50 protein-coding genes and 1 pseudogene (1 of these 51 only partly in view) are annotated in these 57671 nt (G+C 54.2%); 21 read left to right on the forward strand and 30 right to left on the reverse strand.

Annotation, left to right across the window (positions count from 1 at the left end; translation table 11 throughout):
- Together AC0L6S_RS10375 and AC0L6S_RS10380 are read right to left on the reverse strand one after the other, a co-directional pair.
- Positions 1-313, reverse strand: partial view of a GAF domain-containing sensor histidine kinase gene (locus AC0L6S_RS10375; RefSeq protein WP_473428414.1) — the 5' end (the start) only. It extends 1733 nt beyond the left edge of the window; only the first 313 of its 2046 coding nucleotides appear in the window; it begins with the start codon at positions 311-313; its stop codon lies off the left edge, out of view.
- Positions 314-497: 184 nt separating this feature from the next.
- On the reverse strand, positions 498-1646 hold the full coding sequence (locus tag AC0L6S_RS10380; protein WP_473428415.1) for an aromatic ring-hydroxylating oxygenase subunit alpha: 1149 nt from the start codon (positions 1644-1646) through the stop codon (positions 498-500).
- Between the two features lie 225 nt (positions 1647-1871).
- Between AC0L6S_RS10380 and AC0L6S_RS10385 the strand changes: the two genes are divergently transcribed.
- Entirely contained in the window at positions 1872-2489 is a 618-nt protein-coding gene (locus AC0L6S_RS10385; RefSeq protein ID WP_473428416.1) for a TetR/AcrR family transcriptional regulator, read from the forward strand.
- Between the two features lie 76 nt (positions 2490-2565).
- Here the strand turns inward: AC0L6S_RS10385 and AC0L6S_RS10390 are convergent, their stop codons facing one another.
- From AC0L6S_RS10390 to AC0L6S_RS10400, 3 genes are read right to left on the reverse strand one after another with little or no spacing between them, the layout of a single operon-like run.
- Entirely contained in the window at positions 2566-3588 is a 1023-nt protein-coding gene (locus tag AC0L6S_RS10390; protein WP_473428417.1) for a TIGR03617 family F420-dependent LLM class oxidoreductase, read from the reverse strand.
- A 12-nt stretch (positions 3589-3600) separates the two neighbouring features.
- Complete coding sequence (locus AC0L6S_RS10395) at positions 3601-4635, reverse strand: DUF7064 domain-containing protein (RefSeq protein ID WP_473428418.1); 1035 nt, start codon at positions 4633-4635, stop codon at positions 3601-3603.
- Positions 4632-7136, reverse strand: a complete 2505-nt coding sequence (locus AC0L6S_RS10400; RefSeq protein ID WP_473428419.1) for a PEP/pyruvate-binding domain-containing protein — start codon at positions 7134-7136, stop codon at positions 4632-4634. The genes AC0L6S_RS10395 and AC0L6S_RS10400 overlap by 4 nt, the downstream gene beginning before the upstream one ends.
- Positions 7137-7262: 126 nt before the next feature.
- Between AC0L6S_RS10400 and AC0L6S_RS10405 the strand changes: the two genes are divergently transcribed.
- Both AC0L6S_RS10405 and AC0L6S_RS10410 read left to right on the forward strand, forming a co-directional pair.
- Positions 7263-7889, forward strand: coding sequence for a TetR/AcrR family transcriptional regulator (locus AC0L6S_RS10405; protein ID WP_473428420.1), 627 nt, complete (start codon positions 7263-7265; stop codon positions 7887-7889).
- 137 nt (positions 7890-8026) lie between these two features.
- Complete coding sequence (locus tag AC0L6S_RS10410) at positions 8027-8773, forward strand: SDR family NAD(P)-dependent oxidoreductase (protein ID WP_473428421.1); 747 nt, start codon at positions 8027-8029, stop codon at positions 8771-8773.
- Between the two features lie 29 nt (positions 8774-8802).
- On the opposite strand, the gene AC0L6S_RS10415 is transcribed toward AC0L6S_RS10410, so the two are convergent.
- From AC0L6S_RS10415 to AC0L6S_RS10425, 3 genes are all read right to left on the reverse strand, one after another.
- A complete protein-coding gene (locus AC0L6S_RS10415) occupies positions 8803-9846 on the reverse strand; it encodes a CNNM domain-containing protein (RefSeq protein WP_473428422.1) in 1044 nt (347 codons plus the stop codon).
- 323 nt (positions 9847-10169) lie between these two features.
- Positions 10170-11192 carry a tyrosine-protein phosphatase gene (locus tag AC0L6S_RS10420; protein ID WP_473428423.1) on the reverse strand — a complete coding sequence of 341 codons (1023 nt, stop codon included), beginning with the start codon at positions 11190-11192 and terminating at the stop codon, positions 10170-10172.
- Complete coding sequence (locus tag AC0L6S_RS10425; protein ID WP_473428424.1) at positions 11192-12250, reverse strand: phosphotransferase; 1059 nt, start codon at positions 12248-12250, stop codon at positions 11192-11194. Before AC0L6S_RS10425 ends, AC0L6S_RS10420 begins: the two co-directional genes overlap by 1 nt.
- 158 nt (positions 12251-12408) lie before the next feature.
- On the opposite strand from AC0L6S_RS10425, the pseudogene AC0L6S_RS10430 reads away from it, so the two are divergent.
- A pseudogene (locus tag AC0L6S_RS10430) lies at positions 12409-12690 on the forward strand (MauE/DoxX family redox-associated membrane protein); the annotation flags it as partial.
- Between the two features lie 236 nt (positions 12691-12926).
- Here AC0L6S_RS10430 and AC0L6S_RS10435 read toward each other — a convergent pair.
- Positions 12927-15077: an FAD-dependent oxidoreductase gene (locus tag AC0L6S_RS10435; protein WP_473428425.1), complete on the reverse strand. Its 2151-nt coding sequence runs from the start codon at positions 15075-15077 to the stop codon at positions 12927-12929.
- Between the two features lie 382 nt (positions 15078-15459).
- A complete protein-coding gene (locus tag AC0L6S_RS10440) occupies positions 15460-16368 on the reverse strand; it encodes a LysR family transcriptional regulator (protein ID WP_473428426.1) in 909 nt (302 codons plus the stop codon).
- A gap of 269 nt (positions 16369-16637) precedes the next feature.
- On the opposite strand from AC0L6S_RS10440, the gene AC0L6S_RS10445 reads away from it, so the two are divergent.
- The 4 genes from AC0L6S_RS10445 to AC0L6S_RS10460 all read left to right on the forward strand — a co-directional run bounded on the left by AC0L6S_RS10445 (position 16638) and on the right by AC0L6S_RS10460 (position 23147).
- Complete coding sequence (locus tag AC0L6S_RS10445; protein ID WP_473428427.1) at positions 16638-17501, forward strand: transporter family protein; 864 nt, start codon at positions 16638-16640, stop codon at positions 17499-17501.
- 328 nt (positions 17502-17829) lie between these two features.
- Positions 17830-18993, forward strand: coding sequence for an efflux RND transporter periplasmic adaptor subunit (locus AC0L6S_RS10450; RefSeq protein ID WP_473428428.1), 1164 nt, complete (start codon positions 17830-17832; stop codon positions 18991-18993).
- Positions 18993-22109, forward strand: coding sequence for an efflux RND transporter permease subunit (locus tag AC0L6S_RS10455; protein WP_473428429.1), 3117 nt, complete (start codon positions 18993-18995; stop codon positions 22107-22109). The genes AC0L6S_RS10450 and AC0L6S_RS10455 overlap by 1 nt, the downstream gene beginning before the upstream one ends.
- A 348-nt stretch (positions 22110-22457) precedes the next feature.
- Positions 22458-23147 (forward strand): potassium channel family protein, encoded by a 690-nt coding sequence (locus AC0L6S_RS10460; RefSeq protein WP_473428430.1) that lies wholly within the window; start codon positions 22458-22460, stop codon positions 23145-23147.
- A 65-nt stretch (positions 23148-23212) separates the two neighbouring features.
- On the opposite strand, the gene AC0L6S_RS10465 is transcribed toward AC0L6S_RS10460, so the two are convergent.
- A complete protein-coding gene (locus AC0L6S_RS10465; RefSeq protein WP_473428431.1) occupies positions 23213-23617 on the reverse strand; it encodes a hypothetical protein in 405 nt (134 codons plus the stop codon).
- Positions 23618-24103: 486 nt separating this feature from the next.
- Complete coding sequence (locus AC0L6S_RS10470; RefSeq protein WP_473428432.1) at positions 24104-24967, reverse strand: AraC family transcriptional regulator; 864 nt, start codon at positions 24965-24967, stop codon at positions 24104-24106.
- Between the two features lie 76 nt (positions 24968-25043).
- On the opposite strand from AC0L6S_RS10470, the gene AC0L6S_RS10475 reads away from it, so the two are divergent.
- Positions 25044-25532 (forward strand): hypothetical protein, encoded by a 489-nt coding sequence (locus tag AC0L6S_RS10475; RefSeq protein ID WP_473428433.1) that lies wholly within the window; start codon positions 25044-25046, stop codon positions 25530-25532.
- A 34-nt stretch (positions 25533-25566) separates the two neighbouring features.
- Here AC0L6S_RS10475 and AC0L6S_RS10480 read toward each other — a convergent pair whose 3' ends face one another.
- The 3 genes from AC0L6S_RS10480 to AC0L6S_RS10490 form a co-directional block, all read right to left on the reverse strand.
- Positions 25567-26250 (reverse strand): transposase, encoded by a 684-nt coding sequence (locus AC0L6S_RS10480; RefSeq protein ID WP_473428434.1) that lies wholly within the window; start codon positions 26248-26250, stop codon positions 25567-25569.
- 192 nt (positions 26251-26442) lie between these two features.
- Positions 26443-28626 carry a TonB-dependent receptor gene (locus AC0L6S_RS10485; protein ID WP_473428435.1) on the reverse strand — a complete coding sequence of 728 codons (2184 nt, stop codon included), beginning with the start codon at positions 28624-28626 and terminating at the stop codon, positions 26443-26445.
- Between the two features lie 69 nt (positions 28627-28695).
- On the reverse strand, positions 28696-29001 hold the full coding sequence (locus tag AC0L6S_RS10490; protein WP_473428436.1) for a hypothetical protein: 306 nt from the start codon (positions 28999-29001) through the stop codon (positions 28696-28698).
- Positions 29002-29425: 424 nt separating this feature from the next.
- Between AC0L6S_RS10490 and AC0L6S_RS10495 the strand changes: the two genes are divergently transcribed.
- The 4 genes from AC0L6S_RS10495 to AC0L6S_RS10510 all read left to right on the forward strand — a co-directional run bounded on the left by AC0L6S_RS10495 (position 29426) and on the right by AC0L6S_RS10510 (position 31880).
- Positions 29426-29887 carry a transcriptional repressor gene (locus tag AC0L6S_RS10495; protein WP_473428437.1) on the forward strand — a complete coding sequence of 154 codons (462 nt, stop codon included), beginning with the start codon at positions 29426-29428 and terminating at the stop codon, positions 29885-29887.
- 42 nt (positions 29888-29929) lie between these two features.
- The gene (locus tag AC0L6S_RS10500) at positions 29930-30361 is read left to right on the forward strand and encodes a MerC domain-containing protein (protein WP_473428438.1); all 432 of its coding nucleotides are present in this window, start codon (positions 29930-29932) and stop codon (positions 30359-30361) included.
- Positions 30361-30810 carry a phosphoribosyl-AMP cyclohydrolase gene (hisI, locus tag AC0L6S_RS10505; RefSeq protein ID WP_473428439.1) on the forward strand — a complete coding sequence of 150 codons (450 nt, stop codon included), beginning with the start codon at positions 30361-30363 and terminating at the stop codon, positions 30808-30810. The genes AC0L6S_RS10500 and hisI overlap by 1 nt, the downstream gene beginning before the upstream one ends.
- A gap of 65 nt (positions 30811-30875) precedes the next feature.
- The gene (locus tag AC0L6S_RS10510; protein WP_473428440.1) at positions 30876-31880 is read left to right on the forward strand and encodes a CobW family GTP-binding protein; all 1005 of its coding nucleotides are present in this window, start codon (positions 30876-30878) and stop codon (positions 31878-31880) included.
- Here AC0L6S_RS10510 and AC0L6S_RS10515 read toward each other — a convergent pair whose 3' ends face one another.
- Positions 31881-32537, reverse strand: coding sequence for a DUF3299 domain-containing protein (locus AC0L6S_RS10515; protein ID WP_473428441.1), 657 nt, complete (start codon positions 32535-32537; stop codon positions 31881-31883).
- 98 nt (positions 32538-32635) lie between these two features.
- Here AC0L6S_RS10515 and AC0L6S_RS10520 point away from each other — a divergent pair, with 98 nt between their 5' ends.
- A complete protein-coding gene (locus AC0L6S_RS10520; protein ID WP_473428442.1) occupies positions 32636-33304 on the forward strand; it encodes an ABC transporter ATP-binding protein in 669 nt (222 codons plus the stop codon).
- Entirely contained in the window at positions 33304-34554 is a 1251-nt protein-coding gene (locus tag AC0L6S_RS10525; protein WP_473428443.1) for an ABC transporter permease, read from the forward strand. The genes AC0L6S_RS10520 and AC0L6S_RS10525 overlap by 1 nt, the downstream gene beginning before the upstream one ends.
- Positions 34555-34823: 269 nt before the next feature.
- Here the strand turns inward: AC0L6S_RS10525 and AC0L6S_RS10530 are convergent, their stop codons facing one another.
- From AC0L6S_RS10530 to AC0L6S_RS10550, 5 genes are all read right to left on the reverse strand, one after another.
- Positions 34824-36185: a serine hydrolase domain-containing protein gene (locus AC0L6S_RS10530; RefSeq protein WP_473428444.1), complete on the reverse strand. Its 1362-nt coding sequence runs from the start codon at positions 36183-36185 to the stop codon at positions 34824-34826.
- Positions 36186-36293: 108 nt separating this feature from the next.
- Positions 36294-36854 carry an LbetaH domain-containing protein gene (locus AC0L6S_RS10535; protein WP_473428445.1) on the reverse strand — a complete coding sequence of 187 codons (561 nt, stop codon included), beginning with the start codon at positions 36852-36854 and terminating at the stop codon, positions 36294-36296.
- Between the two features lie 171 nt (positions 36855-37025).
- Positions 37026-37940 carry a GTP cyclohydrolase FolE2 gene (gene folE2 / locus AC0L6S_RS10540; RefSeq protein WP_473428446.1) on the reverse strand — a complete coding sequence of 305 codons (915 nt, stop codon included), beginning with the start codon at positions 37938-37940 and terminating at the stop codon, positions 37026-37028.
- A 113-nt stretch (positions 37941-38053) separates the two neighbouring features.
- Positions 38054-38710 (reverse strand): DUF2796 domain-containing protein, encoded by a 657-nt coding sequence (locus AC0L6S_RS10545; protein WP_473428447.1) that lies wholly within the window; start codon positions 38708-38710, stop codon positions 38054-38056.
- A 332-nt stretch (positions 38711-39042) separates the two neighbouring features.
- Positions 39043-39219 (reverse strand): hypothetical protein, encoded by a 177-nt coding sequence (locus AC0L6S_RS10550; RefSeq protein WP_473428448.1) that lies wholly within the window; start codon positions 39217-39219, stop codon positions 39043-39045.
- A gap of 68 nt (positions 39220-39287) precedes the next feature.
- Between AC0L6S_RS10550 and ppk2 the strand changes: the two genes are divergently transcribed.
- From ppk2 to AC0L6S_RS10565, 3 genes are all read left to right on the forward strand, one after another.
- A complete protein-coding gene (gene ppk2 / locus AC0L6S_RS10555) occupies positions 39288-40124 on the forward strand; it encodes a polyphosphate kinase 2 (RefSeq protein ID WP_473428449.1) in 837 nt (278 codons plus the stop codon).
- A gap of 273 nt (positions 40125-40397) precedes the next feature.
- Positions 40398-40682, forward strand: a complete 285-nt coding sequence (locus AC0L6S_RS10560) for a hypothetical protein (protein WP_473428450.1) — start codon at positions 40398-40400, stop codon at positions 40680-40682.
- 76 nt (positions 40683-40758) lie between these two features.
- Entirely contained in the window at positions 40759-41475 is a 717-nt protein-coding gene (locus tag AC0L6S_RS10565; RefSeq protein WP_473428451.1) for a DUF3313 family protein, read from the forward strand.
- Positions 41476-41502: 27 nt separating this feature from the next.
- On the opposite strand, the gene AC0L6S_RS10570 is transcribed toward AC0L6S_RS10565, so the two are convergent.
- The 4 genes from AC0L6S_RS10570 to AC0L6S_RS10585 form a co-directional block, all read right to left on the reverse strand.
- The gene (locus tag AC0L6S_RS10570) at positions 41503-42159 is read right to left on the reverse strand and encodes a nitroreductase family protein (RefSeq protein ID WP_473428452.1); all 657 of its coding nucleotides are present in this window, start codon (positions 42157-42159) and stop codon (positions 41503-41505) included.
- Positions 42160-42210: 51 nt separating this feature from the next.
- Complete coding sequence (locus AC0L6S_RS10575) at positions 42211-42630, reverse strand: nuclear transport factor 2 family protein (protein WP_473428453.1); 420 nt, start codon at positions 42628-42630, stop codon at positions 42211-42213.
- Positions 42631-42720: 90 nt separating this feature from the next.
- On the reverse strand, positions 42721-43464 hold the full coding sequence (locus AC0L6S_RS10580) for an SDR family NAD(P)-dependent oxidoreductase (protein WP_473428454.1): 744 nt from the start codon (positions 43462-43464) through the stop codon (positions 42721-42723).
- Positions 43465-43574: 110 nt separating this feature from the next.
- A complete protein-coding gene (locus tag AC0L6S_RS10585; RefSeq protein WP_473428455.1) occupies positions 43575-44417 on the reverse strand; it encodes an SDR family NAD(P)-dependent oxidoreductase in 843 nt (280 codons plus the stop codon).
- A gap of 279 nt (positions 44418-44696) precedes the next feature.
- Here AC0L6S_RS10585 and AC0L6S_RS10590 point away from each other — a divergent pair, with 279 nt between their 5' ends.
- The 3 genes from AC0L6S_RS10590 (at position 44697) to AC0L6S_RS10600 (ending at position 47372) form a co-directional block, all read left to right on the forward strand.
- Positions 44697-45347 carry a TetR/AcrR family transcriptional regulator gene (locus tag AC0L6S_RS10590; RefSeq protein ID WP_473428456.1) on the forward strand — a complete coding sequence of 217 codons (651 nt, stop codon included), beginning with the start codon at positions 44697-44699 and terminating at the stop codon, positions 45345-45347.
- 108 nt (positions 45348-45455) lie between these two features.
- Entirely contained in the window at positions 45456-46328 is an 873-nt protein-coding gene (locus AC0L6S_RS10595) for an SDR family NAD(P)-dependent oxidoreductase (RefSeq protein WP_473428457.1), read from the forward strand.
- A 126-nt stretch (positions 46329-46454) separates the two neighbouring features.
- Positions 46455-47372 (forward strand): NAD-dependent epimerase/dehydratase family protein, encoded by a 918-nt coding sequence (locus AC0L6S_RS10600; protein WP_473428458.1) that lies wholly within the window; start codon positions 46455-46457, stop codon positions 47370-47372.
- A gap of 34 nt (positions 47373-47406) precedes the next feature.
- Here the strand turns inward: AC0L6S_RS10600 and AC0L6S_RS10605 are convergent, their stop codons facing one another.
- The 5 genes from AC0L6S_RS10605 to prsT (AC0L6S_RS10625) form a co-directional block, all read right to left on the reverse strand.
- The gene (locus AC0L6S_RS10605; RefSeq protein WP_473428459.1) at positions 47407-48801 is read right to left on the reverse strand and encodes a hypothetical protein; all 1395 of its coding nucleotides are present in this window, start codon (positions 48799-48801) and stop codon (positions 47407-47409) included.
- 71 nt (positions 48802-48872) lie between these two features.
- A complete protein-coding gene (locus AC0L6S_RS10610) occupies positions 48873-50036 on the reverse strand; it encodes a sulfotransferase family protein (protein WP_473428460.1) in 1164 nt (387 codons plus the stop codon).
- Positions 50037-50490: 454 nt separating this feature from the next.
- A complete protein-coding gene (locus tag AC0L6S_RS10615; protein ID WP_473428461.1) occupies positions 50491-51324 on the reverse strand; it encodes a PEP-CTERM sorting domain-containing protein in 834 nt (277 codons plus the stop codon).
- A gap of 399 nt (positions 51325-51723) precedes the next feature.
- Positions 51724-54585 (reverse strand): XrtA/PEP-CTERM system TPR-repeat protein PrsT, encoded by a 2862-nt coding sequence (prsT, locus tag AC0L6S_RS10620; protein WP_473428462.1) that lies wholly within the window; start codon positions 54583-54585, stop codon positions 51724-51726.
- Positions 54586-54681: 96 nt separating this feature from the next.
- Positions 54682-57480 (reverse strand): XrtA/PEP-CTERM system TPR-repeat protein PrsT, encoded by a 2799-nt coding sequence (gene prsT / locus AC0L6S_RS10625; protein WP_473428463.1) that lies wholly within the window; start codon positions 57478-57480, stop codon positions 54682-54684.
- Positions 57481-57671 lie beyond the last annotated feature (191 nt).

Consider the following 57671-nt stretch of genomic DNA (forward strand, 5'->3'; position numbering starts at 1 on the left):
CTTCCCACCAGGATTTCTTCCGGGAGGCCTTTCCAGACGAAACCACGGTCTGCGAACTCTTTCCTGCGCGAGCGCCGGCGATAGCCTGTATTAGCGTGTTTTGATTTCGGGGGCTGAAAAACTGCTCGTACCGCTGATTGAGGCACTGAGAGAAGTCCGTGCACTGAAGTTCCCGAAGCAACGCCTTGTTTGCATACAGGATACGGCCTTCGCGACTCAGCACCGAAACACAATCATCAAGGCTTTCTACGATGTGACGTTGCAGCGCATCCGGCGCCGATATTTTCTCGAACTGACTCCCCGGGGAAGACATTGTTACATTGGCCTCACAGGAGATTCCTGCTCCTGACTGTATCGACAAATCGATGATTAGAGGCCAACTATATTAAAGTACCTTTTCCGGATTAGGTAGTGCTGAAACACAGAATCCCACATCAAACCCGGCCTAACCTTGAGCACTGTCACGTTACCGTAACCAGTGCGTCATAAAACCGATATTAACGCGCCCGTGTCGCTGCCTTTACCGACTTGATGAAGTGCTGCGTACCGGGTTCGTTCCTACCAATCACAATACCGGGCAAGCCGTTTTGCAGACCGTTGGTACAGGCCGTGATGACACCGAGGTCTTCGCGAACGACCTGCTGCATATTGTCAAACAACTCCTCATACCCCTGCCGGGTTTCTTCATCATCTATCCGTGTATTGGCCATGCCTAGATAGCACAGCATGCCGGTGTCTGGAGTGCTGCCCGGCATGAAGTGCAGAAACTCCAGACCGATAGGCGAATTGGCAATAATCAGATTGGGGAAAATATTATAGATGACACCCAGATGCTGGCTGCCAAAGAAAGGCTGCGGGTCTTCATTGAGCTGCCGGATACTCGTCAGCGGCGAGAGCAGCCTTGAGTGATAACCGAGGGCGTCAAAGCCGGTAACGTTGGAAATCGTACCCTGACCCACAACCGAATTCGCATGCACGTATTGAAAATGGTAGAACTCGGTGAAGGCCTCGACGGCGTTTTTCCAGTTTGCGGGCACCTGATAATGCTGGTGAGAGATATACTCGAAATCGGCGTAGTTCCACTGTGCCAGTTCAGGCGCCAGATCGCCAAACCAGTCGTCGACGTTGAGGCTTGCCTGTGGGTCCAGTACATACCAGATAAACCCGTATTTTTCTTCACTGGGCAGTTCCAACAAACCGTGAGCGTCTTTGTCGATACCCTCGAAACCCTGCTGAAACGGTATACCTTTCAGCTCGCCATCACTGGCATACGTCCAATTGTGATAGGGGCAGGAAAATCGCTTCTGGCATCCCGTACCGTCCTCGACAATCACAGCACCGCGGTGGCGACAGGCGTTGAGAAAGACGTGTGCCTTGCCATCATCATCACGGGTAACCAGAATGCGGCGATGATTGTTCACCGTCCGCGCCACATACTGGTTGGGCTCGCGAATCATCGCAGTGGGTGCCGCCACAGCGGGCACTGATTCCATCAACTCACACTCCGCGCGCCACTGTGCTTCGTCGGTGTAGAACGCCCCTTCCACTTCCAGTACAGCATCTGCCATTTCAGTGCTTTCAGCGTTGACCAGTTTCAATACGCGGGCGGTGAGTTGATCTGCCAGACTTTGTTGCATTGAGTTCATAGTGGATCCTTGCGGGGATATGCCCCTATTGATGACTGCCAGCCGCCGCCTGTATGAGCGATGGCCAAACTTCGCGCCAGATACCCGGGACAGCAACACACTTGCCCTATTCAGTATACGACAATAATATAATATGTGTCTTATTTATACGACACAATATATAATTATGTCACACGCCGTCAAGCCCACGAAGCGGACGGATGGTTTCAATTTCGGAGTAAGGATGTGGCCAGAGAATTGACAGTGAAAAACGCCATTGGCAGGTATGCCACGCCGGAAGACATCACCCGCGAAAAACTGCTGGATGCCGGAATCGCCTGCCTAGACCAATACGGGCTGAAGAAAACCAATATGCGCCTTATCGCGCAGGAGTCGGGTATTGTGCGCCAGACGGTGTACAACTATTTCAACAGCAAGTACGAGTTGCTCTCGGCGGCGTTTCAGCGCGAAGGGATTCGCCTCGGTGAGGACGCCTCCCGCCACATTGAACGGTTTCAGGGTGCAGAAGACAAATTGGTTGAGGGCTTCCTGTTCATCTATGAGACCTTCCCCAAAAACCCGATTCTGTCGAAGGTGCTGGAGCCGGGGCAGGACTTCATGGGAACCGTCGGCCTATCCAGTGTGCCCTTCGCCTTTTTTGGCGAGTTGGTCTTTCACGAGGTGTTTGAGCAGCACCCCTATCTGCAGCCGGACATCGCGAATATCTCGGAGCTGTGGATACGCAATGTGATGTCGTTTCTTATTGTTTCGGGGCCCGACAGTAAAACCCGGGAGGAAATGGAGCACTACGTCCGCCGCTATTTACTCCCCGGGGTAGGGCTGCAAACGCCGCAACCCACCTGACTGGCTCAACAGTCACACCGCGCTGCCGAAAAACGTATACGCGCAGCTATGGCAGGTGCAGGCACAGCCCGCGCCTTCAGCTATTATCAGTATCCCTGATGGCCTGGATAATGGGTTTCCAAAAGCCTGCGGGCGTTGCGTAAGGTGTGTACAAACTCAGCCTGTCGGGCAGAGAACCGTATTTCTGTGCGACGCGGGCGGCAATGTTCTGTGGCTCATCGTAAATACAGAATGCCTCAAAGAAGCTGTCATCAATCAGGTCTGCCAACTGTTCCCACTTCCCCTCTTTGGTCAGGCGGTTCGCTTCCGGTTGCAGATCTCCGTACCCGATTGCATCCATCGGTGGAATGTACGCGGGAGTTGATGCATAAAACCCCAGCAACCCCTTAATGCTGGCCTTGGCCGCCTGCATGTCCGCTTCATTCTCGCCGGTTGCAATCATTGCACCCAGTGACATGATGAACTCTGATTCCGGTTTGTCCGCTTTTGCCAGCCCCTTGCGCACCGCGGGCAGGGCGTGCTGCTCGATGAAGGCCTGATTGTTAAACGGGTGCATAATGATACCGTCGGCCACTTCACCGGCCACCTCGGTCATCTTCGGGCCCAGCGCGCCGAGCAGTATGGGCGGCTTGCCGTAGGGGTTCGGGCCTGCGTTAAACATCGGCGTCATCAGGGTGTGGCTGGTAAAATCACCCCGGAAGTCGAGCCGTTTACCGTCCTGCCAGCAATCGAAAAAAGCCTTTGTAGCCAGAATATGTTCGCGCATCCTCGCCGCCGGGCGTGAGAACTCACAGCCGAAACGTTTTTCGATGTGCGTTTTTATCTGTGAACCCAGACCGAGCAGGAACTTACCCTTGCTGAATTTGTGCAGATCCCAGGACTGGTAGGCGAGGTGGGAGGGGTTGCGCGGAAACGCCACCGCGATACCGGTGGCGATATCCAACTCCGGCGCATGCTCAGAGGCCAGCAGCAGTGGAAAGAAGGGGTCGGCATTGCCCTCAAGGCTATAGACACCATCGAAACCATCCCCTGCCAACCGCTTTGCTTCGGCGGCGGCGTTTTCCACGGTGGCGTAAAATGGCGCATCAATTTTTAACATGGGTACACGTCTCTAGTTGTTTTTGTCGGTATTGTTATCGCCACTGGCGCTAACGCTGCGATTGCATTCGAACCAGCCCGGGCTGACCACGCCTTCACGTTCACCGTGGAACTGGCAACGGACCAGTGAGCGCCGATACTCCGTGCGCTTGGGTGGGTCGAACGTGTGGGTAATATCGATCTCAGTACCGGACACTGCGGTCACATCGGCGTGAATGACGGTACCGTTTTCGGCAGTGAGTGTCACCTTGCCCTGCACCGCTTGCTCAGGCGCATCGGCATTGTACTCAATCTGGAAGTCCACATCCGAAAGATTCACCATTTCGCCGTCCTTACCCTTGAAATAACCCATCTTGATCTCGGGCCATTCGGGAATTTGCACCACGGTCGCCTGCAGGCAGAAGTCCTTGTTGTTAATCACCAGGAAGGACCATTCCATATCCCAGGGCCGCGGGCCCCAGGAGTGGTCGCGCTCACCGCGCACCTCAAAGGATTGATCCACACCATCAACACTGGCAGTGCAAAGCGCTTGTATCGGTTGTTCATAGCGATTGGTCGTATAACCCTTGGCGCTGTGGCTTTCAACCTCGCCTACCCCCTTGGAATGGGGTGGTGCCAGCGCGTCCAACTGCAGGCTCACCGCAACCGGTAGCACCATACCCAGGCGCCTGCCGCTGATCACCCGGGCAAAGCCGCTGACGTTCATGGTACCGTTTCTCAGCGGGTCACCTGGAGTGTAGCTAAACGCCAGGCCCCAGCCCCGATAGCTGAAAGAGGTATCCTTGCTGTTCAGGTCCAGCGCTGACAATGGCAGGCGATTCTCCTCTATTAGCAGCCACTCCTCGTTCTGGTAGAGAAAAAGCCAGAACAATACCCGTTCCTGTACCGGGTGCCAGCCGAGTCGGCAATGGCCTGCGAAGGTCGCGTCTTCATTATACCAGTCGAAAAAATAGGATTCGTTCCAGTCCGCATGATCGGGGCTAAAGGGGTGCGTGTACTCGTCCTCAGGCGCTATGCCAAATTGGCCGATATCGAATGATGCACTCATAGTGGCGTACTCCCGGCAGTGATGTTGTTATTGATAGTAGCGTGCCCTGTCTGCTGAACAATGGCGGCAGCACCCTGTTCCAGTAATTCTACAATACCCTTGTCCGCATCCAGACGAATCATGTCACCCGTGGCGATTCTGCGCGTGCCGACACGGGTATTCACGATTGCCGGCAGACCATACTCGCGTGCAATAACAGCACCGTGTGACACGGAGCTGCCAATGTCGGTAATAAGGCCCGCGATCAGATTAAAATACGGTGTCCAACCGACATCGGTAATCGGCGCGACCAGGATTTCACCCGGCTGCAGGGCACTGGCCTCCTCCACACTGCGAGCCACCCTGGCGACCCCCTCCACGACGCCTCGAGAGACAGGGCGACCACTGATAACGCCCTCCTGCGCCTCGGCAAGTTGGCGATTATCCAGCGGTCGTGGCGGGCCGTAACACACCTCGTCGAACTGGATCTGATCCTGGAAACTCAAAGCCTGCCTGCGCCTGTTGGCAATGTCGACCCAGGTACGGCCTGTCGCGTCCTGCTGCTTTTTCTCAACCAGCGTTTTCAATTCCTCGTGCGTGAAGAAGAAAAGCTGGTCGCTGTCTGTAAATACACCCTCGGCAACCAGGCGCTCGGCCAGTACACGATACGCTTCAGACAGCTTGTGTGTTGTCAGAACCAGCATGGACTTGGTTGCCTCGCGCCGGCGGATGGCGTTGTGTGCCTTGGGTAGTATCCAGCGCAAGCCGCGTGACAGCTCATCAAGATTAATGGCCGCGGGGCGGGTATCGACCGTCGCGGCGCGCAGCCTGGCCTTGACGCTGGTCTGAATCGTTGTCACCAGTTCGGTCGGCGCCTGCACCCAACTCGGCTGGCGCAGGCAGAGTTCCCGGTATCCCCGGTGACCGTGGCGCTTCAGGAATGCATCATAGGCATTGGCAATGTCATTTGGCGCGCTGTGTTGCAGCCATGCGAGGGCGTTTTCAGCATCTGCCTCACAAAAGTTATTGGCCTGCTCTGCCGGCAACGCGGCGATCTTGAGGGCGATATCATCGAGTTGATCAACCAGTACTGCACTCTCTACCCCCGTCGCCCCGGCCAGCAGCCGGGATGCCTCCGATTCCAGGTCATCCGGGTTATCGAGGTTTCTGGACATAATGGCGCGCAACAAACTGCCGGTGAGCCCCGAGGTAGAGGACGATTGCAGGTGTACGCAGTAGGCTCGATTCAACACCGGTACGGCGGCGTCAATAGCGCGCATCACAGCCCGGCTATCACCGGAAGTATCGATATCAAAATGCGCCAGTTCAGTACGGAATACAGCGATCGCTTTGTCGGCAGTCAGTGCATAGCGCAGCAAACGAGTGAACCCCGTGAGGCGAATAAACAAGTTCTTTTGCGGCGGTGGCTCAAACCCCTCAATGATGCGCCCGCAGATGGTTTGCCCCATCGACTCGACATCCACTCCCCACACTGTCTCTGACGCGGCGGCAGCGCCACTGAGATTGATAAACATCTGGCCGTGACTGATGGCCACCTGTGTCCAGTCATCGGTGATCGCGGGTCTGCCTGCATAGGAAACATGCATATCCTGCATGCCATATTCGATGCCGCGGCCAGTAATTGACAGCGTTAACGGGCAACAGGCCCCCGGCATCATTTCGCCAATATTGCAGCGCGTGACAATTTCACTGTCGGTCAGAGGGGTGTTGAATTCGCGTAGATCGCTGGCCAGCGTGGTCACCGGACGTGCCTGCACCCAGAACAACTGCCCCTGGTGATCTATCGCCCACTCCATATCCAGCGGCTGACCGGCCAGTTGCGCGGCGGTACGCGCCTGACTGACCAACAACTGTTGTTGCGGCTCAGATAGCAGCGGCGTGTCTGACAACAACTCCTGATAACACAGTGTGCCGGATTCATCGAATTCATAGTGATCCGGCGTGGCCTCCCCACTGACCAGGGCTTCACCGAGACCCGCAACGGCATCCACGACCAGGCGATCATAGCGGTTACTCACCGGGTCCACCGTGAACAGCACACCGGCAATGGCGGCATCCACCATTTTTTGCACCACCACACACATGGTTGCCGGCGCTATGTGCTGGTCGTGCTGATAGGCATCGGCGCGATCACTGTGCAGTGAGGCAACACACTGCGCTATCGCGCTGCGCAGGTGTTCAATGCCCTGAACATCAAGCACGGTTTCATACTGCCCGGCAAAGGACGCATGCTCGCCGTCTTCACCCAGTGCCGAGGAGCGCACAGCCACCTTGCCCTCGCCGAGCTGACGATAGAACGCTATCAAGTCCGCATCGGAATAGGCGGTATCGGCCGCCAGAATCACAAAGCCGTCCGGGCACGGCAGCTGCCAATCCATGAGTTGCTTTAAGCCATGCGCCTTGCCACCTGCCGCCTGATCTTGCAGATCCTTCAGCCAGATCAACTGTTCGCCTGCACTGTGCCGGGTGTCCATTGCGCTGAGAGCCTCTACCGTTATCATCTATTTACTATACGATCGAATAGCGTATACACTATACGTTCGCATAGTAACGGGATCGGGTCAATATACCGGCGACAGGAAATTGTCCGGTAATCCACGGTGGTACAACAATTGTCAGGTATGAGAATGGCGGAAGCGGAGAACAAGGATAGGAGCTGCCGGCGCACGGCGATCATGGAAGCTGCGGCCCAACTGTTCGGCCAGGTGGGATTCGAGGGCACCTCAATGAAGGCGGTGGCCAGTGCTGCCGGGGAGAAAAAGACGCTGGTGCAGTACCACTTCCGCTACAAACAGCAGTTGTGGGAAGAAACCGTGGCGCATGTCTGGGAGCAGCGCAACCAGGCCCTGCCCAGCTTTACAGAAACCACGCAGCACGACCTCTCCACCATGGAAGCCATGGAGGAACTGTGCCGCTATATCCTGAAGTTCACGTTTGCCAACCCCACCTGGGTGAAGATCATGTTCCAGGAGGCATCCACCCCCGGGCCGCGACTGGACTGGATGGTGGAGCGCTTTTTTATCCGGGATTTTGCCGACGGTAAACGGGTGGTGGAACTGGCCCAGGCTCGCGGCGTACTGCCTGATGTGGAGCCGATGCACCTCTTGTATACCCTCTCAGGCGCGCTTATTTACCTCATCAATGTAGCTCCCATTATCGAGCGCGTGACGGGACAGGGGCCTGCGGACGACGTGTTCATGGAGCAGTATGTTTCGACCTTGCTGCAGATCCTGTCCGGTGGAAACAAAACCTGAGACAGACTTTACAGCGTTAATCGAGGCCGCTTCTTTCACGCAATTGCGGGCCTTTTCAAACCAGTATAGCGGGATAAAAATTACATGGGAGTCTTACGATGAATAATGGTGCAAACGCAAGTCTAGGGAATGCTGGCGTGACACTGGTCACTGGCGGGGCTAGCGGGATGGGGTTACTGCTGGCGAAGAAACTGGCGGCACAGGGGGACAGGATTGCCGTGGTTGACGTCAACCCGATACCGGAGGGTGAAATTGACGACGCCAGTTTCTTTATATGTGATTTGTCCGATCAGGAAGCGACACAGCGCCTGATAGAGGAGATTGCCGACACACTGGGTGCCGTCACCCGCCTGATCCACTGCGCGGCCATTATGCCCGGCGGCGATCTGGCCGATATGGAGGCGGCACAGATAAACCGTGTCATGGCTGTTAATTACATGGGAACAGTGAATGTCACCAGCGCGGTACTGCCAGATATGCTGGCAAAGAATAGTGGCAGCATATCCGTCATTGGATCGATGGCGGGCAGCGTATTTACCCATGGCCTGGGCGCATATTGCGCCTCCAAGGCTGCCACCAACACGTTCGTCGAAGTGTTGCAGCAAGAGAACCGCCACAACAATGTCCACATTATGCTGGTCTGCCCACCGATGGTGAATACACCGCTGGTCGACCAGGCCGTGGCCGGCGGCCCCAAGAGCCTCGGTCTGGCCAAATCGACCAATCGTATGGCATCGCCGGAATCCATTGTCGATGCAATACTCGAAGGGCTGGCGAAAGAGTCCGTCACCGTGCGGCCCGGTGAGGCGGGTTTTATGATGTGGCTGCGCCGATTCTCGCCGGCCCTGCTTTGGTGGGTGATGCGCAAGGCCAACGCGCGGTAGCTGGGACCTTTTCCAGTCCTCCCCGGATGTTACTTCGGCGTTTTTACACGCTCACGGTACTTATCGCGAGCCAGTTCCTGCATATCGGCGACGGTGTCGCTCTCATCCATGATTTCACGCCCCAATAATGTTTCAATTGCATCCTCCAAGGTGACAACACCGGCTGTCTGGCCGTATTCATCCTCAACCAGGAACAAATGATCACGGCGGCGAATAAAGCTGTCGAGCAGGGTTAGAATCGGCAGTTCAAGCGACACGCGGTGAATCGGCATCAAATAATCCGTCAAGGGTTTATCACCCTCGCCTGCCAACATCGCCTCCAGAATACGCGGACGCAACACCAAGCCAACTACTGAGTCGAGATTTTTCTCGTAGACCGGCAAACGGGTAAACCTTGAATTTGGCTCTGTCTGGATTTGCATCATGGCCGCTTTCACAGTGAGCGAGGAGTCCAGTGCACTTACTACAGAGCGCGGCGTAAGGATTTTGGCTGTTCGCGTTTGTCGTAACTGCAGAATGTTTTCGAGCAACAACCCCTCCTGCGCCCCCAGAGAACCGTGGCGCGTTCCCAGCTTTGCCAATGCAGCCATTTCCTCGCGGCTTATCATGGTATCGTGGCTGGCTTTTCCGAACAGGTCTGTCAGACGGCCCGACAGCCACACTAGTGGAAACAGCAACTTCACCAACCAGGAAATCACCTGCGCTGAAGGCAGAGCGAGCTGCTTCCAGAAAGTGGCTCCCAGAGTCTTGGGAATAATTTCTGAGAAATACAGAATTACCAACGTGAGGACAAACGCGATAAGTGTTTCCCAGCGAGCACCGAACACTTTGGCCGCCTGGGCACCCACGCCCGCAGCGCCCATGGTGTGCGCAAAGGTATTGAGAATCAGAATGCTGGAGATGGACTTGTCGAGGTTATCCTTGACGTTCTTCAGAATGCGGCCGCGCCGTGGATACGGCTCCAACTGGCTCTCCACGAAACCCGGTGTCACAGACAACAACACCGCTTCAAGCACAGAACACAGAAAAGAAACACCGATCGCAATGACCAGATAGGTGATTAGCAGAGTCATGGAATTACCTGTTCAACAAACATCTAACGGCTGAATCTCCAATTATATCGTCACTGGCCACCCATCCTGTGATGAGAGCCTTACCCGGTGCGCCGCTGGTCAAGCCAGGCCTACCGACAGCGACATGCTCATCACAAGCGCCTGTATTGCCAGTGGCAGTACACAGCATTAGTCATGTGACAGTAAGGATGCTATCACAAGCCAGAATTGCGTACGCACAAAGACTCGTGTGGCCCAGCGAAGTAGCGACCATATCGTACTTTGTACCAGTACCGCGCTAAAGCGTTATCAGACCGGTGATCAACTCGGGCCGTACACGCTCACTAATGAAGGTAATGATCACGCAGCAAGGCAACCTTTCTTTCATCGAGACCGAGAGCCGACTCATAGAATGCCTGCTTCGAAGTGTACCGCTCGCGGATTTCCTTAAAGCAGGCGAGTATATACTCTGGCCGCACTTCCAACATGGGCCGCAGTATCTCATGCCCCAGCGCGCCGCCGCTGGTATCCGTCACTTGATTGGACAGGCGCTCGAGCTCTTCATCGAGTGGGAGGCAGGCATTGGTGAGCAGATAGTCTGTCACAATATCGTCTTCCTCCACTCCCAAAACATCGAGAATCAAAGCGGCACCAAAACCGGTGCGGTCCTTGCCTGAAGCGCAGTGCAGGAGTAGCCGCTGGTCGTGAGTGAGCAGGTAGTCAAACATCTGGGCATAACGAGGCATCTGTGTGGCGACCAGCTCCCGATTCATCGTCTCCATAAAGGTGGCTGAATCCTGCACATCGATAATGCCATTATAAAGGCCTGTCATAAAACTCTGGGAGCTACCCGGCGTGACCGGAAGGCTCACTATCATCAGGTTGGGGTCGCCTCCTAACCGGGTGGGTTCCAGTTCCTGCTCTACCGCCTGGCGAAAATCGCAGATCAGCCTGATACCGAGACGGCGGACATACTCGATATCGGTAGTCGACAGCTCGGACAACTTGCTGGAGCGGTATATTCGTCCCCATTTCAGATGCCGACCACCGTGTGCCTGATAACCGCCCAGATCGCGAAAATTGGGTGCACCCTGCAGCGTCAACCTGCGCTCGGCGAGCACAAAACGCGCTCCATTTTCAAACTCGAGCAGGAAGTAATGCCTGATCGACTTGTCAGGATTTTCCACCAGCACCACTTCATCATGGCTATGAGCAACGGGGGCGCCCGGATCCTCGCCACTGTAAAAGTGTTCAGGGTCATCCGACATATAGACAGTCACTTTCTGGCCTGGGTTGGCACTGCGCCAACGGATAGCATAGTTGCTGTCCTCGTTGTGCTCCACGAGGCAGGAGATCAATTCGAGCATTACGTTTCTGCCTTTGCCTGCGGGACGGTTGGCTGGGCAGACTGACGTGATAAATCGTCCAGTAGCTCCGGCACGAGCCCGTCCAGTCGCACCATAACAGGCAGTATAAACGAGACCTGCTTCTCCCCGAGTTCGTGCTGTCTGGCCTCATCGAGATTCACAACACGTCCGACGTTGTACATTAACCAGTCCAGCCACTTACCCAACACACCGTGCAGGGCGGCCTCGAACAAATCACGCGTGATTATGCCGCCCGAGTGGGTATAAGCGGTGACAAACTGTGTAAACGTGTGGCGATTGAAATCCCCAGTGATACCACTCCACTCGAGGGCCACCGAAGTCACTTCCTGCGTAGGATTTATTTTATGGGCTGATTCCCAATCGATGATCACTGCATTCTCATCGGCATCCCAGAGCACATTCTTCTGGTCGAGATCACCATGGCTGACGATCTGCCGCCTGCCCAGCAGCGGCAATGCCCGCCTGTACTGCTCAGCGATGCGGCATAATAGCGCGCGGTGTTCATTGAGCTGCAAGGCCAGTTGCGGGTCTGCATGCTCACTGGTACTTATCATCTTCTCCACATCTGCTCTTTCAGTGGCATCAGCCAGCTTTGACTCTACGCCGGCAACATCGATATTGGCCTCATGCATACTCGCCAATAGTCGCGCAACTGCCAGCGCATGATGGGTAGACACCTCGCCCTCTGCCAGTGCAACAGCATCCGTCCAGGGATAGACGAGATACCCTTCATTATCTAGCACCTGCAGGTAGCGCCCCTGATACTTCAGTGCATGCACCGCGGCTATACCACATTGGGCAAACTTTTCCGCAACAGCTTCGGTAACATTGTAGTGGCGGACCGTATGTGTATCACCGGGATCGCTATCTGCCGAGAGTTGTTTAATGACAAAACAGCCATTCGCTGCTGGCAACTTCCAAACGCGATGATGAAAACCACCCGTGAGACTCGACATCGACGCCAACGGCTGTCCCAACTGCAGCCGTGAGCAGAGAACTTCTATATGCGTTTTATTGTCGGACAGTGGAATAAACACATCGTGCTCCCGCAGTGTCGGCAGTGTACATGATTGCCCTTCCGGACTCACAGTAACAGATCGCGCTACCCTCGATTGGAATCCTGCCAGACGGGGTATTGCGGCAAGTTTCCCACAAACACCCCGTTCGGTACACGTGAGCAGTACAGCTAAGGAAATGGGTGCGCTATGCCTATGTGCATCCATTCGGAGAAGCACTGGCCGGCATTCTGATGATATCCGGCAGCATAGTGTGGCTTGCCGCCCCGGTAGCACTCTTCATCGGGACCGTCGGTGCAGTGTCTGTTTTCAAGGCCGTGTATATCGACAAGCGCGAGTTGAAGTGTGCATGCGCAGGTGGCAACAGTAATGTGCCCCTTGGCTTTGTCTCACTGACAGAAAACCTGATGATGATAGCCATGGCCGTGTGGATGGTTGCCAGCAATCTAACGGGCATGTAAATGTTCAAACCCGACAGAACTGCGAGTGGCCGCCTGAGTGCGGCCCTGATGTGGAAAAGTCGCGATCTTACGAGCCTGTGACTGACCAGCCCGGCATTCAGCTCGTAGTTGTGGACGCGGCACCGATAATCACGGTGTGCCGATTCGTTCACACTCAGTTGATAGTTGCACAATACGCCAGTTCCTTGACACAGGCCCGATACTGCAGAACACGAACTGGCACGAGGATTCTGCAGTCAACCCCTGCGCCAGGTGTGATATCGCTCTACAAGCGCTAGCAGTTTCTGCGGTGCATGCGCTTTCTTCCACTCCCCGGCAGCGTACTTATTCGCCTCAGACCATGTAGGGTACGTGTGGATCGTGCCCATAATCTTGTTCAGGCCGAGACCGTGCTTCATGGCGAGTACAAACTCTGCCAGCAGATCACCGGCATGTTCACCCACGATCGTCACCCCTAGTATCTTGTCTTTTCCGGGAACCGTGAGCACTTTGACAAACCCGAGGGCTGCGCTGTCGGCGATGGCCCGATCGAGATCATCCAGGCCATAGCGCGTCACTTCGTGTGCCACGCCCTGCTCCCTCGCCTCCATTTCACTTAAACCAACCCGCGCCACTTCAGGCTCGATGAATGTTGTCCATGGAATCACCCGATAATCGGCCCTGAACTTCTTGAATTGACCAAAGAGTGCATTCACCGCTGCATACCAGGCCTGATGGGAGGCCGTGTGGGTAAACTGGTAGGGGCCGGCAACATCACCGGCAGCATAGATATTTGGATAGAGAGTTTCAAGGTAGTCGTTGGTTGTCACGGTGCGCGCAGTTTCGATTCCCAGCGTCTCAAGACCATAGCCTTCAAGACGGGCAGAGCGCCCAACGGCGCAGATCAACTGATCAAACGCCAGCCGCTGCTCACGACCGTTGTGCTCCACCACAATGTACTTCTCCTCGGCTTCACGTTCACAGCGCAAGGCCTTGTGGTCTGTCAGCACAGCGACACCATCACGCTCCAGCGACGCTTGCGCCAGCGCAGAAACATCTTCGTCCTCTCGCATCATGATGCGAGGTAACATTTCTACCTGTGTCACTTGCGAACCCAGACGTGCAAAGCTTTGCGCCAGTTCGCAGCCAATGGGACCACCGCCGAGAACAACCAGCCGTTTGGGTGCTTCATCCAATTGTGCAAACTCGTCCCAGAGTGTGTCACTGGTGACATAGCCCACCTCATCGAGACCCGGCAGTGGCGGCACAAACGGGCTGGCACCGGCTGCAATGACAATACTGCGCGTGGTCAGGCGCTGGGAACCGCCCTCATTGAGCGCGATATCCACCGTCCAGGGGTCGACAATTTTGGCGTATCCCTGCACGACGTCTACGCCCAGTTCCGTGTAACGTTCCACGCTATCATGCGGTTCGATGGCAGCCACTATACTGTGCACTCGCTGCATCACTTTCTTGAGTGAGAATGTGGGCTCACTGCTCTGCAACCCGTAGTTTTCAGCGTGGCGCTGCTGATGCGCCAGTTTCGCCGAGCGTATCAACGCCTTGCTGGGCACACAGCCGTAGTTCAGACAATCGCCACCCATTTTGTGCGCTTCCACCAACGTAACTTTTGCCTTAACAGTGGCGGCGATATAAGAGGCGACAAGACCACCGGCGCCCGCTCCAATAACGATCAAATTGCGATCAAACTTGTGGGGCTTTTTCCATTTAGCATAGACACGTCGCGCCTGAATCGCCGCTGTGACTTTGCGAGCCAACAGGGGAAAGATGCCGAGCAGCACAAAAGACAGGATCAAGCCGGGGGACAGTATCCCGGAGAGGCTCTCAAGTTGCGCCAATTGTGTACCGGCATTGACGTATACCAGTGTACCGGCGAGCATCCCCACTTGGCTGACCCAATAGAAGGTACGCGCCTTGATCGGCGTCAGGCCCATCAGCAGGTTGATCATGAAGAACGGAAATATCGGTACCAGGCGCAGCGTAAAGAGATAGAAGGCGCCATCCTTCTCGATCCCCTCATTGAGCGTTTTGAGGCGATCGCCAAATTTCGATTGCACCGTGTCCTGCAGCAAATAACGCGAGACAAGAAACGCCAATAGTGCGCCAATACTGGAGGCAAAGGAGATAATCACCGTGCCCCAGAGCAGCCCAAACAAGGCACCGCCGACCAGTGTCATCACTGCTGCCCCAGGCAGTGACAGGGCTGTCACCAGCACATAGATGCCAAAAAAGCCTGCAACCGCCAATAGGGGCGAGGATGTGCGCCAACTTTGAAATTGCTCCAGACTACCCTTTATCCCTTCTAAAGTGAGAATTTGGTTCAAGTCGAAAATAAAGAACCCTGCAATCAGTAAACAGAGCAAAACTACAAGGACAATTTTCTTCATCGTTGGTTCTCCTTCAGGAGGGGGGTGCTAACACTGCTTCCCTGCCCGACGCTTCAGCCGAAGCAGTGGTCGTCACGTTGATCGCACCTCTACACAGTATATTGGCCCGGCTGGCAAACCGATGGCTATAGTAGCAGAGCTATAATGACATAGTGCCACTCAATTCGAGGCGACCGCTATCCGTTGCGCCGCATTCTCATTTTGACCGGGAGTTTCGCCCACAAGTGCAGCTGTTTGCAGAGTCTGCAACAAAGCACGCACAATTGCACAATTTTCGCCGCGCTCCACGCGATAATTGGGATTCGATCCAGACAAGACCGATGCTATCAACAACGGAAAATCTACACGCTTTTACAAAATCGCTGCAAATTTCTCTCGACGGTTACTCCAATGAGCGTTCTGCAGCCAAAACCAGCTCCATGAACTTTTCTGCCGCAGGCGACAGCACGCGATTCTTCAAGAAAATGAAACCGTAGTTCAGGCTCATCCAGGGTTCATCAATTGGCAGCACATGGAGCTTCTCTGCACCAGACCAGGCATTGATCTGAGGGACTGCGGTAAAGCCGATCGCATTACTTTGTCGGACAATGTCCCGCGCCATTGTCGGCTGATCGACTTCGATCAATGGCACGAAATCATCGGTTAGATCATCAAAGTGACCACCACCAGAAAAATACCCGGCCACACGGGGCGGCAGCCTGGGACCGACCAATGGATATTGACCGAGGTCGGCCATAGCCAATCTTTTGCGCTTGCACAATGGATGCTTACTGCGGCAATAGAATCTCACAGGGTGTGTGGCTACCGGTTCGATCTGTAGACTGTCGTCGAATGCAGCTGTACCTATCTCTGCCAGACCTATGTCTGCATATTGAGAAAGGACCTTTTCCATCACTTGACGCCACCCTAGAACCAGTATCTGACTGGTTATGTCGGGATACTGCCGCATCAAAACGCATATAGCTTTAGCACCGGAAATATCTGCAGCATTCGTACCTATGGCCACGACCAGATTACCTATTTCCAGCCCCTTTAGTAGCGTTATCTCTCGTATAATTTCGTCAGATTCAACAGAAATCACCGCCGCTCTAGACAGTACGGCTTGCCCAATAGTCGTCGGTTCAATAACGTTTCCATTACGACCAAAAAGCCTGACGCCAAGGGACTTTTCGAGTTGCTGAATGCTGCGGGAAAACGCCGGCTGAGAAATATGACACGATCTTGCAGCCCTACTAAAGCTTGAGTGTTCTCGTAGAGCAAGCGCATGTTGCAGTTGGCGGAGTGTCAGCATTATGTTTTTACTGCATATAAATGCCCATCAGAATGCATTAGACAAGAAGTGTTGTCCACTTTAGATTGCAGTCAAGCTGCGACTTCCGCCAACATTCCCAGAACAGCCCTGAAAATCGGAATCTCAGAATAAATACATTACATCAGGATTATCGGATATCCGTGAGCCATGTTTTGACACTGTGGCACCGCACATTGCATACGACCTCTTTCATGTAAGTGTCTCTCCGACTTTATGATAAAAGCCAATTTCAATTTGTAGGAGGGGATGTGAGAAAGATTGACTTAGTACTTGCCTGCCTTCTGCATGCCAGCGTTTGCTACTCGCAAGAAGAAATGTCACTCGAAAAAGCCGCTATGAAGTCTAATAACCCGGTTTCCGATGCGTGGCTGCTGATAACACAAAACGATTACACAATTTTGAATACGCCTGAGGGTAATCAGTGGCAAAACTCCACGACTATACAGCCGATCCTGCCAGTGCCCATTCTCGCCGGCGAGTGGAATCTGGTGAACCGGATTATCACCGGAGTAGTCAGTGCGCCCGTTGCCGAGGACTTTGACTCACCGAATTTCTTTGACCAACGCACCACTGGCAATACTGACACCATTTTCTTTAGCTTGGCTGCACCTAACAGGGATGACGGTTTTATCTGGGGCGTTGGACCGACCTTCCAGCTACCTACAGCCTCTCGCGATGTACTTGGTTCCGAAAAATGGTCTGCGGGCCCTGCTGCCCTGGCGGCTCGGCTAGGTAGTTCCTTTGGCAACCCAGGCAGTCTGGAAAGCTGGAATATCGGTATACTCGCTCAGCAATGGTGGGACTTCTCGGGCGATAATGATCGAGAAGGTTTCAATCAATCCAATATCCAGTATTTCATCAACTATAAGACCGATGCTACTCAACTTATCGGTATGACACCCAACATTCTGATTAACTGGAAAGAGAGCGGGAGTAACCGGTTCTCCGTTCCGGTTGGTCTGGGAACAATCGGTTTCTTGCGCTTCGGAAAAGTACCTGTGCGCTGGGGAGCGGAAATTCAATACTACGTGGCGCAGCCAGACGACTTTGGCCCCGAATGGAATTTTAAAATGTTCTTCGCCCCAGTAGCGGCCAACCCTTTTAAGGAATGAGACGTGTGCACCTTGATAGCTACGCTTTCTTCACAACACTGCTGCGAAAGCACAGAAAAATATTGCCGAAATACCAATTTTTTTGCCGCCGGTAGGTACAAGCCGTCGGAACGGGACCAAAGACAGTGCACTTTCTCTTGCAGGTGGGTGGGTATATGAACCTCAGTGAGGACAAAGCTGCACTCACTATAGATTCGCATCATTTCCAATAGGAGACGGGCATATTCGTTATAGAAATGAACTTAGTCCACTCGCCGGCCTTTATCCATCCGAGTCAATCAGGGCGTCAAAATCAGACATTACCGACTAGCATACAGAGGAAAATGTAATGACCACCACAGACAGCCTGTTCCAAAGCGTTGGTTTACCTAAGCCCGAACGAATCGCCAAAATCGCGCTGGCCTTCGCGAGTCTATTTCTGTTTGCGGGTTGTGAGTCGCAAGAAGTACCGGCACCTCTCCCTCAAAAAGTAAAGGCAATTCAACTGGGAGATGTATCCGCTCTGGTTGAACGTAGCTTACCCGGCAAAGCCCGAGCTGCCCAGGAGGTAAACCTGTCTTTTCGCGTCTCCGGATCATTGATCGAGTTTCCCGTGAATGTGGGCGACAGTGTCAAAGAGGGAGAGCTTATCGCACGTATAGATCCATCAGACTTCGAATCGCGACTGAATACCGTACGAAGTAAACTCCAGCAAGGTATTGCCGCGAGAGATCTCGCAGCTGCTGAGTTCAAACGAGCGCAGGACATCAGGAACAAAAACCCCGACTTGATCAGCGGGAGTGAGTTTGATCGACGTCTCGGCGATCGCGACAACACACAGGCCCAGGTTCAGGCACTGGAAGCGAGTGCGAAGCTCGCCGAAGACGACCTGGCTTATACGTTTCTGACGGCACCCTTTGACGGATTTATCGCGGCCAAGTATGTCGAAAACTTCGAGAATGTACTGGCCAAGCGCTCGATCGCCCGTCTATTGGATACCGATCGTATCGAAGTCGTGGTAGACATCCCTGAGCGCCTTATAAGTTATGCGCCATATCTCGTCTCTGCGACCGTTAGTTTTGAAGCACTGGCTGACATCACCCTTGAAGCCGACGTAAAGGAAATCGGTACCGAGGCTTCGACAGTGACCAGAACATACCCCGTAACATTGATCATGAACCAGCCTGAAGGTGTTGAGATCAAGCCAGGAATGGCGGCCACCGCCAAACTGGTCAGCCAACTACCAGAACAAGCGCGTGAGGTGGGCATGAGTATTCCCGCTACAGCGGTGTTCGGTGGAGAAAGTAACGCTGTATCTTATGTCTATGTGATTGATGAAAGCAGCATGACTCTGGAAAAACGAGAAGTAGAGCTGAGCCTGTTGTCCGATTCTGGCGTACTGGTTAAATCAGGCCTGCAAGCGGGAGATTGGCTGGTAATAGCCGGAGTACACTCTGTCGCAGAAGGTCAGGAGGTTCGCATACTTGATGCCACGGCAGAGGAGCCGCGCTGATGAGCCTTCCATCGCAAGCCATCCAGCGCAGCACCCTTACCCGCTTCCTGGTTTTCCTTATCCTGATTGGAGGGTTGTTCAGTTATTTCCAGCTGGGACGCCTCGAGGATCCCGACTTCACCATCAAGACTGCAGTAATCGCTACGCAATATCCGGGCGCAAGCGCTGAGGAAGTGGAACTGGAAGTGACCGACCGTATAGAACTAGCACTGCAGGAAATGCCAGAGCTGGACAATATGTACAGTCTCTCGCGCGCGGGTCTGTCCATCATCAAGGTGGACATCAAGGAAGTCTACTGGGCAGACAGGCTACCGCAAGTCTGGAACATAATGCGCAACAAGCTACGCGATATTGAACCCAGTCTGCCTACCCGCGCCTTGTCACCGGAGATCATGGACGACTTTAGCTTCGTCTACGGCTTCGTGCTAGCGGTAACAGGCGATGGCTATAGCTACGCCGAGCTTGAGGACTATGTTGACTACCTGAAAAAGGATCTGAGTCTGGTCGAGGGAGTCGCTCGTGTGGAACTGTGGGGTGTGCAACCCAAGGTCATTTACCTCGATGTATCAGAGTCGCAGGTCGCAGCGCTCGGCCTGACCATGGAAGATATTCTGCTGACACTGGCTAGCCAGAATGCAGTAGTGCCAGCTGGACATGTACAAGTCCCGAACCGCCGCCTGAGACTCGAGGTGACCGGGGAGTTCAGCTCGCCAGAGGATATCGGAAAACTACAGATTCGGCGTTCTCTGAGCGATATCGCCACCAAGTTTGCCCAGCAGGGCCTTGAAGGTGACACACCGGTAAGCAGTAGCGGTGAGCTTATCCGACTCGAGGATATCGCCACTATACGTACCGGGTACCTGGAACCGGCCATCACTCGAATGCGCTTCAATGGGCAGGAAGCCCTTGCCATTTCACTGGCAAATGTAGCAGGTGGTAACGTAGTAGAGACAGGCCGAGCTATCGATGAACGACTCAATGAACTAGTGGCCGAGCTACCCGCAGGCATCAATGTAGAGCGTTTTGCGTGGCAATCCGATGAGGTTAAGGCCTCTATTGACGCGTTCATAATCAACCTGGTTGAGGCCGTACTGATAGTGCTGGTGGTTATTGCCCTGGCGATGGGATGGCGTATGTCGGTAGTCATCGGCAGCGGCCTCATTCTCACAATTCTGGCCACGTTTATTGTCATGTACACCATGGGGATTGAACTGCACCGGGTATCACTCGGAGCACTAGTGGTGGCGTTGGGAATGATGGTGGACAATTCCATCGTGGTCGCCGACGGCATGGCCGTGCGGTTAGGTAAGGGAATGGACGCAAAAGAAGCGGCAATTGAAAGCGCTTCTGTACCTTCCTGGCCGTTACTAGGTGCTACATTTGTAGCTGTTATGGCCTTTTACCCGGTTTACGCATCTTCCACCGGAGCGGGTGAATATGCTCAGACTCTTTTCCTGGTGGTGGGAATATCGCTACTTGTGAGCTGGGTGTTATCTGTCACCGTCACACCCCTACAGTGTATTTCCATCATCAAACCGCCCACTACAGACAAACATGATAGTGATCCCTATGGCGGGAAGTGGTTCTCTACATTCAAGTCGATACTGGAATGGTGTTTACACAGACGAGCCCTGACGCTGTTGGGGCTGGTTGCAGTACTGGGTTTTGCACTGGCAAACACCGGGCGGGTGCCGCAACAGTTTTTTCCAGATTCCACGCGATTCCAGTTCGTCATTGATTACTGGGCACCAGAGGGAACACCGCTCAGCACCGTCAGCAGCGACTTGAAAGTGATAGAAGACAAGCTCGCGCGGGAAGAGCGTATAAAAAATTTCGGCACATTCATGGGCGCAGGAGGGCCGCGATTTTACCTGCCAGTCGACCCTGAGTTTCCCTACGCATCCTATGCTCAAATCATCATCAATACGCCATCTTTTTCAGAGGTGGATCCGCTGGTGAGGGAGCTGGAACCCTGGCTTAACGATAACGTACCGCAGGCACTCACCCGGGTTCGTAAATACACGGTCGGGCCAGGTGACACCTGGCAGTTCGAGGCAAGGGTTACCGGCCCGGCGGAAGCCGATCTCGCGACGCTGCGAAACATAGGCGAAAAGGGCATGGCTATACTGCGTGAGTCGCCACACGCCAAACATGTTCGTACTGACATGCGCCAGAAGGTTCAGAAGGTAGTTTTGGATTTCAAGCAGGAAGAATCACGCTGGACGGGAATATCCAGAGACAATGTTGCCCAAGCTACATCGCGAGCCTATGACGGACTTCCCGTTGGCGTATATCGAGAAGGCGATGACCTGTTACCGATAATCGCCCGCGATGCAAAAGAAGACAGGGCACGCACAGCGGCTGGACTGGACGTCATCACAGTATTGCCTACCCTGGGTGTGCAACCCGTCCCGCTATCCCAGGTTGTAGGTGACATCGCCCTGCAATGGGAGGACCCTATTATCGCAAGGTGGAACCGTCGTCGACAGGTCGCCATTCAGGCGGCCCCTGCAGACACAACTTACCCGGCATTACGCAGCGATGTAATCGAGCAGTTCGAAGAGATACCGTTACCCACTGGCTATACGATGGAATGGGACGGTGAATTCAAGAGTACGCGGGATGCCCAGGTATCACTAATACCGGGAATGGCGCCAACGCTGGCGATTATCCTGATTATTATCGTTGCCTTGTTTAACTCCTTGCGCCCGGCGTTGATTATGTTCCTGACAATTCCTTTCGCAGTGATCGGTATCATCGCCGTTATGGCTATCACCCAGACTCCGTTTGGTTTCATGGCCTTGCTGGGCGCGATGAGTCTGGTAGGTATGATGATAAAAAATGCGATCGTGCTACTGGACGAGGTCAACCTGAACATTGATGCGGGATTAGGGCCCTATGATGCAACTGTCACAGCAGCCGTATCGAGATTGCGTCCAGTCGTACTGGCTGCGCTGACTACGGTGCTCGGAGTTATGCCGCTGTTACAGGATGCTTTCTGGACTTCTATGGCGATGACCATCATGGCAGGCCTGACATTGGGCACGATATTGACAATGATTGTTCTGCCTCTCTTTTATCTAATAATTTACAGAGTGCCCAACCCCGGAAAATAGATTGAGATGCTCATTGGTCTGCGCCCTATGACTCTAGCAATAACAACCAGTTCGCCATTGATTCAGAGCGGACTATGAGACTGAGCGCTATCCTTGCATTGCCTTGGACCGAGCATCATAGTTTCAATATCCTAACGACTACAGAAAAATGGATGTGCAGAATATACTCCGTGAATTCTTGCTGTATCAGCCGGCCCTGTTTTCTTTCTGGCACTGGCCGGGGTTGGAAGATCGGCTCCACGGTTGCCTATGCCTTCACCAATAGTATTCTCACGGTCGCCGGCACTCCGAACATGTTGATCTAAATGTCGCTCACTTCTACTAGACGAATATATTGGACACACAGACATGGCAAAATTAATCGAGTCGACAGATGAATACCGAGAAGTAAACTTCAAGTTCCTGTTGACTGGTCTATGCCTGCTTATTTTTACGGGGCCTTTGCTGCGGCAGTATGCAGGCTGGGAAGATCCGTTACTGATAAAAGTCATATTCGGTACTGCTTCGATACTCTTTGTTACCAGCCTTACGCATGACCTGCGGGTGTTCCTGGTGGCACTTGTCCCAGCGTTGGCGATGCTGGTTTTTGCCATTTTGGCTGTTGCCTTTGGCAATCCGATATTCCAGTATCTTATGCTGCTAGCTGCATTTGTCTTTTGTATGGTCGCAGTTCGGTATGCCTCTGAGGAAGTGTTCTTATCGGGGCTGGTAAATCTCAACAAAATAGTTGGTTCTGTCTGCATATTCCTGTTGTTGGTTGTCGCATGGGCCATTCTCTACGAATTCCTTGAACTACTGACACCGGGCTCGTTTACCGGCCTATCTGCAGCAAGCGGCATCTCCAGGTTCGATGAGTTCACGTACTTCAGTCTGGTAACGATTACTACACTTGGGTATGGCGATATTTCGCCCGACAACCTGGTTAGCGGGCTGGTCGCAGGGTTGGAAGCACTGGTGGGGGTTTTCTATATAGCCGTGTTAGTGGCCAGTCTGGTAGGGGATTTCATGTCTCATCGGGGGCAGAAAAACCGGGCTTAACCCAGGAATGGTACTTAAAGCGGACACCCTTTGAGGTAGATTATCGTCAGGGAATTCCGTTTGTCTCACGGCGAGCTCGAACCAAGGATGACGGCACTTTTGGCCATGCAGCGCGTAACCGGGTCCTTCGCCCGGGCCGGGTCATAAGTGATGCCTATCAATCGGACCCGATCGTAGGCCTTTATTGTTCGCGAAAACTCATCGCTGCCTGTCTCAAGACGTGCTGCCTCATTGCAATAGGTCTGCCATGCCTTGTCACCCTCTACACGGACCCGGAAGCCGCTGCGAGTCGTCTGCAAATAGACGCCTTCCATATCACCCATTTTTCCGACCTGTGCTTCTGCAACAGTTGCTGGCGCTGAACTGCGCGTGCGCACAGGTGCAGGGGAAACAGTAGTGCTGCGCTGGCTAACTTTGGCGTGAGCGCTTTGACATTGCCTGAGCGCCGCCTCTGCTGCGGATGGATCCATCCCTGTATTGTCGCTGCTACATGACATGATACACCGACGTACCTTCGCCAAATCGACCCTACCACCCTGCGCCAGTTCTCGACAGTCTGCAGCCATAGCTTCGCGCGTTTCTAAATCTTGTGCTTGAACCGTACTCCAAAGAGATGCGGTTGCTACAGTTACACTGAATAGAACTTTGATTCGATAAAACACTTTGCTACTCCCGCAGCGTTATTGAGGACAGGCGGCTATTACTATACCTGAGCCATAGCGGTAGCCCAAAGCGTACCAGCTCCAAACCATCCCACGTCGCAAACGTCGATGCAACTTATGCCAGCAATTAAAAGGGGACAGATTTATTTTTCTAAAAGGGGACAGATTTATTTTTTAACCATTGCGATGAGTTTGCAGAATCTGCTTACCGTTGACAGCATACCCTTCCGACAAGTCCCGACACAGCTTCAAACGCAACACCCACCCCCCGAAATAGAAACAAAGTTTCCCATGTTAAGACACTACCTCGGGCTGTCGATCAGAAAGACATTGCGATTCAAGTGTGACGGGTAGTACACCGCTGCGCCGTTCGCGGATATAACGCGCAGGTGATACCCCCATTTCCCGCCGGAACATGGCGATAAACGCACTGACGCTCTGGTATCCCAGATCCATCGCTACCTGCGTAACAGCATGTCCCTGCCCCAATCGGTCGATAGCCTCAAGAAGACAAAGGGTATTCCGCCATTCAATATAGGTCAGCCCGGTTTCACGCCGGAACAGCCGCGCCAGCGTGCGGCCACTGGCGCCGCTGCCGGAGGCCAACTCAACCAGCGTGGTATCCAATGCCGGCGCGGCGATCAGTCGGTCGATAAGCCGGGATAAGCGCTTGTCTCTGGGTAGAGGCAAATGCAGACGTGAAGGAGTGAGCAGCGCCAACTCGTCGAGAATCACCTGCACCAGATGTGCCTCTCTACCACTGCTATCGTACTGGTTCCCGTACTCGACAGCCCGGAAAAAAAGTTGCGCTAGAAACGGGCTCACATCCACCACCATACACTCACGTGCCAGGACAGTTGCGAGACTGCCATCCACAAAAAGCATCAAAGCTCGTGCTGAGCCATTGGTGTAAGTCTCGTGATACACATGAGGAGGTATCCAGATGGCCTGCTTCTGGGGTACTACAAAGCTGCCGCTGCCAGTTTGCACACGATACACCCCGGCGCACTGGTAAATAATCTGCGCCCGGGGGTGACTGTGCCCCGGTACCCGGTGCGGCCCCTCCGCCTGCCAGTCAAGTGTGAGAACGGGGCGTGATGGGTCAGAGACCATACCGTAATCCACAGCTTCCAGATTTGGCAGATTCTCGATATTCATCGGCATAAACACGCAAGTGTAATGCGAAAAAATTAGCTACAGTTTAGCTCACCGTCAATATTTCAGGCTGACATTTATGGTCTTTCAAACAACTTCCAGACTCCTCATCGGCCTATTCGCTCTACTGGCCTCGTGGCCCGGTATCGCGACAGAAGTCTTTACACCGGACCCGGCGCTGGTTGAACGGGGGCGCTACGTGGCCACTGTCAGCGGCTGTAATGACTGCCACACCGCAGGTTACGCCAGTGGCGACGGCAATGTACCCGAATCCCGATGGATGCTGGGTGACAACTTCGGCTGGAGCGGTCCCTGGGGCACAACCTATGGCACGAATCTGCGCATCTATATCGGTGCTCTCACTGAGTCACAATGGGTGGAAGCCGCCCGTACCATGCGCCGCCGCCCCCCCATGCCCTGGTTTAACCTGAATCAGATGGCAGAGCGAGACCTGAAAGCCTTCTACCACTTCGTGCGCTCTCTGGGGGACACGGGCTCACCGGCGCCAACGGCCCTGCCTCCAGGGCAGACACCTGAGGGACCGAGGGCACAATGGGTATTGCGCTAGTTCGTTCAAACGAGCTTGTTTAAAGGGGACAGATTTATTTTGGGAGTTTTGCCGGGCGCCCAGGCAATCGATGCTCTATACGCAAACCGGTACGTAATTCTATTTCATCCACGAAGGCACTCCCCCCTGTTAAGCCATTACGCTGAACACAGTCGTGAATAAAGCACTGCTCATCGTCGGGAATTCCCTTCTCGACGAACTCACGGTAGCTTTGCTCAGGCGCAGACATCGATTGATAACAGGGATCGAAGTCGAGCAAACTGGAGCCCCCCAATCCCACCTTGTGACGAAAACTGGACCATGGATAATCTTCAGCGCGCTTTACCATTCCCGCTTTGACGGGATTCAATTCCACATAGCGACAACAGTGCAATAAATACTGGTCAGTTTGTATCGGACTGGATTTGAAGCGCCCCTCCCAGAGAGTACCCGTTCGGCACTCCCGTTTGTTAAAGTACCGCGTTTGACGCCCGGCCAGTCTCTTCATGAGCTTGCCCACGACGCTAGCATCGCCTCCAGGCCTTAGTATGAGGTGCACATGATTTGTCATCAGGCACCAGGCATACACCAGTATGTCTAATTCCCGCTTCCAACATCTCAAAGTCTCCAGATAGTACGCATAGTCCGCCTCCTCCAGAAAGACGGAATTGCGGTTGTGCCCCCGTTGAACGATGTGATGAGGAAGATTGGGTATAACAACCCGAGCCGTCCGTGGCATAGAAGCTTAACCAGTATCCGAAAGTGAAAGAAACAGTGATTTATCTCATTCTACTCGCCGGTATAGTGAGACAGGAACATCATGTTTGGGCTGGGGGGCACGAAAAATAAATCTGTCCCCATTAATCCCAAAAATAAATCTGTCCCCATTAATCCAATATGAGAAATAGATCTGCCCCCATTGACGAACGCATTAAGGAAAATATGCCCGCACACCGAAAATCACGTTAAGCCCGATCTGCGGCGCCTGATCCTTCAGGTACGAGGTGCTGTTGCGGATATCCTCGTCCAGCAGATTCTGGCCTTTCAGGTAGACCTGCCAATCAAATTGACTGATGCTGGGCCCGGTGAAAATCACTTCGGCATTCAGCAGATCATAGCCCGGTGTGCGTGTTTCCAGCGGCGCAACATTGTCCTGATCGTACGCGTGGATCCATACCAGATTAGCCGCCCAGTTGTCGATATCCCAATCAATCCCGAACGCGATGCGCTTGGGGGGCTGCTGAGGCGCATCGGTATTATCGTCGAGCTCTCCGTCCACAATATCGCCGAAGCCAAACACCTGCCAGTGGCCGAACCTGCTTGGCTCGAAGTCGTACCGCAGCTCAACTTCCGCACCGATAAAGTCTGCACCCTGCTGCAACCAGAACCGCACAGGTAAACCATCTTCCTCCAGACCAGAATCCTGTTGGTAGATATAGTTATCGAACTGATCCCAGTAAACGGTTGCGCTACCTGTAAAGCGGCCATAGGCAACACGCGCGCCTCCTTCAATATGCACAGTCGATTCCTTATCGAGCGAAGCATCCCCCACTTCAAATACCTGAGTGGCAATGTGGGGGCCATTGGCATACAACTCGTCGACACCCGGTGCGCGCTCTGCATAGGATACAGAGCCGGTTAGATCTACCGTATCGCTCGCACTCCATATAACACCCGCAGAAGCGCTATATGGCTGAAAGTCGGAATCTGATGAGGGACCTGTTGCACCCTCTTCCGCCATCAGGGTGTTGGGCACCTTGATCGACACATCCTCATAGCGCAGCCCCAGATCAACCTGCCAAGCATCGAATTCGGCGTGCTCAATCCAGAACACTGCACTGGTTTTGGTATGAGATTCCGGCACGAATGCCTCAGCGCCCACAGCCGAAAAATCAAGGTCGGTATACTGTAATCCAAATACACCCTGCCAGGCACCCCAGGGGTTATGCTTTAACTCCACACGCGTGTTGTCGCTGTCACTCTCGAACACCGTACCAATTTCATCCCCCTCGTACTCCCTATGCTTGTAGCTGGTATCGACAAACCGCACTTTGAGTTGCTCGAAGCCGGCGAACGGATTACTGCCAACCAGTTCCGCTTCGGTTCGCTCAGTACGCAGGCGGATAGTAACGTCGACCTCATCCTCCCCATGATCATCGTCGTGGTCTTCGTCGTGGTGATCGTCATCGTGGTCGTCGTGATCTTCATCACCGTGCTCATCATCATGGTCGTCATGCGCGTGCACGTGAGCGCCACCGGGTATGCCATAGTCGGACTTGTACTCATTGTAGGCAACACCCAATCGCCACTGTTCGCCAATCCAGCTTACCCCGATGGTGGCACCGTGATTTTTAAGAAAGCTGTTTTCCAGCGTTCCGTCATCGTCACCCTCATGGTCATCGCCGTGATCTTCCTCATGATCATCCTCCGGATACAGCTCCGCTCTCCCGGGAATGTCATAATCGTCAGTTCGACGATGAAACCCGTCCAGATGCAACGCAAAAGCACCCTTACCGAGATCAAGTCGCCCCGCGGCAAACTCTTCGTTCGCAGCAGTATTACCCTGTGCTGTGAAGCGACCGCTATAACCGTCCTCTGGGATAGTCTGGGGAATGGACGGCGAGACCATATTGACCACGCCACCGATAGCACCCGAGCCAAACAGCAACGAAGACGGCCCGCGCAATACCTCAATCTGGTCCGTTAGAAACGGCTCCACAGAGACAGCGTGGTCCTGACTGACAGAGGATGCATCGTTCACTGCCATGCTGTTGTTGAGGATGCCCACTCGCGTGCCCTGCAGGCCGCGAATGACCGGGCGGCCGACGTTTTCACCGAAACTGGCATTGGATAATCCAGCTGTGCGAGCCAGTGTTTCTCCAATCGAGTTTGCCAACTGTTGCTGTAGCGCTGCACCCTGAAGCACGGTAGCGGACTGTGCGAGATCATCCGATGAACGATTCAGTGGATTCGCTGTAACCAGGATTTCTTCCAGGGTCTGGTGTACATGGGGCGTTTCTGAGTCCTCAGGGGTCGTCGTCGGCGCCGCAATGGCACTCGAAAAAAAGTTACCTAACAGCGCCAAAAGGACGCTGTATCTAATAGAAGTATACATAGTGAATCTCTCATCAATCACATGCCAACCGGCACATGAAAAAACCTGTGAAATGTAGCGATTTGGGTTTTAGCTTGAGATAAGAGGGCTTGGAGGAGCGCGTTTGGAATAGTACTCCCGGTGAAACAAGCGCAGGTCGCCAGCGATATACAACGCGACCTGAACTGCACTGAATTCAATCACTGCGGGTGCGAAAGAAGAAACAGGCAACGCAGCACCCATGCCATAACCGAGCGCACAGATAGAACAATCGTGGTGGTCACCAACATCATCGGGACACAGCTCGTGCGTACTCGCAATCCCCTGGGAAGCAAGCATCAGCAGCACCAGCATGACGTGCAGGGTACGACGGAGTATGTGAGGGCTATTACGCATTCAGTGTATTAGGGGACGAGATTGACAGTGATATTCAACAACATCGATCTTCATCCCGGCTATTGCCTGTGTGAGGAATCTTAGTTATGATACGTTATATCATTAATATTAGAAACCACAATAGCTATTTAGCCAGACGTTTGCGGAAACCTTAGCTCCACATTTACTCGATTTCAGGTGTATCGAATTACGGTAGCGTTGCCGATAAGTCCGCATAACGCTTACGATGAGGCGCATAGACGCTACAGTATCGAGGCCCGCTTCCGCGGTGAGCAACCCAGGCAACGGAGTTTCACTGCCAGCCTGTCTCCCGAATGCATTCCCGGACTAGCAGTTACTGCAGCTCAGTGGGTCGCGAGTGGTCGACAAGGTGCGATAACACTGGATAATGAGCAGCGAACCCTCCGACTCGGGAAAGGAAACCATGGACAATATCGCAAAAATTCTCGCCCACGCCGAAGCAAGCTGCCAGACCAACGGTGCCAGACTCACGGACAAACGCAAGCGAGTGTTGACTGGTTTACTCAAGTCGCAAAAGGCACAATCGGCTTACGACTTGATTGATTATATGCGCAAGGAGTTTGACGAATCCCTGCAACCAACTACCACTTATCGCATTCTGGATTTTCTGGCCAGTGAAAACCTGGTGCACAAGCTTCATCTCGCCAACAAGTATGTCGCCTGTTCTCACATTAGCTGCGGCCATGCCCATGAGGTACCGCAATTTCTGATCTGTGACGAATGCAGCAATGTGAAGGAAATTGGCATCAAGAAAACCTTGATCAATACACTCACCCGCAATGTCGAGGAAGCGGGCTACGTATTGCAAAGCCCGCAACTGGAACTGCACTGCCTTTGCCAGGACTGCGCCGGGAAAGCGGCCTAGCCTGTCCGCAGGCAGTGCCGCCACCTAGCACAAGGAATCAATATGAACCCACTCTCCCTAAGTATCGACAAAGCAGCCGTTGGCTTGTCCATGATCTGCGTTGCGCACTGTCTTTTGCTACCGGTGGCCCTTGCCGTATTGCCGGTACTTGCGGCCACGACTTTTGGTGATGAGCAGTTCCACCGGTGGATGCTATTTTTGGTATTGCCAACAAGCCTGGTTGCCCTGAGTTGGGGCTGTCGACGACACAAGCATATAGCTGTGGTGGCAACGGGGCTTGCCGGGCTGGCCATACTCACGCTGGCGGTATGTTTTGGCCATGAATGGCTGGGAGAAACCGGGGAGAAAGTAGCTTCGGTACTGGGCGCATCGATAATCGCCCTGGCCCACATACGAAATCACTCGTTGTGCAGAAACCTCCAGTGCAGTTGCGACGGCGCAGACCCCTCTCGGAAAGAGGTAACCATCCGCTGATGGCAGCCATGATAAACGACTATTTCCTGGCTATTGAGGGATCAGAACAGGGTGCGCAACTACCACTGTCTGCGGTGCTCGACAATCTGGCTTTTGATCCCCGGGGCCTCATCCCGGTTATCACACAGGATCATCTCAGTGGCGATGTATTGATGATGGCCTGGATGAACCGGGATGCCATCGAAGAAACGCTAGCCAGTGGCGATATGACATATTGGTCCCGCTCCAGGTCACAGCTGTGGCGCAAAGGGGAAACCAGCGGCCACCGTCAGACCCTGAAATCAATGCGGGTCGATTGCGATGGCGACACACTGCTGTGTGAGGTCGTGCAACTCGGAGCCGCCTGCCACACCGGAAGAAAAACATGCTTTTACCTACAAGTAGACAAGGATTCCAGTAGCGTCCGCACCACTGAGTCTATGCCTGCGACCGTCAATATTGACAATTGAACACACACCATTGTGCAACTCCGTATTAACCCGAAAACTCGGCTCTTATCGAGCAAAGCCATTCCATGAAAGCAATCAAGGCTATTCCCACCAATGTCATTACCGGTTTCCTGGGGACAGGCAAAACCACCGCCATCCTGCACTTGCTCACCCAGAAACCCGCGACAGAGCGCTGGGCAGTGTTGGTCAATGAATTCGGTGAAGTCGGTATCGACGGCAGCATGTTCTCTGGAACGCAAACCGCAGAACAGGGCGTCTTTGTTCGCGAAGTGGCCGGGGGCTGTATGTGCTGCGCGTCCGGCCTGCCTATGCAGATAGCCTTGAATATGTTGCTCACTCGCGCCAAACCACACCGGCTACTGATTGAGCCTACGGGGCTCGGACATCCAAAGGAAGTGCTTGCAGTGCTGAGGGGTGAGCACTACCGCGAGGTGCTGGATCTACGCAGCACATTAACGCTGGTCGATGCTCGGAAAATAAAGGATGAACGCTATACAAGCCATGACACTTTCAGGCAACAACTTGCCATCGCCGACAGGATCATCGCCAATAAATCCGACCAGTACCAAGCTGAGGATTTTCCAGCGCTTTTGAAATTTCTCGAAGACACCCTCCACCTCAACAGCAGCGAAGTTACCCAGGTGAGTATGGGGGAGTTATCAATCGACTGGCTGACAGCGAAAGCACAGCAACACCATTTCACTGGCCATTCACACAATCATTCGGAATCACCGTCCGCAGCGGAGTCCGCCACAATACCCGACGCCGGTTATCTGAGTATCGACAACGCGGGCGATGGCTTCTACAGTCGAGGCTGGATATTCAGTGGCGAATGGGTTTTTGATGCGCGCAAACTCTACTCGGTACTACTGGGCCTGAACACCGAACGAGCTAAAGGTGTATTTATTACCGATCGGGGAGTCATCGCGTTCAACAAGTCCGACAACGTGCTGACTGAAAACGCACTGGACGAAGCCATGGACAGCCGAATTGAATGCATATCTGTCGACGAGCAAGCTTTCGAGCTTCTCGAAGACACGCTATTGGAATGTGTCATCGCTAAGGAGTGATCACTCCGTAAAAATTTCCAGCTTATCGACTTTTATCGCGTAGGCGGCGGTACCCGTCTCATTTTCAAACACGGTCGTAGTCATAACACCGGATATCCAGACTGGATCGTACATGGTTTCCAGATCAAAGCCCTCTGCGTATTCGGCGAATAGCATCTGATTGGGCGGTGGTGGCGGCATGTGAATACAAGCGCCGAAGTACGGTACCACGAAAAACTGCGTCACATGCCGACCGCTGTCGAACTCCAGTGGCACGACAAACCCGGGAATGCGCACTGCCTGTCCATCGAATTTGGATACCACACGCGTGGAGCGCAAGGCCTCCTGGTAGCGCTGTAACTCGGGGTAATCTTTCAGACCATTTCCGGCGCCCTCCTCCACACCCAAGGCGCCCCCTGCTGGTGGCGCTTCCGGCTCCAGACCGGGAACAATCTTATCCTCCGGGGAGCCGTCCATAATCTGGCCTATGATATCTGGCGGATTGAGGAGGATTTCAAGGTCCTCCTCGGGGACCAGATCGATCCAATCTATGGTCCGATAGTCCCCCGCCTGCTGCCCGGCGCTTCCCTCGCTCCTGACAGGACTCGCAGGCATCAACACCAGCAATACCAGTGCTCCCAGAATTGGAATAAAAGAATGCGATCGGTAACGCGACAAAATCTTCTCCAGAAAATCAGTGAACAAAGCTCGCCGGATGATGTTATGTTATATCATACTACCCAATCAATCGACATTGAATAGCAGCGGGCGGCATCGTGGTTGTTTCAATACAGGACCTAAGCTTTCACTATCGCAACAGTAGCGTACCAGTACTGGATATTCCTAAGTGGTCTGTGGAACCCGGCGAGCGGGTTTTCCTGCACGGCCCATCCGGCACGGGAAAATCTACTCTGCTAAATTTGCTGGCGGGCATTCTACTCCCAGATACAGGGACAATTGAGATACTCGGAAAGCGAATCAGCGCCCTCAGCGGCAGCAAGCGGGATAAGTGGCGAGCCCGCCACATCGGCGTCGTTTTCCAGCAGTTCAATCTTGTGCCCTATCTCGACGCCGTAGACAATATCAAACTGGCTGCCCATTTTGGCGGCACAAAAGACGCGGGGAGCCGTGCCGTTGAACTACTGAATACACTGGGCATTGATAAGACGCTACACCGCCAACAGTCAACGCAACTCAGTATCGGTCAGCAACAGCGAGTGACCATCGCGCGGGCACTTATCAATCAACCGGAACTGCTGATCGTGGATGAACCCACTTCAGCGCTGGACGCAAAAAACCGCGATCTTTTTATGTCACTGCTGCTCGAGCAAATAGAACAACACAACACAGCGCTGATTTTTGTTAGCCACGACCAAACCTTGGCCGAGGTGTTCTCCCGGGTTGAGTCACTGGCAAACATCAACCAGGCGACGGGAGCACGCTGATGTTTTTGCGCCTCGCCCTATCCAGCCTTTGGTGTCGCAAGGGCTCCGCACTGCTGACACTGTTTGCGATCTCGGTCAGTGTTTTCGTGCTGCTGGGGGTAGAACAGATCCGCTACCAGGCCAAAAGCAGCTTCGGAAATACCGTCTCGGGTATCGACCTGATCGTTGGTGCCCGCACCGGCGATCTTAACCTCTTGCTGTACTCGGTATTCCGTCTGGGAAATGCCACCAGCAATATCTCCTGGCAGAGTTACCAGCGCATCGCGGCAGACCCGAATGTGGCCTGGACGATTCCAATTTCTCTGGGAGACTCCCACAAGGGTTACCGGGTAATGGGGACAAGCACCGACTATTTCACCCATTTTCACTACGGCCAGAATCAGGCTCTGGAAATGGCCGAGGGCCTCCCCTTCTCCGCCGTTTTCGATGTGGTACTGGGCAGCGAAGTGGCACGTGCGCTGGGATACCGCCTGGGGGATCAGTTGACGCTCGCCCACGGGCTGGGTAGTACCAGTTTCGCCCGCCACGATGACAAGCCGTTTCGTGTATCGGGCATACTCGCACCCACTGGAACCCCGGTGGACCAGACCCTGCATGTTAGCCTCGAAGGTATTGAGGCTATTCACGTCGGTTGGAAAAATGGCGTGAACCTGGCTGCCAGATACAATACCCCCAACTCGACTTCTGATCAGGATCTTACCCCAGAGAGTATCACCGCGTTTATGGTGGGACTTGAATCGAAGATGTCCACCTTCCGGCTGCAACGGCATATCAACACATTCCGCGAGGAACCCCTACTGGCCATTCTCCCCGGTGTGACCCTGACCGAACTGTGGCAAATGATGGCCGCTATCGAGAATATCCTGCAGCTCATATCCGCACTGGTTTTGCTAGCCTCATTGCTGGGTCTAGCCGCTATGCTATTGGCCTCGGTACGCGAACGCCAGCGGGAAATTGCAGTTATGCGTGCCATAGGGGCCCCCCCGCGTTTTCTGCTGGCGCTTATTGAAGCTGAAGCCCTGGTCATCGCACTGGTTGGCTCATTACTGGCGGTCACACTGCTCTATCTAACCACCGCCCTTGCGGCAGATGAATTGGCGGCGCGGTACAGCCTGTTCATCGACAGTGCTGTGATCACTCAGCGCTCTATCAGCTATCTCGTGGCCGTCATAGCAGGCACCGCCCTTGTAACCCTGATACCGGGGATCAGCGCGTACCGCAGCGCACTGCATCAACAACTCGCCCGCTAATGCAAAGGGAGACAGAATGAGTTTTCAGTGCGCCGTTGAGGTGATTTCTTAGCCATGCGGGCGTCGGCGCCTGGCCATCACTGTCGCATCTAGCGACATACCAACATAGGTGTTAGTCCCGACTATCGGGGTCGCCCGAAACTGTTATGGTTAGTCACATCATGCGGAAAATACCACTATGATTGCCCCCTACGGCCGAGCGGATACCGCGCAAGTTGAGGGAGCCAGGTGCTGAGGGTTCACACGGTCGGCCCCTGGTAAAGCGCCAATCACGTACCGTTAAAAAGTCGTGAAATTCGTGCAAAATGCTCGTCTACGGGGTACTCACCCGGACTCCAGCCCAGTCGCACTATCACCGCCTGCTGCTCGGGCAGCATCATGACGACCTGCTTCCGGTTGCCCTGCATACTGTAGGCTGAGCGAGGCAGGTTGGGCCAGCGCATCTCGGCTCCGCCATCATTCAACCAAAACTGATAGCCATAACGCCTGTCGTTGTCGCTGTCATTGGGATGAGTCGCCCGTCCAATCCACTGCGGGGTAACAATCGAGTGCCCGTTGATCTCACCGCCATTAACCATGAGATAGCCAAAGCGCGCCCAGTCCCGCGCGGTGGCATACACAAAGGAACTGCCAATGAACACGCCACTGGCATCCAGTTCCATCCAGGTGTTCTCCAGAGCAAGAGGGGCAGCGATTTCACGTTGGTAGAAGTCCAGCAAGGCCTGAGTGCTGCCGCCGCTGCGCTCGTAGATCAGACGCGCCAACAAATTGGTAGTACCAGAGGAGTATGAGAAAAACGTGCCGGGCACTTGCGCCAGTGAACTTTCAAGCGCAACCGACGAGGCGCTGGGCGACATGAAGATCATCCGGGTCGAATCGTTGCCGGGGAGATATTCCTCAGAGAATGCCAAACCGGATCGCATCTGCAGCAGCTGCTCCAACGTGATGGAGCGTCGGTCATCCTCTGCCCACTGCGAGAAAAGGTCCGCCTGCTCTACACTAACAAGCCCCTGTGCCTCCAGGCGACCCAGCATAATGGCCGTAATGCTCTTGCCCATGGACCAACCCAGCAGCGCCGTATTGCGATCAATTCCGGGACCGTAGGTCTCACCCAGTATGACGCCGTTCTGAACTACCAGTAGCGCACGGGTGTCCAGCCCGGCAGCATTGTCCTGGGCCAATATGGTCTCTAGAAGTCGCTGTATCTCGGGGTTACTGGCTGTCCCACCACCGCCGGCGGGCCAGGCTGCCTTTGATGCCTGAGCAGTCGCTGGAAGTGAGATATGGTCAAGAACGCTATCACTACCGTACTCAAGGGTGCAGCCAAGCCCTGGTCGAAAACGCGCCACAACCGGATCGCTGCCAAGCAAACTGGCTGCAATTCCTGGGGAGTCAGGTGCAGCGTAATCGATATGGCGAGTGAGTTCATTGTAGGTGGCGATATCGTTTACCAGACGCCCATCATCAAAGCCCGAAACGTAACGCCCCGAACACATCAGCTTGGCCCCCAGACCATTGGCCAGGGCGACGGCGGAAGGCAATTGCGTGGGTGAGATACCGGCCAGCCACCACAGCAGCCCTAGCACAGCAACAAACAGCATAGTGATGATCAGGACAATGCGCTTTATCATGAATGAATTATAGCTGGATTTGAGGCCTGCTGAATGGTCGCGATAGCAGGCGATAGTGGATCAGGAAGCCGGATTATGCCGCTTCATTTCGCGAACAACCACACCTTACTAGAACTCATTCGCAAGTTTTTTATAGCCCTGAACGAGATAGTGATTGGCAGATACGACAGACTCAGAAAAAGTCGAATACTCTGGAGGGACTTTGGTAATACTGTCCAAATCAAAACCCGGACCGATATTCTTCATCGGCGGAACATGAAATTTCTCAGGAAGATCCAGCCCATCGATCACACAGTTGTGCCTGACCACACAACCATCGCTGATCCTGCAATCGAAAACCACCGTGTTGAACCCGATAAAAACATCGTTACCCACTTCGCAGGGGCCATGTATGATAGAGCGGTGCGCAATGGACGTGCGCTCACCGACTATCACTGCCGCGCCAGATTTTGAGTGAATAACAACGCCATCCTGTATATTGGAATCCCGCCTGATTACGATGGCTTCCATCTCCCCGTTTTCATCGATCTCGTCGGCTCGGATAACCGCATACGGTCCAATAAAGACATTGTCTTCGATATAGACTTTACCGCATATAATCGCTGTGGGATCAACAAATGCACCTTCTGCGACAACAGGCATTATCCCGCTTGGGTTTTTTCTTAACATGGTCGTTCCTTGCTTTTTTGCCCAGCGCGTGCGCTGCTGTTCATAGTGGTATGCAGTGGTTTACGCCTTTCTATTGCGCGATAAACCGGCCAGGGACACTACATGGTTTAGCGTACAGTTAGACTAGTGCTGACAAATCAACATTTCGGAGAGATTCTGACTCCCAACATTTCATACTTCTCCCGTTTCAGGATACTTTTGATCGATAACAATCGCATTGTGCGCATGCAAACTTTCTTGATGTTCGACTTTCATCTCGTAATCCAACACCCAGGCGAATTGCTCTAGCATACATTTGATATTTCGAGCGGCATCTTCACAAAACATCAGGTTATCGGCATTCAACCGCGCGAACTCCTGTTCGTCGCTTCGCTTGACCATAGTTTGCACCGGCGTGCCAATCGCCTCTTCAATGTCGGCAACGAGTGACGGTAATAGCGGCCAGTCATTGTTACCCATCGAAAGTGTCAAGTAGACGTAGGAGCGCTGGCTGTGGGGCGTGGCCACCGTCTTGTTCTGTGCCCAGGTCAACAATTCCTGCTTATCGATACTGGACTGAGGGAAATCGCAGTCAATGGCCGCAGCTACCAGCTGCCGTGAAAGTGCTGCCGAACAAGGGCAGGTACTTGAATAGGGAACGATCACTTTCAGGCTGTATTCGAAGCAGTCGTTGACTCTCTTTCCCTCTATTTCGATGCAGTAGGTCTGGAAACCCGTTTCATTACTCAATAGGGATGACTTCGGCAGCAATAAATCAAACACCAGATTGAGCTTCGCGCATTGGCTGATACCACCTTGAGATGTAACGAAATTCTCCAGAAGTGCATCGAGCGATGCTTTGTCGCAGGTCTGGCTGGCTAGTTGATTAAGCAGCGCGTGCAGGCGCGACATGTGAATCCCTTTCGCATTCGGGTCGTCAAGGCTAACGTATACGCCTGCCTTGGCCGCTACTGACTGCTGCTTACCGTCTCCGACATCAAGTGTGAGGGGAACTGCAATGTCCTCCATACCCACCCACTGCAGTGGGTAGGACTTGGCAACCTGTTGAGTCCTGGCGATGTCGGGAAGTTCCCTGAGTGCTTGCATGTAGTTTACGCCTGAAGAAATGGTTAGATATGGGGTAGTTTTAAATTGCAATTGATCATTCATCAATGGCAGAGGCTTTTTGATCTCAGGGAGTACTTCTAATTAGCTATTCATCACGGCGATCCCAACTCGATCACGCGATTGCCTGAACTCAGTTCTGCTGCCCCCTGATTCTCTTGTTTGATCCACATCACATGGATTTTCTGGATACCGGGAAAGAACTCGAAAAGCTCGACCGATATCGAAGACAGATTGGCAGTATTTTCACAACGGTAGGTGTAGCTCACAACCACTTCACTATGACTGCCGCTCTGATCGTGCGACTCATGCTCGTGACCATCTTCATGCCTATGTTCATCTTCATACGCATCTCCGATTTCATGTTTGTGTTCAGCCAAACTGTTTTGGTGATCAATATCAGGGTCGCTGCTGCTCATCAGGCCTGACAGGTCTACCGAAGTCTCAATGTGATCGCAGCGAGCGCCAGAGAACGTAAACAGCGTTTCAAACTTACGAAGTTGAGCCTCAAGGCTTTCAATAGACTCGATTTCTTCCCTGGTAATGGCAGCGTGTTCAAAGCCAGCCAAATCCATTGCGGGCGACGAAAACTGAATTTCAAGCTCTTCACTATCCATCGCGATCGTCAGTTCAGACAGCCCATGTACGTGAGCCGCAAGACCTGAGACAAACTCCTCTGCTGCTTGCACCGACTGTGTCGGCACTGCGAATACCATTACTAACAACGCGAAGCTTAAGACGCGCTTCTTCATCATTTCTCCATGAGGGTCAAACTGCCCCCCTGCCTATCGATATCAGTTGCTACGAGTGTCCTGTTACTTACAACTCTGTCACAGCAATGTACGATACAGCTGCAACATCGGCCAGGCGCACCTCCATATAATGTTATGTTACAACGTATCATTTGTGAGCGCAAAATTAATGCCAGCTTCAATTGGGCTTTCTTCGGCGCTGAACTACACTCGACATTCACTCACGGTCCCCACAAAAAGACTCGTCCTTCACTCCCGCTTGACCTTGCCAGCATAAAACCCAGCCACGCGTACCCCTGCGCATTGAAGCAGCCTCCCAAGAGGAGCTTTTCCTAGAATGTCACCTGAACAACCTGCACTACCGTCGATAGTGCACGTTCATAATTCTTAAGAGGCTTAAGGCCGTAGTGGGATTGATCTGAGGAATTGGCTTGGGGTGACATGCTCAGCCCGCTATTCGTGACATAGGCCAGGCTACCGTCCTCATCGTGCTCCTGTGAGTTTTTCATGTAGTGGATTGCGGCGCGGCAGAAGGGGATAATGGAAAGGGCGCCACAGACCGGGGAAGGAAGTCATCATGTCAAAAACCAGACAAACACGAAAAACACCCCGCAGGGGGCAGCGAACCGCCATGGAAAAGCCTGGAAAATTGGGCCGCAAACAGTACGAGTGCGAGCTTGAGCGGCTGCAGGTCGAATTGGTCAAACTGCAACAATGGGTTGTCCACAAGGGCCTGAGAGTCTGTGTCGTCTTTGAAGGGCGCGACGGCGCCGGTAAGGGAGGAACAATTAAGGCGATTACAGAACGAGTAAGCCCGCGAGTTTTTCGCGTTGCAGCACTGCCAGCGCCGACGGAGCGTGAAAAGAGCCAGATGTACATGCAGCGGTATGTCCGGCACTTCCCTGCCGCCGGCGAGATCGTCCTGTTCGATCGAAGCTGGTACAACCGCGCCGGCGTGGAACGGGTCATGGGGTTCTGCACTGAAGAACAGTCGGAGAGCTTTCTACGCGCGGTACCACTGGTAGAACGCGCGATGGTGGATTCCGGCATCATCCTGCTGAAGTACTGGCTGGAAGTCAGCCCGGAAGAACAGCAACGGCGCCTGGAAAACCGTGTGGATGACGGCCGCAAAATCTGGAAGCTTTCACCTATGGACCTGAAGTCCTACGACAAATGGGATGAATACACGATAGCACGGGACAGGATGTTCCAGGAAACAGACACACCCTATGCACCCTGGTTCGTCGCCAACTCAGAGAACAAAAAACGGGTAAGGCTCAACGTTATCACTCACCTGCTGGCCAATGTGCCCTATAAAAAGTTGCCTCAGAAAAAGGTGTCTCTCCCCAAGCGAAGAGTAGGCAGGGTCCCCGATTCAAATTATCCATTCAAGCATATACCGAATGTATTCTAAGTTTGATACGGCTCGCTAAATCAGCAGGCACCTGTGACAGCCTGCACTACCGGGAGAGGCTGATACCATCCCCAAGCAAGAACATACTGGCTCTATAATGACAGTACGCTATTCTGGAAGAAATTGCTTTCTGGACCATTGGTCGCTGGATAATGGGCAGTGCTTCCCGAGGCCCGCGCAATAGCGCAAAATAGAGATAGGGTTTGAAAAAGCTGCAGTTTCGCCGTACCGAAACGTACGAGATGAAATCGAACAGAGACCGAGAAAAACACTATGGGCGATTCCAGGGAAGATACCGGTGTCATCGAGGCCATACTGGCACGCTTGAACGAATATCGCCTGCCCCGACTGCTTGATTTGAAAGAGAAAGTGGATCGCGGCGAAGCAATCGACGATCACGACCTGCAACTGCTGGAGCGCGTGTTACACGACGGACGGGAAATTCATCCGCTGATCGACCGCTCCCCCAAAGTACAAAACCTCTACGCACAAATTACAGCACTGCATGCAGAGATCACCGCCAAAGCGGTAGAAAACGCCGATAAACCGAAGAGCTGACCGGTGTTTCCCCTGGCTTCAAATCGAAAGAATGATACCCTCGATTATTGACTGAATCCCTCGGCGAGGTAACAACATGCTCCGAAGTTCATTGACTCAATTTACACGACGAGCGTTCTATTTTTTGGTTGCAATGGCTGGTGGTTTAGCTGCTGCGTCTGCTCAGGCCGAACGACAGGACTTTCCCGCTGTAGACACTTTCGGCCTGCCCCGCGTGGAGGCCGCAAAAGTACAGGCCCTGTATCTGGATCCGGAGGCGGATTTCTCACAGTATCAACGCGTCGCTATCGGCAACGTTGAGGTCGCCTTTCGCAAGAACTGGCAACGCGACCAAAATCGCTCAAGACGCACACCCGGCAGCCGGATTACCGATAAGGACGTCGAACGCATCCGGCTGGCTGTTGCCGAGTTATTTGAGGAAATCTTCCGGGAGGAACTCACTGCGGCGGGCTACACCGTCGAGCAGGGGCCAGAAATTTCAGGCGATACCGATGATCTTTTGATACTGCTACCGGCAATTCTGAACCTGGATGCCACAGCGCCGGACAAGATGGTTGCCGGGCGAACACGTACCTTTACCACATCGGCGGGGTCCATGACGCTGTATCTGGAGTTCCATGACGGCGTCGGCGGAGCACTACTCGGGCGTGCGCTGGACTCCAGAGCTGCGCCGAATACGATATCCATGAGCATCAGCAATGCGGTGACCAACCGGGCAGAAGCCAGTCGCATGGTCCGCCACTGGGCCGGGTTGCTGGTTGACGCCCTGAACAGCGCCCGGGGCAAACCGTGAGTCAACTGGATTCATCACATGATCCCGCTAACTGTCCGCCTCAAAGTGATTCCAGTACGCGACCTCATCGACGGGCTTGCGGTAGGCCTTCTTAAACTGCGTACCAATGGTACAGGCAATTGGAAAAAGTCCCACCTGCGTGAACTGGTCATAAGGCACCCCCAGTAACTCAGCCATTTCTCGCTCCCGCCACAAATGGGCGGTTGTCCATGCACTGCCCATACCGCGTTCCCTCAGGGCCAGAAAAAAGCTCCAGGTGGCTTGCAGGATGGAGCCATAGGCGCTCGCCTGGAAGAACGCATTGCTGTTTTCCACCCTACCGGGCATCAGCGGGAACAGTATCGCCGGAACCCTGTGCATGTGCCGCCTGAGGTAGTCCACCGACTCGTTGATACCATCGAAACCTGGAACGGCTGCCCCGGCATAGTTCTCGCCAATGGCATCACCCAACGTGGCGATAAAATCTTCAGTGCCCTGGTTATACAGTTCGCTGACACGCTGAATAACCCGGGGGTCATCGACGATTACCCAGCGCCAGGTATTAAGATTCGAGCCATTGGGTGCCTGCAACGCGATTTCCAGACACTCCCGAATCACATCGCGACTGACCGGCTTTTCCAGATCCAGTCGCTTTCTAACACTGCGCGTTGTGGTGAGCAGTTCGTCGGCACTTAGGTTAAGCATAGACTTCCTCCAGTTGGACCTGACGCAGATCTTCGGGTATCACTGCACACCCTATGCAGTCTCAAACAACAAATCAAACGCCTGCTTTGAATCCCAGTATTCCTGGAATCGCGATACCTTTCCGTCTTCCAGTTTGACCAGAAACAGGTAGTCGTTGATGTAGTCCACGCCCCCTTTCGTCCTGCACTGCATGGTGAACTGGTAGACCACGTGGTCATCTTCAGCAGACAGGTACCGTTGATTGGGGTAAGTGATAGTCTCGGGCAGGTAGCCATTCTGGTGCTCTTTGCCACTGTTGGCGACATTGAGGCAGGCGTCGAAACCTACATGTTCAATAGAGCCCTCATTACCGGGTATCGGCATTGAACGCGTCGTAATCCAAGTGACATCTTCAGTGGCTAGAGATCGAGCAAGTTCCGGATCTGTCCAGAGACTGTTGAAAAACGTTTCTACCACAGTTTTATCATTCATACTTTTTTCCTCTGTGTATGTACCAGTTTTTCGTAAGGTGTAGACCGCCGCCTGACGGCGCCAATCGTTACCATGGATGCTGCAAAGTGCCTACGTCGTCACACCACCCCCATTCACATGGATGGTCTGCCCGGTGACAAAAGACGCTTCAGCAGAGGCCAACCAGACGACTGCGGGCCCAACGTCATCACCACTACCAAGCCGCTGTACAGGGACTGTACTCGCGAGACTCGCCACCAGGTCGGGATCATTCACATCTGTCATTTCCATCAATCCCAGCGCTAGCGAGTTCGCCGTCACACCCAGCTGCGCATTCTCGATCGCTATGTGTCGCATGAAGGAGGCCGCCCCCGCCTTGCCAGCACCATAGGAGGCGACACCGAACGGCAGCCCAACGGCGCAGGCGCCCGAGGAAATAGTAATCAGGCGGCCAAAGCCTCGCTCACACATCCCCTTGAGCACCGCGTGCGTCGTGTTGATTACACCGAACAGATTCACATCAATCGCGGGATTCCAGTCGCCGGGCTGCATATCGCGGAACAAGGTCGGCTGCATTGCAGAGGCACCGGCATTTCCGGCATTGTTGACCACGATATCCACTGCTCGCTCACCCAGATGATGTACAACCGAATCACAATCCGTGACATCAAATGCCAGTGCCGTTGCCTGGCCTCCTGTTTGCGTGATCTGCTCCGCCGCCTGACTGGCACGATCCTCGTAATAGTCATTAACCAGCACATGTGCACCGCGCGCGGCAAGATGGCGAGCGATTCCCGAGCCGATACCCTGACCGGCGCCGGTAACGAGGGCGAGTTTTCCGGTAAGATCAAACATGGGCTTTTCCTCTCATAGCGGTTTGTATTCGTATGGACATATAGCGCTGACTTTCGGCGTTGATCGATCCAACGATAAATGGTCGCTATCGCGACAGCACTGTTGGCAGGTCATGGGAGTTCACCCAGAGTAAACGCATCGCCAATAATATTTTTCCCGCTAAGATCATGTAGCTTGCGACCACTGGCATGAACGATATTGCGGCTATAGACTACCTGCCCGACGTGCCGCCCTGTACACAACTCCAGCGCCCCCTCTGCCATCATTTCGATGGGTTCGACCATATCCGGGCGACGCTTTGCAATAGCCTCGACCGCCTCTCCAACATTGGTGAGAACAATATTGTTCGGTGCCATGGCGTTGACAAAGATATTCTCCTCCACCAATTCGTCCGCCAGTGCCTCGGTGTAGCGATTCAGCGCCGCCTTGCTCGCCCCATAGGGCCCGATGACATGCGCCGCAATTTTGGCATCCGGGTAAGGCGGCTCTGGCTGCTCAGCCGTGCGGCTGGAGATGTTTAGACACCAGCCGCCACCCTTGTCGCGCATGCCGGGTAGTGCCTGCTGCAACAGTTCGATCGGAACATTGACATTGAGATCGAAAACACGGTTTCGGGAGGCGGTGGAGTTCATGCTGGGTAATTCATAGTCGGCCCGCGCGGCATTGTTGACCAGCACATCCACCGCGCCGAAATACGCGTTCGCTCTTTCGATCAGATTACAGCGCGCCTCGGGGTCGGCGAGATCACAGGCGATCGCAGCCGCCTGCCCTCCCGCTGATGTGATCGTGGCCACCGTGCCTTCCAGGGTGCCCTCCATATCACCATGTGCGCCCATGCGTGAGGCACACACCACTACCGCTGCTCCTTCGGCCGCAAAACGCATTGCGATCGCCCTGCCAATACCGCGACTGGCGCCGGTTACGAGAGCAACGCGACCTTTCAATTCACCCATTATTCACTCCTGCTGAAATTCAATAGTTGCGGATTCAATCTGCGCCGTTTACCTTGAGTGCCACTGCCGTTCACATGTATTGCCACTTCCTGGTCTCCCGCAGCTAGCTGCAGTTACTGCCCACCTATTGGCTCGTTCGAGCCAGCCACAAAAAGCATAGAGGCAACTGAGCTGGCGCCACAACTGGCATTAACACGATCGCCCAGATCACCTAACTCCTTGATAAGTTGTAGTATTTGCTGCACATTCCCAACGTCATCAATGGATTCTTACATTTCTATGAGCAAGCCGGACCTACCGCAACCGCGCAAGCGGCCGAAGCAATCCCGCTCCCTGATGCTGGTAAAAGCCATCCAGGAGGCATGTCTGAAAATATTGGAGGATGAAGGGCCGGGGCAACTGACGACCCAGAGAATCGCAGATGTAGCGGGTGTGAATATCGCATCACTGTACCAGTACTTCCCCAATAAAGAGGCCGTGCTGGCCGAAGTTTTTCAGGAGCAGGTGCAGGAATACACGCGCGCTGCGCAGAAACGCATTAGGGAGATAGGGAGGCTGTCGCGAATCTCACTCGAAGACACGCTGGCGGCGATTGTAGAAATGGAAGTAGAGCAACGACTGATGCTACACCGTATGGATCCCGATTTTTACCGGGCGTACCAACACAGTTTTGACGTACATCGCCAGATTAATGAGTTGCAGGTATCGCAAAGCTATCCGGGCTGGGATGAGTGGCTGACAGTATTTCTTAACCAGCACCGGGACCGACTGCGAAGCGATGATATTCCCCGGTTGAGTCGCATTACCTCACACACTTTATCCGGCGTACTGCTATCTGCAAGTTCGGAAGAACCGGAACTTCTGGAGCAGGAGAGCTTCAAGCAGGAACTCCTTACCCTGCTGATGAACTATCTTTGCAAAACCGGCTAGAGCCTGCGCAGACGAGCCATTTCTTGTTGTTCAAGGCTAATTGGATCAGCGTTAACTGCCTTGCACGAGGCAGCTTTTTCAGCAGAATCAGGTACACTATTTCACACTATGAAAACAGTAATCGTCACAGGTGCCAACAAAGGTATCGGCTTCGCCACGGTCAGGGCCATACTTGAACAGCACAGTAACGTTCAAGTACTGCTCGGCTCCCGCGATACCGAGCGCGGCCAGACAGCCCTTCAGAATCTCTGCGGGATTAATCCCGACTGGGCCCGGCGTCTGTCACTACTGACCATTGATGTGGCGAGTGACGAATCGGTGCGGACCGCGCTGGATAGTGTTAAAAGCACAATCAACGCGCCGCTATACGGGCTCGTCAACAACGCAGGTATCGGACTGGGTTCAACAGATCTGCGCGAGGTGCTGGAGGTGAACACATTCGGCGTGAAGCGTGTTTGCGACGCTTTCCTGCCGCTACTGACAGATGGGGGCAGGGTAGTGAACGTCTCTTCCGCATCTGCGGTGCACTTCGTCAGCCGGTGCAATGCGGATCGCCAGACGTTCTTCCAGAATGAAGCTGTTGAATGGCCGGCCATCGAATCACTGATAGCAGAGGTAATCGCGGTTCAGCGTAACGCCCGGGGGAGCAACGATCTCGGCATGGATGTGGACAACGCCTATGGATTCAGCAAGGCCTGCACCACGCTATATACACTGTCATTGGCACGTCAGAACCCACGCCTGTTGATCAACGCATGCACTCCCGGTTATATCGAGACCGATTTGACACGCCCCTCGGCAGAGCGACAGGGCGTCGCACCTGCTGAACTGGGTATGAAAGCACCGGAGCACGGTACACTGTCGATTATGCACCTGCTGTTTGGAGAACCCCACGGCTCCGGTCACTACTACGGCAGCGATGCTAAGTGCAGCCCGCTTGATCGCTATCGCGCACCGGGATCACCTGAGTACCGACAGTGAGACAACGGATAGTTTGCTTGCTGACACACCGACATAGCATATCTGGCTATACCACCCTCCCCTCCTGGCTGCGAACTAATCAGGTAAACTGCCTCCTTGCGAAGCGGTAACCATCAATAGAGCGGAATGATGAAAGTTCTGATTGTCGGCGGCTCCGGCCTGATTGGCGGCGATGCCGCACTCTACCTCAAAGAAAAGGGCCACGATGTCACCATTATGTCCCGTGCTAAATCCAGCGTGCCCGCACTGGCGGAATTGCCTGCATTGATAACCGACTATATCAATGATGATGTGAGTGACGGTCGGCTTGAGGGCTTCGACTGGCTGGTATTCTCCGCAGCGGCCGACATCCGCAACCTTCCCCGGGATGGATCAGAAACACCCGAACAATTCTACACCCGCGCCAACGACGAGGCGGTCCCCCGGTTTTTCGAGGCGGCTCACACTGCGGGCATCAAGCGAACGGTATATATCGGCACGTTCTACCCACAGGTTGCGTCCCAGCGTATTGGCGTCTGCCCCTATGTCACATCCCGCCACAACACCGCTGAAGCTGTCTCAGCAATGAGTGGCGACGACTTCAATACCTGCTGCCTGAATCTGCCGTTTGTACTGGGGCATATTCCGGGCCTTGTACAACCGCATATCGGTGCGCTGGTACAGTATGCGCAGGGTAATCTGGAGGGAGCCCCCCTATTCGCTCCACGCGGTGGCACCAACCATATCAGCACGCAGTCGGTCTCAGAAGCACTTCTGAATGCACTTGAGAAAGGCGAATCCGGTAAGCAATACCTTATCGGGGACGAAAACTACAGTTGGAAAGATTACCTGGAGCTCTGGTTCACGGCAGCCGGCAACCCGGTGAACCTGGAAGTCCGCGAGGACGATCACCCGCTATTGCCCAATGCAATTATGTTTGCCGGCGCCGGCGCAACGGTAAGCTATGAAGCCGACTCGCGGGAGGCCGCCTTGCTCGACTATGGCCGGAGGCGCATCAAACCAGTGATCGAGAAAATTGTCGCCTCTCAATTGAGCGCCACGTAACACTGTTAGCCTCGGCAGCTACGCGAGAGCGCTGTCAGAATACCCTGAAACGTTTTTGCACATGTCGCTGACGCGCGCGAATAACCTCGCGTCTCTGCTCCGGCGTTACTCTCGGCTGATCATCCCCAAACGCCGCCTGAACCTGATCGAACGGTATCACCCGACAGGAAATTGTCGGCCACTCTTCTTTTGGAGGCAATTCTGAATACGCCCAGCGATGACTGAGATAGCCGCGCGGCAAGCCGGTGGTATCGATCCAGTTCTGCACGCCGGGATCGCGATGCGCCACCACCCAGCACTGTTTACCATCGGCACCGATATGCATCTGGGAGAGGTTCAGGCTACTCTGGTGGTTCGCGTAGTCGGGTGACTCGCCCCACATATTGCCCAGATGCATACTGGTATACACCGGGTTTCCACTAAACTCCGCCTCAATATATAAGGCCTCATCGTCAGCGAGATCGTATATCCCGCCGGCATAGATATTTGTGCTCATGCCACCACCGGTATCGCTTGATGCCGCGTTTGGCGTGTTATATGCATTTACTGGCATGAAGTAGGGGCTGCCATTATCTTCATGCGTCTGGTTGCAGTTCAGAATGGCATCGTAAAAATGCAGCCAGAAACGCATATGACCACGGACGAGCGCACCCATGTTGCGCAAGTTTGCAGCTACTTTTTTCGCTGACAGGTGCTCGGGATGCTTACCGGCCGTATCGATGCATTCGATCTCAAGGTGAATGGCCTCTTCATTTTCCCAGTCGTAAAACAGCTGCCGCCCGCTGATAAACTCGGCAAAGCGATCACCCGCATCGGGATCCTGCTGACTCGGGCCCTTGCGAGTGCAGATAAAGTTTCCGTTATAACCGTCAGGCTTTTCCGGCCCCAGCACTAACTCGAAAGTCCCGTCACCCTCAACCTTGATATTGGAAGAATCCAGTGTGCCAAAGCCTGTCCGATACCCCGGCGTCAACTCCCTCAAATCACCGGTATCACCAGACAACGGCCCTGTGGTTACCTCGAAAATCAGGTACTGCGGTGCGAACGGGCCTTCACCACTGCGCTCGCTACCGCCCCAGTGCGTGTGGTTGCCCACATTGCCGGTAATACGGTAGTTCTTACGGCCATCAATCCCCGCATAGAAGTAGATAGCGTCGCAATTTTCTATCGTAGACTTGTTAAAGATTGAGAGCGCATTGCGAAAAGCGGGGAAATCCGGGTCATCGTGAAAACAGCGCTCAATGGCATGATGCATAAAGCCCGAAAGGTAACGGTAGCCTTCCGCGAGATTTCTGTCGGTGGGCTGTGGCGGGAAATACCGGGGGTTGTCGATTGTGTCGCGTGCGGCCTGCAGTTCATTCATGAAGTCATCGAACGCGGCCTTCAGTTCTAACTCCGCTTCCTTCGAATCTTGCGCTGTGTGTGTCATTGTAGCTGTCCCTCTTATAGTCTATTAACGCCTGGGCCATGTCGGGTTTTGAGTTCAGGATGTCCGATCGTTCAGGAGGCTGTTTCTCCCATGCTCTGCTGATCGGCGGGTTCAATATCCCATTGATAAATCTGGTAGAAGTCATCCAGACGCTCGCGAATCTCTTCGCGGGAAAGGTGGTACTCACCCAGACTGTATTCAAACTTGCTGTTGTGTTTCTTCTCACGCTCGGCCTGGGCCAGCAACCACTGGTCAAACGCCGCTGTTACCGTCATACCCAGCGCCTTGTAGACCTCGTGAATGGTTTCCCGGGGTGCATTGGTAAGATTGCGGTAATCCACCACGCATTGCGGAGTTTGTGGGTGCGCAGCCAGCACATTTCTGGGATTATCGAAACTCTCGAAGGACAGTTCAGCCAGTATATTGAGCGAGCGCTCGTACTGGGCCTTCGTCCAGCCCCGCGCGCCCCAGGCCGATTCGAGCAGCTTCAGGCAACTGGGGATGCACTCTGCGGGATCGCGCATCATGACGACGATACGCGCATCAGGAAACTCCTCAATGATGGAATCGACCCAGCCACACATCAGTGGGTTTTTGGCAAGGTGTGTCTTGTTACCACCGTAGAGCAGTAACTGGCGCTTGACCAACTCCCGGTAGTGCCCCATCCAGCGACGCCGCTTTGCCGGCATCTGGTCCAGGTGAAAAAAATCAACTACGTCCATCATCGGAATATCGACAGACCACTGCTGCGTGACGAACGCAGCCCCCATCGCAAAGCAATCCTCCTCGGCACTCCACAGGCTCATATAGTGCATGTGCCTATAGGGACCGAATGTCTTGTCGTCCCAGGCTTTCAACTTACCCTGCACGTAGCCCCTCAGCAGATACATATCCAGGATGCCTACCACGCGAATGACTTTCTTCTGCAGCAGGGAGGGAAAGAACATCTCCCAGTAGAGAAAGTAACTGAAGCGATCGCCGTCGGCGCTCATCAGTCGGTGCATCAAGGTTGTACCGGAGCGACCGTGGCCCACAATAAAAACCGGCTGCTCCACCCGCTGTGTCCAGAGCCGCCAGAACAGCAGGTAATCCAGCATGAAACAAATGCCGTGAATCAGGCTCAGCAATGGCACGACCAGCAATAGCCGTACCAGCATGCGATTGCGTCCTCGCCATTCACGCAAGCCCCAGACGTGGCGCACAACTCGCCACCAGTAATCGTAGTCAAAATACATGGTGGGTAATCTAGCGAGTGAGCGGCGGGCGCACAACTGGCGTTCACCGCATGACGGATAACCCATAGAACGTTGATTTATAGTACTTTTTTTCCGGCACAAAAGCGTACAGGCCAGCGGCTTATGTTTCTATACCCCCCCATCCAGCCACTGCAGAGAGATCACCCTGCTGGCGCTGACGTCAGCCGACGCCTGCTCTCACCCTTATCGGCAGCTTTCTATCAGTAACGTGAGTGGAGTTTGCCAGGCTGAGAGCGTGGCCCTTGGCGGCATAGAAGACCGAATCGAGAGCGAGGTTACGGTGGCTAATTCAGGGGTTGAGACTGAGGACCCGAAGCCGGTAAAACCGCGTAAGAACCTCTGCGACTGCCCTCTCGCGAGGCAAGCGAATGTACCCGGTGGGCTACATGAAAAGCCCCCTTCTACGGGGGCTCTAATGGCGTTCCTGAACTGGTCAGCTACACTTGCGGCGCGACCAACCTAAACCCGCGAGGCCGAGGCCGATCAGGGCGAGAGTGGCTGGAACCGGAACCTCCAGGCTGGCGTTATCAAAGGCCAGCGTATCCAGGGTATTGACGGGAAACCAGGCGTAACGATTCCCCCCGACAACAGTGCCTGTCAGGTCAGCAGGATTACCCAAGGTCCAGGAGTGTACTAGCGAGCCACCGAACGCGAGTATGCTGAGGTCCACATTCAATACCCCGGCGTTGTCATAGAAGTGATGCTCAAACGTGTACCAACCCGTGGTATCGATCGCGATAGGGTCTCTGGCAGGGTTTTTGGGAATGTCGATGCCGCTATCCGCATTATTACTGGCACTTATGATGAAGCGGTCGGTTCCCGCGCCTGGCCCGTCGATATCCGAGCTGTCATAGAACCCGGCATTGAAGATAAAGTCTCGAAGATGGTTGCCCGAGGTGTTGTTGATCCCCGAGGAATAATCAAAGCGCGAATCATCTGCCACTCCGCCATCGACGTCCAGGTAGATATCGAGTGACGTGGTGTACTCCTGAAAAACGTTAGGGGGTGGGTTGCCGAAATTGGAACCACCCCAGTTGCCGGCAGAACCGATACTGCTCGACTCGGCATGATAGCTGCCGGAGGCCGAGGTGATGCCATTGGTACCGGACGCGACACGGGTCGCGTCATAGGTCCCACCATAAACATCCCAGCCCGACAGGTCGGTCTCGAAGCCATTGGAATACAGTTCCGCGGCAGTCGCGGATGTGGCAAGGGTAAGAGGGAGTATGCAGGCGCAGGCGGCACCCAATAACTGAAGTTTCTTCATGGTGAATCGATCTCCTTATCGCGTAATATCCATCCGGACGCTGTGAACACAAACGACCGCTGCTGTTTTCCATAAAGCTGGATTACATAACCGCAACCCAGCCGCAGGTCTAGATTAAGCAATAAAGATGCCAAGCGAAAAAAAATAGCGTGACTTCAACTATTTGGGGAACTTGCCGAATGAGAACGGCGTGCAGCTTGTCCCGAATTCGGCCTTCACTGTAAAAAATGTGGACACAATACGATGCCACAACCCGAGAAAACTGCCGATCGGCGCCTTCATCACAAAAATTGCAATAGCTATCAACCGGTTAGGGTGGGGGCCACCTGTAAGAAATACGAACAGCGGATAAACTGCGTCGCGAAAACTGTCTGCCTGACACCGGCCAATGGAGCCGCTCTATGGTCTACTCTGCAGGCGCTCGATCAGAGTCGAGCCACCCGGTAGTTCCGCCAGCCCAATGCCCGCATCAAACAGGGGCTGCAGCACCAACCTGGCTTCGTCCTCCAGGTCGCTATCGGTGAGAGCAAGTGCGAGATGAACGCGGAAGCTGACATTCTCGGGCGCACGAGCCACGGCTTCCCGCAGCAGTTGAGTGCCTCGCTCTGTCAGCCCCGTCTCCAGGAGTAACCAGCCATACAAATGCTGGGCATATACGTCATTCGGGGCCAGTTCGTACGCCTCCTGGGCTGTCTTCAGGTCACGCCTGTCATCCATCGCGTGATAGCTACCTGCCAGTCTCACCAGTACGGGTATATTGCCGGGCTCGCGGCTTGCCACAATTTCATACTGTTCCACCGCTCGCTCAGTGAGCCCCGCACGCATAGACTCGTCGGCCCAGGCCAATCGCGCCACGTTGTCATCAGGGTTGTCCGCCAGCCAGTCTGTCATTGCCCGCTCGGCCGCTGCAGTGTCGCCGGCACGCGCCAGCGCAGCATAATAACGCGCTAGCGTGATCGAACTCTTTTCGCTGCGGTACGCCTGACCCAGGACAGCTGATGCCTGTTGGTAATCTTCGCTATCCATCAGAACTTGCCCTTTTACGAGATAGCCCAGGCTGATTTGGGGGTGGCTCTGAATCAGGCGTTCAGCCAACGCTAATGCCGCCTCAGGGTTACCACGCTGACGCTCTATCATCGAAAGCTTGACCAGTGCGCGTGGACTGTCCGCGTCGATCTCCAATAATCGCTGCAGCGCTGTGTAGGCTGCTGCAGTGTGGCCACCGGATTCATAGGCATCGACTATTCGCCATTTGATCATCAAATTATCGGGATTTTCCCGCTCCAACCGATCAAACATCGCGAGGCTATCATCTGTATTGCCGACCTGCAGATTCGCATTCGCCAGCATATACTGGGCAACAGGATGGCCTGGAATCAATTTATCTATCTCCCGGCTAACCTCCAGAGCCCTGTCGCTGTCACCCCGTTCCATGTAGAGGTCGGCCAGGATCAGGCGTGGCTGCAACGCAGCTTTTCGAGCGGCGCGGATCTTTTCGAGCCGGGCAATCGCTCCGCGGAAGTCGCCGTTGGCAATCGCTTCTTTTGCCTGCCACAATTGCGCCGTTATATTGTCTCCATCCCGTGCCAACAGCGCCTCGATACGCTGCGTCGCCAACGCTTCGCTGCCGTTGTTCATCTCTGTCCGCGCCAGTGAGAGATCAGCAAGGCTGAATCCCGGGTCGAGCTCCAGCGCACGTTGATAAGATTGCGCTGCGGCGAGACTGTCACCGGATACATCGAGTACCGAGGCATGGAGATACTGTATCTGTACATCATCAGGCCACTTGGCCATCAGCGCAGCACTGTGAGCCAACGCCTTGTCGAAGTCTCCAGACAGCAGGTACGCGATCCCCAGCATTGTTTGTGTTTCTACTTTTTCAGGTGCATGCGCCGCCAACAGTTCCAGTTTTGAGACAGCTTCCCCGGTGGCACCGCTATTGAGGTTATCAAGCGCAACACGTGTCGCCGAAGTCACCGAGCCGAGTTTAAAGAATAGCGACTGATACGCTTTCGCACGTGCGGTATCACCCATCGCCGCATGGGCATCTGCCAGAATTGCTGCTATTTCCGGGTCACGGCGTGATTGTTCGACCAGCGGCTCCAGCAACTCTACCGCATACTTGGGTGACCCTCTTTCGTTCACAATGGCTGCGAGCTGTCTGCGGCCCAATACACTGTCCGGCTCTAGCCGATGAAACAGGTTGAGGTATTCCAGCGCCAGATCCTGATTTCCCATCGCGTAATACACCTCGCCCATGAGCAGAATACTCATGGCGTGGTCGGGTTCGTAATCCAGCACGATCTGCAGTGCATCGAGTGCCTGTACATATTGTTGTGTCTGCTTGGCGTAGAGGGCGCGGACATAGGCGCTCATGGGATCTGAGGGAAATTTGCTGGCCAACAGGGCGGCTGGCGCGCGAGCATCTTCCAGGCGGTTGCCCGCAATCAGTGTTCTCACCAAGCCAGCGATGGCATAGACATTGTCTGGACCCAGTTCAACGGCACCTTCAAACGCGGTTCGCGCGTCATCCAGATTGCCCCGCGAAAGTTCCAGTTCTCCCCGCAGTATCCATGTTTCTGGCTGATCCAACCCACTGGCCAGAACGCGCTCAATGTCTGCATCGGGAAGCCCGGACAGATCGGACCCCAAGCCGGATTCCACAAGCCCTTTTTTGGCCTCGCTATTGTGAGGATTGAGTTGCAGAGCCTCCTGGAACGCCGCAACCGCATCATCCAGTTTACCAACACGTAGCAGCGACCAGCCACGCAGCACTTCCCATGCCGATGCGCTCATTTTTGAATCGACGTCCGACCACTCGTCGTAGAGTTTCAACACACCCTTGTAGTCACGTACCAGCAGTTTTGATCGAGCCAACGCCAGCACCATATCCGGGTTGCGGTATCCCAGGTCGTACGCTTCCTGCATATAGTCGGTAGCGTCGGCATTCTGGTTCATTTGCAGATAGGTATCCCCCATGATCCAGCGCAATTCGCCGTCACGGGGGTTATCCCTGATGACATGCTTTAACTCGGTGACCGTGGAGGCGTAGTTCTCCTGTGCCAGAAACTCCATCGCCCTCGCATGGTGATCCACTGGCTTCAAATAGTGCCATCCGACAATAGCGCCTATAACCACGCCCAACAGGACCAGCACCAGTAGTGTCAGTTTAAGGCCGGTATAACTGGGTGGCTCGGGCCAGTCACCAGACCCGTCGTCGATACCCCGATCCCCGCCGTGGATGTTGTTGTGTACACGCATAAAAAAATCGGAACCTGAAACGTCCTTGTCCTCAGCAATCAATGCACCGAACAGGTAGCCGGTATGCTACCGCTACGGTGTGGATTGGGATGAGGATTATTGTAGTGAAGCCAGTAACTCCTCCGCTTCCACACGGTGCTGGAAGACGGGACTATCCCCACCCAGCACCTTGTTGAGTATTACAATTGCAGCGCCCTTATTGCCTGAACGCGCCTCAATCTCTGCCTGGTGGTACAGCAGGTTGGGGTCGTCCGGTGACAGATCCAATGCACGCTGAATATGCCGCTGCGCCTCCCGGTGGTTTCCAGCCTGTGACTCTACGATAGCCACGGTGTCCAATATCTCGACTTTGTCCGGGGCCGCGGCCACAGCCAGCCGTGCGTATTTAAGCGATGCCACTGGATCCTTATCACGCAGATACCAGGCAAGGTTGTTGAGCGCTGCGGCGTTTTCCGGCTGCAGGCTGATAACCTCACGGTACTGATCGAGAGCATCCTCAGCACGACCTGCACTCGCTAATTGTGTCGCCAATGCCATGCGAGCAGCGACATCATCCGGGTTGTTGCTTACCCAGGTTTCTACAATCTGCCGGGACTCCTGTTTCTCGCCCGTCACGTACAAATAGCCCGCCAATTCAAGCATCGACTCCGTAGTAGGTGCAGCTTCCAGTATTTTGCGAAACAGCGCGGTAACCTGTTCTGAGTCTCCGTCGCGCTGCGCGGCAAGCGCATGCAAGCGCAACACATCCGGGGACTCGGGCGCCAGTTTCGACAGTCTTTCCATGTAGTTGTCAAACTGCGAGGCATTACCATCAGCCCAGGCCAACCTGGCAAGTGATACCAGTGCAGGAGCGAAGTTCTCATCAATCTCCTCTGCGCGCTTCAGCTCTTCTCTTGCCCGCTCCAGATCCCCGGCACCAGCGGCTGCTCTTGCCAGCAGGTGGTGGGTGTAAGCCGTGTCCTGCTCAAGTTCGACAAGCTGTTCAAGGTTGTACTGTGCCTTGTCATACTTGAACTCAGCTATTTGGGAAATTGCCAGCAGGCTCAATACCTCAGGAGACTGCTGTTGTAACTCTGAGAGCGACGCAAACAGTGGCGGAATCTTGTCCGGCATATTGCCCCAGACGTAATACCTGGCCAACATCAATCGGGGCTCCAGAGCATCGGGGTGCGCCTCTATGGCATACTCCAGTTGCGCCACCATCTCATCCTCATTGCCGGGCTCAGCAGCCAGTGCCGCCAGATGCAAGAGCGTGGGCAGATAATCCGGCCTCTCTTTCAGTACCGCCTGGTAGTAAGCCCTGCTGGCCTCTGTATTACCCCGCTGCTGCTCAATTTTTGCCCGGGTGTGATTCGCTTCGGGGTCGCCCGGCACCAGGGACAGCGCCTCTTTAAGTTCCGCGATGGCTTCATCAACCTGCTCGTTGGCAAGATACTTCTGCCCCAGCACTGTATGGCCATGCACACTGTCCGGATTCTGCTTCACGTATTCCTGTGCATCGGCAATAGCGCCAGCAATGTCCTCTGATTCACTGATAGCCTGCAGCCTGAACATGCTGGCCTGTTCGAGTGAGGGATCTAGCGAAAGTGCCGTTTCAAACTGCCGATTAGCAGCTTCCCGCTGGCCGTCAAAGAGCAGCCCGGCGCCCAGTTCAAAGTGAGCAATGGCGGATTCCGGTGCAGTCTGCTGCAGAGTCTTCAGTATCTTCAGCGCCTGGTCCGTCTTGCCATCCTGTATCAAAGCCTTAGCCATAATATTCAGCGCAAGCCGGTCAGACGGGTCAGCATCCAGTACCGGGCGCAGCGTTTGTTGCGCCTCCTTCGCCCGCGCGTTTTTCAGGTAGAGGCTCGCCAGAAGTATGCGTCCGGGTGCAAAATTGGGATTCAATGTCACCTGCCGCTCCGACTGCCTTACTGCTTCCGCCTCATTGCCCTCAACCATATAGGCGCCTGACAGGTAAAACAGGATCAGCGGATACTGCTCCGCTGCTGGTTCTGCCAATGTAAGGGCATCGATACAGTTCGCGTAATTCCCGTTGAGGAAGTCCAACGATCCCTGCAGATAATTGGTCATCGGGTGCTTCGGTGCGGTTTCGAGTAGGAATTCGATATCCGGAGTCACATCCTCCAGTTGCCGCATTTCCAGATTGAGAAGGCCGCGCTTGAGCCGGTCCTCCTTACTGTCAGGCGACAGTTCAATCGCGACAGAAAATGCGGCCAGTGCTTCAGGGCGTTTATTCTGTGCGGCCAGCAAGTCCCCCTTCATACTCCAGGCGTCGCGTCTATCAGGATGTTCAGCAAGTACGCGTTCAACGAGTGCCAACGCGCCGTCCAGATCACCGGATGCACCGAGCATTCGCACTTCCGCAAGCTGTACCTCCGGGTCTTCGCCGTGTACTTCAGACGCTTTGGCAATGAAGGTGTCTGCCGTCCAGATATCGCCCTGTCCAAGTTTCGCCAGCGCCTGCTGTGCCTGCAATTGAGCGGTCGCCCGGGGGGATAGACCCGCGGTGGACAGCGCCATCACGCCCGCCAGATCACCTTTGCTGAGCAGCGCCTTGGCCAGCGCCGGAAGCACCTCGTTGGGATTCCATCCCAACTCCCTGGCACGCTCCAGTTCCTTGGCCGCAGCCGTCGCACTGCCGGTATCGAGGTAAGCTTTACCCAGTAACCAGCGGGCGCGCGGCAGTGTTTGCTGTTTTTCATTGGCAACGGACAGTGCATTTTTTAGTTCGATAATTGCTTCGGCGTAGTTGTGCTCTGCCAAAAGCTGCTCGGCTCGCGCCAGGTATTCTTCACTGGTGGTGCTATCGCCACAGGCCGCCACGGCTAAAAAGCAGACAACCAGCATAAAACGCTGAAACCAGTTGATGGGCGAAATTCTTGCTATCGGCATCGTGCCTCCCCGAGTCGGTTCATTCCAAAACATGTTCATTGCCATCCAGGCTTTACTCTACATCGTGAGATTGCATCGGGTGACCCTCTGCTCGGCCATCACCATAGTCGCGTAGTGAGAATTGTGTCAACCACCGCCGCCTTATCGACGGCTGTCGAAGTACCACGAATGTCGATACCACAAAAAGCGCC

It is taken from the genome of Halioglobus sp. D3-4 (assembly GCF_055809315.1).

What these genes read in the sequence shown, in the direction of transcription:
- AC0L6S_RS10405 (WP_473428420.1), top strand. Translation starts at nt 7,263, where the DNA reads ATGGCGGAAGCGGAGAACAAGGATAGGAGCTGCCGGCGCACGGCGATC.
- AC0L6S_RS10465 (WP_473428431.1), bottom strand. Translation starts at nt 23,617, where the DNA reads ATGGATCCATCCGCAGCAGAGGCGGCGCTCAGGCAATGTCAAAGCGCT.
- prsT (WP_473428462.1), bottom strand. Translation starts at nt 54,585, where the DNA reads ATGCGTGTACACAACAACATCCACGGCGGGGATCGGGGTATCGACGAC.
- AC0L6S_RS10570 (WP_473428452.1), bottom strand. Translation starts at nt 42,159, where the DNA reads ATGCTTAACCTAAGTGCCGACGAACTGCTCACCACAACGCGCAGTGTT.
- AC0L6S_RS10495 (WP_473428437.1), top strand. Translation starts at nt 29,426, where the DNA reads ATGGACAATATCGCAAAAATTCTCGCCCACGCCGAAGCAAGCTGCCAG.
- AC0L6S_RS10435 (WP_473428425.1), bottom strand. Translation starts at nt 15,077, where the DNA reads ATGAAGAAAATTGTCCTTGTAGTTTTGCTCTGTTTACTGATTGCAGGG.
- AC0L6S_RS10400 (WP_473428419.1), bottom strand. Translation starts at nt 7,136, where the DNA reads ATGATAACGGTAGAGGCTCTCAGCGCAATGGACACCCGGCACAGTGCA.
- AC0L6S_RS10470 (WP_473428432.1), bottom strand. Translation starts at nt 24,967, where the DNA reads ATGAATATCGAGAATCTGCCAAATCTGGAAGCTGTGGATTACGGTATG.
- AC0L6S_RS10415 (WP_473428422.1), bottom strand. Translation starts at nt 9,846, where the DNA reads ATGACTCTGCTAATCACCTATCTGGTCATTGCGATCGGTGTTTCTTTT.
- AC0L6S_RS10595 (WP_473428457.1), top strand. Translation starts at nt 45,456, where the DNA reads ATGAAAACAGTAATCGTCACAGGTGCCAACAAAGGTATCGGCTTCGCC.
- AC0L6S_RS10525 (WP_473428443.1), top strand. Translation starts at nt 33,304, where the DNA reads ATGTTTTTGCGCCTCGCCCTATCCAGCCTTTGGTGTCGCAAGGGCTCC.
- AC0L6S_RS10450 (WP_473428428.1), top strand. Translation starts at nt 17,830, where the DNA reads ATGACCACCACAGACAGCCTGTTCCAAAGCGTTGGTTTACCTAAGCCC.
- AC0L6S_RS10550 (WP_473428448.1), bottom strand. Translation starts at nt 39,219, where the DNA reads ATGAAAAACTCACAGGAGCACGATGAGGACGGTAGCCTGGCCTATGTC.
- AC0L6S_RS10420 (WP_473428423.1), bottom strand. Translation starts at nt 11,192, where the DNA reads ATGCTCGAATTGATCTCCTGCCTCGTGGAGCACAACGAGGACAGCAAC.
- AC0L6S_RS10480 (WP_473428434.1), bottom strand. Translation starts at nt 26,250, where the DNA reads ATGCCACGGACGGCTCGGGTTGTTATACCCAATCTTCCTCATCACATC.
- AC0L6S_RS10560 (WP_473428450.1), top strand. Translation starts at nt 40,398, where the DNA reads ATGGGCGATTCCAGGGAAGATACCGGTGTCATCGAGGCCATACTGGCA.
- AC0L6S_RS10485 (WP_473428435.1), bottom strand. Translation starts at nt 28,626, where the DNA reads ATGTATACTTCTATTAGATACAGCGTCCTTTTGGCGCTGTTAGGTAAC.
- AC0L6S_RS10510 (WP_473428440.1), top strand. Translation starts at nt 30,876, where the DNA reads ATGAAAGCAATCAAGGCTATTCCCACCAATGTCATTACCGGTTTCCTG.
- hisI (WP_473428439.1), top strand. Translation starts at nt 30,361, where the DNA reads ATGGCAGCCATGATAAACGACTATTTCCTGGCTATTGAGGGATCAGAA.
- AC0L6S_RS10500 (WP_473428438.1), top strand. Translation starts at nt 29,930, where the DNA reads ATGAACCCACTCTCCCTAAGTATCGACAAAGCAGCCGTTGGCTTGTCC.
- AC0L6S_RS10575 (WP_473428453.1), bottom strand. Translation starts at nt 42,630, where the DNA reads ATGAATGATAAAACTGTGGTAGAAACGTTTTTCAACAGTCTCTGGACA.
- AC0L6S_RS10545 (WP_473428447.1), bottom strand. Translation starts at nt 38,710, where the DNA reads ATGAAGAAGCGCGTCTTAAGCTTCGCGTTGTTAGTAATGGTATTCGCA.
- AC0L6S_RS10565 (WP_473428451.1), top strand. Translation starts at nt 40,759, where the DNA reads ATGCTCCGAAGTTCATTGACTCAATTTACACGACGAGCGTTCTATTTT.
- AC0L6S_RS10460 (WP_473428430.1), top strand. Translation starts at nt 22,458, where the DNA reads ATGGCAAAATTAATCGAGTCGACAGATGAATACCGAGAAGTAAACTTC.
- AC0L6S_RS10580 (WP_473428454.1), bottom strand. Translation starts at nt 43,464, where the DNA reads ATGTTTGATCTTACCGGAAAACTCGCCCTCGTTACCGGCGCCGGTCAG.
- AC0L6S_RS10395 (WP_473428418.1), bottom strand. Translation starts at nt 4,635, where the DNA reads ATGAGTGCATCATTCGATATCGGCCAATTTGGCATAGCGCCTGAGGAC.
- AC0L6S_RS10440 (WP_473428426.1), bottom strand. Translation starts at nt 16,368, where the DNA reads ATGCTGACACTCCGCCAACTGCAACATGCGCTTGCTCTACGAGAACAC.
- AC0L6S_RS10605 (WP_473428459.1), bottom strand. Translation starts at nt 48,801, where the DNA reads ATGACACACACAGCGCAAGATTCGAAGGAAGCGGAGTTAGAACTGAAG.
- folE2 (WP_473428446.1), bottom strand. Translation starts at nt 37,940, where the DNA reads ATGCAAGCACTCAGGGAACTTCCCGACATCGCCAGGACTCAACAGGTT.
- AC0L6S_RS10585 (WP_473428455.1), bottom strand. Translation starts at nt 44,417, where the DNA reads ATGGGTGAATTGAAAGGTCGCGTTGCTCTCGTAACCGGCGCCAGTCGC.
- AC0L6S_RS10380 (WP_473428415.1), bottom strand. Translation starts at nt 1,646, where the DNA reads ATGAACTCAATGCAACAAAGTCTGGCAGATCAACTCACCGCCCGCGTA.
- AC0L6S_RS10530 (WP_473428444.1), bottom strand. Translation starts at nt 36,185, where the DNA reads ATGATAAAGCGCATTGTCCTGATCATCACTATGCTGTTTGTTGCTGTG.
- prsT (WP_473428463.1), bottom strand. Translation starts at nt 57,480, where the DNA reads ATGCCGATAGCAAGAATTTCGCCCATCAACTGGTTTCAGCGTTTTATG.
- AC0L6S_RS10590 (WP_473428456.1), top strand. Translation starts at nt 44,697, where the DNA reads ATGAGCAAGCCGGACCTACCGCAACCGCGCAAGCGGCCGAAGCAATCC.
- ppk2 (WP_473428449.1), top strand. Translation starts at nt 39,288, where the DNA reads ATGTCAAAAACCAGACAAACACGAAAAACACCCCGCAGGGGGCAGCGA.
- AC0L6S_RS10475 (WP_473428433.1), top strand. Translation starts at nt 25,044, where the DNA reads ATGGTCTTTCAAACAACTTCCAGACTCCTCATCGGCCTATTCGCTCTA.
- AC0L6S_RS10455 (WP_473428429.1), top strand. Translation starts at nt 18,993, where the DNA reads ATGAGCCTTCCATCGCAAGCCATCCAGCGCAGCACCCTTACCCGCTTC.
- AC0L6S_RS10615 (WP_473428461.1), bottom strand. Translation starts at nt 51,324, where the DNA reads ATGAAGAAACTTCAGTTATTGGGTGCCGCCTGCGCCTGCATACTCCCT.
- AC0L6S_RS10390 (WP_473428417.1), bottom strand. Translation starts at nt 3,588, where the DNA reads ATGTTAAAAATTGATGCGCCATTTTACGCCACCGTGGAAAACGCCGCC.
- AC0L6S_RS10490 (WP_473428436.1), bottom strand. Translation starts at nt 29,001, where the DNA reads ATGCGTAATAGCCCTCACATACTCCGTCGTACCCTGCACGTCATGCTG.
- AC0L6S_RS10610 (WP_473428460.1), bottom strand. Translation starts at nt 50,036, where the DNA reads ATGTATTTTGACTACGATTACTGGTGGCGAGTTGTGCGCCACGTCTGG.
- AC0L6S_RS10535 (WP_473428445.1), bottom strand. Translation starts at nt 36,854, where the DNA reads ATGTTAAGAAAAAACCCAAGCGGGATAATGCCTGTTGTCGCAGAAGGT.
- AC0L6S_RS10600 (WP_473428458.1), top strand. Translation starts at nt 46,455, where the DNA reads ATGATGAAAGTTCTGATTGTCGGCGGCTCCGGCCTGATTGGCGGCGAT.